Annotated in this window: 47 protein-coding genes and 2 tRNA genes (1 of these 49 cut by a window edge); 19 read left to right on the forward strand and 30 right to left on the reverse strand. The window is 67.3% G+C overall.

Features of this window, described 5'->3' with window-relative positions; translation table 11 throughout:
- From NGM10_RS15360 to NGM10_RS15400, 9 genes are all read left to right on the forward strand, one after another.
- Window positions 1-545, forward strand: the 3' portion of a protein-coding gene (locus tag NGM10_RS15360) for a DegT/DnrJ/EryC1/StrS family aminotransferase (protein ID WP_253480284.1). It extends 544 nt beyond the left edge of the window; only the last 545 of its 1,089 coding nucleotides appear in the window; its start codon lies beyond the left edge, outside the window; it ends in the stop codon at window positions 543-545.
- Window positions 535-1,527 carry a Gfo/Idh/MocA family protein gene (locus NGM10_RS15365; RefSeq protein ID WP_253480287.1) on the forward strand — a complete coding sequence of 331 codons (993 nt, stop codon included), beginning with the start codon at window positions 535-537 and terminating at the stop codon, window positions 1,525-1,527. The genes NGM10_RS15360 and NGM10_RS15365 overlap by 11 nt, the downstream gene beginning before the upstream one ends.
- A complete protein-coding gene (locus NGM10_RS15370) occupies window positions 1,524-2,870 on the forward strand; it encodes a nucleotide sugar dehydrogenase (protein WP_253480290.1) in 1,347 nt (448 codons plus the stop codon). The genes NGM10_RS15365 and NGM10_RS15370 overlap by 4 nt, the downstream gene beginning before the upstream one ends.
- A 2-nt stretch (window positions 2,871-2,872) precedes the next feature.
- Entirely contained in the window at window positions 2,873-4,003 is a 1,131-nt protein-coding gene (locus NGM10_RS15375) for a glycosyltransferase family 2 protein (RefSeq protein WP_253480292.1), read from the forward strand.
- Entirely contained in the window at window positions 4,000-5,061 is a 1,062-nt protein-coding gene (gene wecB, locus NGM10_RS15380; protein ID WP_253480295.1) for a non-hydrolyzing UDP-N-acetylglucosamine 2-epimerase, read from the forward strand. Before NGM10_RS15375 ends, wecB begins: the two co-directional genes overlap by 4 nt.
- Window positions 5,054-6,085: a polysaccharide deacetylase family protein gene (locus NGM10_RS15385; protein ID WP_253480298.1), complete on the forward strand. Its 1,032-nt coding sequence runs from the start codon at window positions 5,054-5,056 to the stop codon at window positions 6,083-6,085. The genes wecB and NGM10_RS15385 overlap by 8 nt, the downstream gene beginning before the upstream one ends.
- Window positions 6,082-7,164 carry a GNAT family N-acetyltransferase gene (locus NGM10_RS15390; protein WP_253480301.1) on the forward strand — a complete coding sequence of 361 codons (1,083 nt, stop codon included), beginning with the start codon at window positions 6,082-6,084 and terminating at the stop codon, window positions 7,162-7,164. Before NGM10_RS15385 ends, NGM10_RS15390 begins: the two co-directional genes overlap by 4 nt.
- A 151-nt stretch (window positions 7,165-7,315) precedes the next feature.
- Window positions 7,316-8,257 carry a glycosyltransferase gene (locus NGM10_RS15395; protein WP_253480304.1) on the forward strand — a complete coding sequence of 314 codons (942 nt, stop codon included), beginning with the start codon at window positions 7,316-7,318 and terminating at the stop codon, window positions 8,255-8,257.
- A gap of 256 nt (window positions 8,258-8,513) precedes the next feature.
- Window positions 8,514-9,620: a DUF354 domain-containing protein gene (locus NGM10_RS15400; RefSeq protein ID WP_253480307.1), complete on the forward strand. Its 1,107-nt coding sequence runs from the start codon at window positions 8,514-8,516 to the stop codon at window positions 9,618-9,620.
- A gap of 36 nt (window positions 9,621-9,656) precedes the next feature.
- On the opposite strand, the gene NGM10_RS15405 is transcribed toward NGM10_RS15400, so the two are convergent.
- The 3 genes from NGM10_RS15405 to tnpA all read right to left on the reverse strand — a co-directional run bounded on the left by NGM10_RS15405 (window position 9,657) and on the right by tnpA (window position 11,568).
- Window positions 9,657-9,824, reverse strand: coding sequence for a DUF7331 family protein (locus NGM10_RS15405; protein WP_253480310.1), 168 nt, complete (start codon window positions 9,822-9,824; stop codon window positions 9,657-9,659).
- A 92-nt stretch (window positions 9,825-9,916) separates the two neighbouring features.
- Window positions 9,917-11,191, reverse strand: a complete 1,275-nt coding sequence (locus NGM10_RS15410; RefSeq protein WP_253480313.1) for an RNA-guided endonuclease InsQ/TnpB family protein — start codon at window positions 11,189-11,191, stop codon at window positions 9,917-9,919.
- On the reverse strand, window positions 11,188-11,568 hold the full coding sequence (gene tnpA / locus NGM10_RS15415) for an IS200/IS605 family transposase (protein ID WP_253480316.1): 381 nt from the start codon (window positions 11,566-11,568) through the stop codon (window positions 11,188-11,190). Before tnpA ends, NGM10_RS15410 begins: the two co-directional genes overlap by 4 nt.
- 274 nt (window positions 11,569-11,842) lie before the next feature.
- Between tnpA and NGM10_RS15420 the strand changes: the two genes are divergently transcribed.
- The 4 genes from NGM10_RS15420 (at window position 11,843) to NGM10_RS15435 (ending at window position 18,060) form a co-directional block, all read left to right on the forward strand.
- Window positions 11,843-13,651 carry a hypothetical protein gene (locus NGM10_RS15420; RefSeq protein WP_253480319.1) on the forward strand — a complete coding sequence of 603 codons (1,809 nt, stop codon included), beginning with the start codon at window positions 11,843-11,845 and terminating at the stop codon, window positions 13,649-13,651.
- Between the two features lies 1 nt (window position 13,652).
- The gene (locus NGM10_RS15425; protein WP_253480322.1) at window positions 13,653-15,119 is read left to right on the forward strand and encodes an oligosaccharide flippase family protein; all 1,467 of its coding nucleotides are present in this window, start codon (window positions 13,653-13,655) and stop codon (window positions 15,117-15,119) included.
- 373 nt (window positions 15,120-15,492) lie between these two features.
- Window positions 15,493-17,088, forward strand: a complete 1,596-nt coding sequence (locus tag NGM10_RS15430) for an alkaline phosphatase family protein (protein WP_368408635.1) — start codon at window positions 15,493-15,495, stop codon at window positions 17,086-17,088.
- Window positions 17,089-17,106: 18 nt separating this feature from the next.
- Window positions 17,107-18,060, forward strand: a complete 954-nt coding sequence (locus NGM10_RS15435) for an NAD-dependent epimerase/dehydratase family protein (RefSeq protein WP_253480326.1) — start codon at window positions 17,107-17,109, stop codon at window positions 18,058-18,060.
- A 277-nt stretch (window positions 18,061-18,337) separates the two neighbouring features.
- Here the strand turns inward: NGM10_RS15435 and NGM10_RS15440 are convergent, their stop codons facing one another.
- From NGM10_RS15440 to NGM10_RS15460, 5 genes are all read right to left on the reverse strand, one after another.
- A complete protein-coding gene (locus tag NGM10_RS15440) occupies window positions 18,338-19,204 on the reverse strand; it encodes a CheF family chemotaxis protein (protein ID WP_253480328.1) in 867 nt (288 codons plus the stop codon).
- A 123-nt stretch (window positions 19,205-19,327) separates the two neighbouring features.
- Entirely contained in the window at window positions 19,328-21,268 is a 1,941-nt protein-coding gene (locus NGM10_RS15445) for a methyl-accepting chemotaxis protein (protein ID WP_253480330.1), read from the reverse strand.
- A 65-nt stretch (window positions 21,269-21,333) separates the two neighbouring features.
- Entirely contained in the window at window positions 21,334-22,554 is a 1,221-nt protein-coding gene (locus NGM10_RS15450; RefSeq protein WP_253480332.1) for a HEAT repeat domain-containing protein, read from the reverse strand.
- Between the two features lie 78 nt (window positions 22,555-22,632).
- Entirely contained in the window at window positions 22,633-22,914 is a 282-nt protein-coding gene (locus NGM10_RS15455) for a DUF7521 family protein (protein ID WP_253480333.1), read from the reverse strand.
- A 79-nt stretch (window positions 22,915-22,993) separates the two neighbouring features.
- Window positions 22,994-23,332 carry an ArsR/SmtB family transcription factor gene (locus tag NGM10_RS15460; RefSeq protein ID WP_253480335.1) on the reverse strand — a complete coding sequence of 113 codons (339 nt, stop codon included), beginning with the start codon at window positions 23,330-23,332 and terminating at the stop codon, window positions 22,994-22,996.
- A gap of 113 nt (window positions 23,333-23,445) precedes the next feature.
- Here NGM10_RS15460 and NGM10_RS15465 point away from each other — a divergent pair, with 113 nt between their 5' ends.
- Complete coding sequence (locus NGM10_RS15465; RefSeq protein ID WP_253480338.1) at window positions 23,446-23,856, forward strand: chemotaxis protein CheW; 411 nt, start codon at window positions 23,446-23,448, stop codon at window positions 23,854-23,856.
- A gap of 63 nt (window positions 23,857-23,919) precedes the next feature.
- Here the strand turns inward: NGM10_RS15465 and glmU are convergent, their stop codons facing one another.
- Window positions 23,920-25,107 carry a bifunctional sugar-1-phosphate nucleotidylyltransferase/acetyltransferase gene (gene glmU / locus NGM10_RS15470; protein ID WP_253480341.1) on the reverse strand — a complete coding sequence of 396 codons (1,188 nt, stop codon included), beginning with the start codon at window positions 25,105-25,107 and terminating at the stop codon, window positions 23,920-23,922.
- Window positions 25,108-25,528: 421 nt separating this feature from the next.
- Here glmU and glmS point away from each other — a divergent pair, with 421 nt between their 5' ends.
- Together glmS and NGM10_RS15480 are read left to right on the forward strand one after the other, a co-directional pair.
- Window positions 25,529-27,352 (forward strand): glutamine--fructose-6-phosphate transaminase (isomerizing), encoded by a 1,824-nt coding sequence (glmS, locus tag NGM10_RS15475; RefSeq protein WP_253480342.1) that lies wholly within the window; start codon window positions 25,529-25,531, stop codon window positions 27,350-27,352.
- Window positions 27,353-27,430: 78 nt separating this feature from the next.
- Window positions 27,431-28,381 (forward strand): polysaccharide deacetylase family protein, encoded by a 951-nt coding sequence (locus NGM10_RS15480; RefSeq protein WP_253480344.1) that lies wholly within the window; start codon window positions 27,431-27,433, stop codon window positions 28,379-28,381.
- A gap of 349 nt (window positions 28,382-28,730) precedes the next feature.
- On the opposite strand, the gene NGM10_RS15485 is transcribed toward NGM10_RS15480, so the two are convergent.
- The 18 genes from NGM10_RS15485 to NGM10_RS15570 form a co-directional block, all read right to left on the reverse strand.
- Window positions 28,731-28,814, reverse strand: a tRNA-OTHER gene (locus NGM10_RS15485).
- Window positions 28,815-28,885: 71 nt separating this feature from the next.
- On the reverse strand, window positions 28,886-31,219 hold the full coding sequence (locus tag NGM10_RS15490) for a PAS domain S-box protein (RefSeq protein ID WP_253480346.1): 2,334 nt from the start codon (window positions 31,217-31,219) through the stop codon (window positions 28,886-28,888).
- A gap of 96 nt (window positions 31,220-31,315) precedes the next feature.
- Window positions 31,316-32,170: a CheF family chemotaxis protein gene (locus tag NGM10_RS15495; protein ID WP_253480348.1), complete on the reverse strand. Its 855-nt coding sequence runs from the start codon at window positions 32,168-32,170 to the stop codon at window positions 31,316-31,318.
- Between the two features lie 132 nt (window positions 32,171-32,302).
- Window positions 32,303-34,027 carry an archaellar assembly protein ArlJ/FlaJ gene (gene arlJ, locus NGM10_RS15500; RefSeq protein WP_253480350.1) on the reverse strand — a complete coding sequence of 575 codons (1,725 nt, stop codon included), beginning with the start codon at window positions 34,025-34,027 and terminating at the stop codon, window positions 32,303-32,305.
- Between the two features lie 193 nt (window positions 34,028-34,220).
- Entirely contained in the window at window positions 34,221-36,002 is a 1,782-nt protein-coding gene (gene flaI, locus NGM10_RS15505; protein ID WP_253480352.1) for an archaellum flagellar ATPase motor FlaI, read from the reverse strand.
- A 6-nt stretch (window positions 36,003-36,008) separates the two neighbouring features.
- Window positions 36,009-36,776 (reverse strand): archaellum protein ArlH, encoded by a 768-nt coding sequence (gene arlH, locus NGM10_RS15510; protein ID WP_253480354.1) that lies wholly within the window; start codon window positions 36,774-36,776, stop codon window positions 36,009-36,011.
- Complete coding sequence (arlG, locus tag NGM10_RS15515; RefSeq protein ID WP_253480356.1) at window positions 36,773-37,216, reverse strand: archaellum stator protein ArlG; 444 nt, start codon at window positions 37,214-37,216, stop codon at window positions 36,773-36,775. The genes arlH and arlG overlap by 4 nt, the downstream gene beginning before the upstream one ends.
- The gene (gene arlF, locus NGM10_RS15520; RefSeq protein ID WP_253480358.1) at window positions 37,217-37,684 is read right to left on the reverse strand and encodes an archaellum stator protein ArlF; all 468 of its coding nucleotides are present in this window, start codon (window positions 37,682-37,684) and stop codon (window positions 37,217-37,219) included.
- A complete protein-coding gene (locus tag NGM10_RS15525) occupies window positions 37,668-39,017 on the reverse strand; it encodes a FlaD/FlaE family flagellar protein (RefSeq protein WP_253480360.1) in 1,350 nt (449 codons plus the stop codon). The genes arlF and NGM10_RS15525 overlap by 17 nt, the downstream gene beginning before the upstream one ends.
- Window positions 39,018-39,140: 123 nt before the next feature.
- Window positions 39,141-39,965: a CheR family methyltransferase gene (locus NGM10_RS15530; protein ID WP_253480362.1), complete on the reverse strand. Its 825-nt coding sequence runs from the start codon at window positions 39,963-39,965 to the stop codon at window positions 39,141-39,143.
- A complete protein-coding gene (locus tag NGM10_RS15535) occupies window positions 39,962-40,471 on the reverse strand; it encodes a chemotaxis protein CheD (RefSeq protein ID WP_253480364.1) in 510 nt (169 codons plus the stop codon). Before NGM10_RS15535 ends, NGM10_RS15530 begins: the two co-directional genes overlap by 4 nt.
- Window positions 40,472-40,473: 2 nt before the next feature.
- A complete protein-coding gene (locus NGM10_RS15540) occupies window positions 40,474-41,649 on the reverse strand; it encodes a chemotaxis protein CheC (RefSeq protein WP_253480366.1) in 1,176 nt (391 codons plus the stop codon).
- Window positions 41,646-42,260, reverse strand: a complete 615-nt coding sequence (locus NGM10_RS15545; RefSeq protein ID WP_253480368.1) for a chemotaxis protein CheC — start codon at window positions 42,258-42,260, stop codon at window positions 41,646-41,648. The genes NGM10_RS15540 and NGM10_RS15545 overlap by 4 nt, the downstream gene beginning before the upstream one ends.
- Window positions 42,257-44,401 carry a chemotaxis protein CheA gene (gene cheA / locus NGM10_RS15550; RefSeq protein ID WP_253480370.1) on the reverse strand — a complete coding sequence of 715 codons (2,145 nt, stop codon included), beginning with the start codon at window positions 44,399-44,401 and terminating at the stop codon, window positions 42,257-42,259. Before cheA ends, NGM10_RS15545 begins: the two co-directional genes overlap by 4 nt.
- A 6-nt stretch (window positions 44,402-44,407) precedes the next feature.
- Complete coding sequence (gene cheB, locus NGM10_RS15555) at window positions 44,408-45,445, reverse strand: chemotaxis-specific protein-glutamate methyltransferase CheB (RefSeq protein WP_253480372.1); 1,038 nt, start codon at window positions 45,443-45,445, stop codon at window positions 44,408-44,410.
- Window positions 45,442-45,804, reverse strand: a complete 363-nt coding sequence (gene cheY / locus NGM10_RS15560) for a chemotaxis protein CheY (protein ID WP_253480374.1) — start codon at window positions 45,802-45,804, stop codon at window positions 45,442-45,444. The genes cheB and cheY overlap by 4 nt, the downstream gene beginning before the upstream one ends.
- 93 nt (window positions 45,805-45,897) lie before the next feature.
- A complete protein-coding gene (locus tag NGM10_RS15565) occupies window positions 45,898-46,458 on the reverse strand; it encodes a chemotaxis protein CheW (protein WP_253480376.1) in 561 nt (186 codons plus the stop codon).
- A gap of 135 nt (window positions 46,459-46,593) precedes the next feature.
- Complete coding sequence (locus tag NGM10_RS15570) at window positions 46,594-47,214, reverse strand: DUF7500 family protein (protein ID WP_253480378.1); 621 nt, start codon at window positions 47,212-47,214, stop codon at window positions 46,594-46,596.
- 188 nt (window positions 47,215-47,402) lie between these two features.
- On the opposite strand from NGM10_RS15570, the gene NGM10_RS15575 reads away from it, so the two are divergent.
- From NGM10_RS15575 to NGM10_RS15585, 3 genes are all read left to right on the forward strand, one after another.
- A complete protein-coding gene (locus NGM10_RS15575) occupies window positions 47,403-47,657 on the forward strand; it encodes a TrmB family transcriptional regulator (protein WP_253480380.1) in 255 nt (84 codons plus the stop codon).
- Between the two features lie 272 nt (window positions 47,658-47,929).
- A complete protein-coding gene (locus tag NGM10_RS15580) occupies window positions 47,930-48,781 on the forward strand; it encodes a Rieske (2Fe-2S) protein (RefSeq protein ID WP_253480382.1) in 852 nt (283 codons plus the stop codon).
- Between the two features lie 104 nt (window positions 48,782-48,885).
- Window positions 48,886-49,095: a hypothetical protein gene (locus tag NGM10_RS15585; protein WP_253480384.1), complete on the forward strand. Its 210-nt coding sequence runs from the start codon at window positions 48,886-48,888 to the stop codon at window positions 49,093-49,095.
- A 298-nt stretch (window positions 49,096-49,393) separates the two neighbouring features.
- On the opposite strand, the gene NGM10_RS15590 is transcribed toward NGM10_RS15585, so the two are convergent.
- From NGM10_RS15590 to NGM10_RS15600, 3 genes are all read right to left on the reverse strand, one after another.
- A tRNA-Thr gene (locus NGM10_RS15590) sits at window positions 49,394-49,467 on the reverse strand.
- Between the two features lie 17 nt (window positions 49,468-49,484).
- On the reverse strand, window positions 49,485-49,964 hold the full coding sequence (locus NGM10_RS15595; protein ID WP_253480385.1) for a GNAT family N-acetyltransferase: 480 nt from the start codon (window positions 49,962-49,964) through the stop codon (window positions 49,485-49,487).
- Entirely contained in the window at window positions 49,965-51,164 is a 1,200-nt protein-coding gene (locus tag NGM10_RS15600; RefSeq protein ID WP_253480387.1) for a phosphoglycerate kinase, read from the reverse strand.
- Window positions 51,165-51,392 lie beyond the last annotated feature (228 nt).

Here is a 51,392-nt window from a genome sequence, read left to right on the forward strand (position 1 = left end):
CGACCAAGAACATGACCACGGGCGAGGGCGGGATGATAACCACCGACCGCGACGACGTGGCCGAGAAGGCCGAAAGCTTCGCCAACCACGGGAGACCGCCGGAAGGCGGCTACGAGCACGTCCGGGTCGGTCACAACTTCCGGATGACCTCGATGGCGGCCGCCATCGGCCGGGTCCAGCTCGACCGACTGCCCGACTACAACGAGGCACGCCGCGCGAACGCGGCGTACCTCTCGGACGCGCTGGCCGACGCCGACGCGGTCACCCCGAGGGTCCCCGACGACCGCAGCCACGTCTACCACCAGTACACGATTCGGGCCGACGACCGCGACGGACTCGCCGACTTCCTCGCCGACGCGGGCGTGGGCACGGGCGTCTACTACCCGACCCCGATACACGAACAGCCTGCCTACGCCGACGCTGAGACCGCGAATCCGGTCGCCGAGCGAACCGCCGACCGGGCGCTGTCGCTGCCGGTCCACCCGAACGTCACCGAACAGAACCTCAGAACCATCGCTTCCGCCATCAACGACTATGAACGCTGAACGTCCGAACGCCGTCAACGCCGCGGTCGTCGGCGTCGGCAACATGGGTCGCCACCACGCCCGCGTCTACAGCGAACTGCCCGACGTGAACCTCGTGGGCGTCTACGACGTGGACGACGCGACCGCCCGGGAGGTCGCGGAGGCCCACGGCACGCGCGCGATGAACATGGAGGCGTTGCTCACCGCCGCCGACGTCGCGTCCGTGGCGGTGCCGACGCCGTTCCACGCCGAGATCGCCGAGGAGTGCATCGACCACGGCGTCGACGTGCTGGTCGAGAAGCCCTTCGTCGAGGACCCCGAGGTGGGCCGCGACCTCGTCGACCGGGCCGACGAGGCGGGCGTCACGATACAGGTCGGCCACGTCGAGCGGTTCAACCCCGCCATCCGGGCCCTCTCCGACATCGTCGCCGACCTCGACGTGATCGCGCTCGACACCCGGCGGCTCGGCCCGCCGCCCGAGGGCCGCCAGCTCGACCAGAGCGTGGTGCTCGACCTGATGATACACGACATCGACGTGGTGCTGTCGATACTCGGCGAGGACCCCCACGAGGTGAGCGCTCACGGCGCGAAGGAAAACCAGTACGCCACCGCGACCCTCGGGTTCGGCGACGACACCGTTGCGTCGCTGACCGCGAGCCGCGTGACCCAACAGCGGGTCCGAAAGCTCGGCATCACCGCCGAGGAGTGTCGGGTCAACGTCGACTACGTCGACCGCTCCATCGAGATTCACCGCCACTCGCTGCCCGAGTACATCGAGGACAACGGCGACGTGCGCTACCGCCACGAGAGCATCGTCGAGCGCCCCACGGTCGAGACCGGCGAACCCCTCAAGAACGAGCTTCGAGCGTTCGTCTCGGCCGCGGTCGACGGGACCGAGCCGGTGGTCTCGGGCGAGGACGGCCTCCGGGTGCTCGAAATCGCGCGCGAGATCGACCGCATCGCTCGCGGCGAGGCCGTCGAACCCGAGGTGAGCGCCCGATGAGCGTTCAGGTCCACACCCTCTACGGCAGCGACGCGCCCGAGCGCGACCAGCGCGCGGCGTTCCGGTCGGGACAGGTCCCGGTCGCGGTGTACGGTCTGGGCAAGATGGGCCTGCCGCTGGCGGCGGTGTACGCCGATGTGTCGGGCAACGTGGTCGGAGCCGACGTGGACCGCGAGGTGGTCGAGACCGTCAACGCCGGGGGGTGTCACGTCAAGCGCGAACCCGGCCTGCCCGAGCTGGTCGCCGACCTCGTCGAGGTCGGCGACCTCGAAGCGACCGACGACCCCGCCGCGGCCGCCGCCGACGCCGCGGTCCACGTCGTCATCGTGCCGACGCCCATCACCGACGGGAAGGAGGCCGACCTCTCCATCCTGAAGTCGGTCGTCGAGGACATCGGCGCGGGACTCGACCCCGGCGACCTCGTGGTCGTGGAGTGTACGGTCCCGCCCCGGACCTGCGAGGACGTGCTCGCGCCCCTGCTCGCCGAGGCGGCGGGCCACGAGGAGTTCGGGCTGGCGTTCTGCCCCGAGCGGACCTCCAGCGGTCGCGCGCTGGATGACATCCGCGGGGCCTACCCCAAGGTCGTCGGCGGAATCGACGACGAGAGCACCCGCGCGGCCGAACTCGTCTACGACCAGCTCACCGACAACGAGGTGCTCGCGGTCTCGGACGCCACCACCGCGGAGGCGGTGAAGGTGTTCGAGGGGCTCTATCGCGACGTGAACATCGCGCTGGCGAACGAGCTGGCCACCTTCACCGACGAACTCGGTATCGACGTGAACGAGGCCATCGAGACCGCCAACACCCAGCCGTTCTGCGACATCCACTCGCCCGGGGCCGGCGTCGGGGGTCACTGCATCCCCTACTACCCGTACTTCGTCATCAACGAGTTCGACGCCGAGGCCCGACTCCTCCGGACCGCCCGCGAGGTCAACGACTCGATGCCGGGCTTCACGGTCGAGACGCTGGTCCGCGAACTCGACGCCGAGGGAGTCTCGCCCGGCGACACCACGGTCGCGCTGCTGGGACTGACCTACCGACCCGGCGTCGAGGAGACCCGCGCGACGCCCGCCGGACCCATCGCCGAGCGCCTCTCGGCGCTCGGCGCGGAGGTGCTCGCGGTCGACCCGATGCTCGACGACGCCGAGGGGTTCGCGGCCGAGAAGGTCTCTCAGGAGGAACTCTACGACCGCGACCTCGACGCCGCCGTGCTGGTGACGGCCCACGAGGAGTTCGACCGCATCGAGTGGAAGGGATTCGACCCGCTGGTCGTGGTCGACGGCCGCCAGAGCCTCGACCTCGCCGACACCGACCACCGCGTCTACACCATCGGGAGCGGGTGAGAATGTACCGAGAGAAGACCGTCGGCGTCGTCGTCCCCGCGTACAACGAGGAGGGGTTCGTCGGCGAGGTGATAGACACGATTCCGGCGTTCGTCGACCGGGTGTACCCGGTCGACGACTGCTCGACCGACCGAACGTGGGCCGAGATTCGCGCCCACGCCGACCGACTGAACGACTCCGAACGACCCCTGAACGACTCCGAACGACCCGTGACCGACGGTCACGGCAGGGAGCTACGTCGGGCCGACTCGGGCGGCGGCGCGACCGACGGGGGAGCGACCGACGGGTCGGTCGTCGGCGACGCCGACGACCGACCCGCCCGCCGGGTCGTCGCGCTGCGCCACGAGGAGAACCGCGGCGTCGGCGCGGCCATCAAGACCGGCTACCGGCGGGCGCGCGAGGACGGGATGGACGCGGTCGCGGTGATGGCTGGCGACGGCCAGATGGACCCCGACTACCTCCCCCGCGTGCTGGACCCCGTCGTCTCGGGGCGGGCCGACTACGCGAAGGGCAACAGGCTCCTGCTGAAGTCCTACCGCGAGGAGATGTCCGACTGGCGGTTGTTCGGCAACGCACTGCTCACGATGCTCACGAAAATCGCGAGCGGATACTGGAAGATGATGGACCCACAGAACGGCTACACCGCGATATCCCACGACGCGCTCGACGCGCTCGACCTCGACTCGATATTCGACGACTACGGCTTCGCCAACGCGATGCTCGTCCACCTCAACGTGGCCGAGATGCGCGTGGCCGACGTCCCCATGCCAGCGAGGTACGGCGACGAGGACAGCGACATCCGCTACTCGACGTTCGTCCCCCAGCTCTCGGCACTGCTGGCGCGCGGCTTCGGGTGGCGGCTCACCACAAAGTACCTCGTGCGGGAGTTCCACCCGCTGGCGTTCCTCTACGGACTGGGGGTCCTCGGGACCCTCGCCGGGCTGTACGGGTCGGTGCGCGACCGGGTTCGCGGCGAGCGCGGGTGCGGGCCCGCGACCGCGCTGGTCGGCCTGCTCTCGGGCGTGCTGGCGATGGCGTTCGACCGCTACGAGAACGACGACCGCTACGTCCGGACCGACCCGGAGGCGGGCGAAGCCAGCGTCGGGACCGACCCCGAGGAGGGCGAGCAATGAAGGTCCTCACCGTGGTCGGGGCGCGCCCGCAGTTCATCAAGGCCGCGCCCGTCTCCCGGGCGGTCCGCCGGACCCACGAGGAGGTGCTGGTCCACACCGGCCAGCACTACGACGAGGAGATGTCCGACGTGTTCTTCGACGAACTCGGGATTCCGGAGCCCGACGACAACCTCGGGGTCGGCTCCGACGACCACGGCGCGCAGACCGCCGAGATGCTGGTCGGACTGGAGGGGAAGATCGCCGAGGAAGACCCCGACGCGGTGCTGGTCTACGGCGACACCAACTCCACGCTCGCGGCGGCCGTCGCCGCCTCGAAGATGGACCCCGCGCTGGCCCACGTCGAGGCCGGACTCCGGAGCTACAACCGCGAGATGCCCGAGGAGATAAACCGGGTGCTGACCGACCACGCCGCCGACCTCCTCTTTGCGCCCTCGGCGCGGGCGGTCGAGAACCTCCGCGCAGAGGGCGTCGCGGGCGCGGTCCACGGCACCGGCGACGTGATGTACGACGCGGTGCTGTGGGCGCGCGACCGGGCGGCCGACCACTCGACCGTCCTCGACGACCTCGGCCTCGCGGCGGGCGAGTACGTGTTGGCGACCGTCCACCGCGCGGCCAACACCGACGACCCCGACCGGCTCGCCGCCATTCTGGACGCGCTCGCCGAGGATTCGCGCGAGGTCGTCCTCCCGGCCCACCCCCGGACCGTCGAGCGCATGGAGGAGTACGGCATCTACGACGACGCCGAGACGCGACTCACGCTGACCGACCCGGTGGGCTACCTCGACTTCGTTCGCCTGCAGGACTGCGCCGAGGTGGTGGCGACCGACTCGGGCGGCGTCCAGAAGGAGGCGTTCTTCCTCGACACGCCCTGCGTCACGATGCGCGAGGAGACCGAGTGGCGCGAGACGGTCGAGGCGGGGTGGAACACCCTCGTGGGGGCCGACGGCGACGCCATCCGGCGCAACCTCGCGACCGCCGAGGTTGCGCCGGACAAACCGCGGCCGTACGGCGACGGCAACGCGGCGGCGACCATCGCGGGCCTGCTCGACGATGTCTGAGAACGGCGGCCTCCCGGTGGACGCCGAGTTCGCCCTCCTGCTGACTCACGACGTGGACCGGCCCTACAAGTCGGTGCAGGGCCTCTACCACGCGGTGGAGCGACGCGACCCTCGACAGCTCAAGTCGCTTCTGCCGGGGGTGAACCCGTGGTGGCAGTTCGACGACATCACGCAACTGGAGGACTCGCTCGGCGTCCGGTCGGCGTTCTACTTCCTGCGCGAGAAGCACGTCTTCGAGCGCGACCTCTCGGACTGGCTCGACCCCTTCTACTGGGTCGAACACGCGGGCCGGTACGACGTCGAGACCCCCGAGATGCGCGACCTGCTCGCCCGCCTCGACGAGGGGGGATGGGAGGTCGGCCTCCACGGCTCGTACGACTCCTACGACGACCTCGACCGCCTCCAGTTCGAGAAGGCCCGACTGGAGGCCGCGCTCGGCGACGAGGTGGTCGGCGTCCGCCAGCACCACCTCAACCGCGGGCCCGACACCTGGGCCCACCACCGCGAGATCGGGCTGAACTACGACGCGAGTCCGGGGTCGAGTTCGGAGTACGGATTCGACCGCGGCTATCGGCCCCTCCGTCCGTTCGACGACGAGTTCGTGGTGTTCCCGCTGACCCTGATGGAGGCCGCGCTCCCCGACCCCGGCGAGGCGTTCGACCGGGCGTGGGGGGTCTGTGCCGACCTGCTCGACGAGGCCGCCGACAACGACGCGGTGATGTCGGTGCTGTGGCACCCCCGACTGTTCACGGAGGCCGACTTCCCCGGCTACCGCGAGCTGTATCGCCTGCTGGTCGAGCGCGCGCTGGAGATGGGCGCGTGGGTCGGCCCGCCGGGCGACTACTACGACCTGCTCGACCATCCCGACGGGAGTCGGACCGACGACCGGCCCGGGGTCGGTGACGGACCCCCGCCCGAAATCGAGGGGCGCCTCGCCGACGGCTCCGGACAGGAGTCGCTTACGCGCCCACAGGCGGAGGATAACAAAGTGCAAACCGGCGCTAACGGTGAGCCAACAGGATGAGAGTCGAGCAACTCGAACTGTCGGAGTGGGAGTCGGCGCTACCGAGCGACGGCTTCGAGGTGTTCCACCGCCCCGAGGCCCTAGAGGTCGTCGACCGCCACACGGACGCCGAGATGAAACTGTTCGGCGGGTTCAAGGGCCAGCAGCCCATCGCGCTCCTGCCCGCGTTCGTCCAGCGAAAGTCTGTCGGAACCGCGGTCACCTCGCCGCCGCCGGGGCTCGGAATTCCCCGCCTCGGGCCCATCGTGATGCCGACCAGTCCCAAGCGGCGCAAGCAGGAGAAGGTCAATCAGGAGTTCACCGAGACGGTCCTAGCGCAGGTCGGCACCGACCTCGGACTCGACGAGCGACTCGCGCGTGCCGGGGTCGAGTCGCCGATGGCCGAGTCGGTCCTCGACCGACTCGACGTGGACTCGCGGCTGACGCTGTTCCGGATGGTCTGCAGTCCCGACTACGCCGACCCCCGGCCGTACGCGTGGGGGAACCTCCACGTCGAACCCAACTTCACCTACCACCTCGACCTGAACGGTCGGGACACCGGGCAAGTACGCAAGTCGTTCTCCAAGAGCCTCCGCCGGGAGATACGCGACGCCGAGGACCTCGACGTGACCGTCGAGACCGAGGGCGTCGAGGGCGCTCGCGACGTGTTCCGCGCGACCGAGCGCCGGTACGCCGAGCAGGACGAACCGTTCTCCCAGACGTGGTCGTACGTCCGGGACCTGTTCGACGCGCTCGGCGAGCGCGCCCGGTCGTACGTCGCCCGCGACGCCGACGGCGAGTACCTCTCGGGCATCACGGTCCTCTACTCCGACGACGCCGCCTACTTCTGGCAGGGCGGCGCGAAGGCCATCTACGAGGGGACAGCGGTCAACAGCCGCATCCACTGGCGGATCATCGAGGACATCGTCGAGGACCCGCCGGTCGAGTCGGTCGACACCTACGACCTGATGGGCGCGAACACCGAGCGGCTCTGTCGGTACAAGGCGAAGTTCGGCGCCGACCTCGTTCCCTACTACGTGGTCGAGTCGTCGGGACCAGCGATGGACGTCGCCAAGCGGGCGTATCAGTTGGTTCGGTAACCGTTTCTGGCGTCCTTCGGGCTCTCGGAGCCGAACGCGTCGGATAGGTGGCGACTCTGTAGGAAATCCGATAGCTTAACAGGCGAATTACAAAGGTTCCAATCCGCAAAGGTACCCGACGGAGCGGTTACGACGACCGCAACGGGGGAGAATGAGGGTCCTGAGCTTAGTGCCGAACGATGCGACGTTTCATCGCCAGGAGACCGCGGCGCTCGCCGACGCGGGCGTCGAGCGGACCGTGATGACCGTCCCGGGCGACCCGCGCGAGCGGTCGGTCGCCGACTACCTCCGGTTCGTTCCGCGGGTGATTCGAGAGTCGAGCGAGGGGTACGACCTCCTCCACGCCAACTACGGCCTCACCGCGCCCGCTGCGCTCGCCCAGCGTCGGCTTCCGGTCGTGCTGTCGCTGTGGGGGTCGGACCTGCTGGGCGAGTACGGCTGGCTCTCGAAGGCCTGCGCCCGCCGCTGCGAGGAGGTGGTCGTCATGTCCGAGGGGATGGCGGCCGAACTCGACTGCCCGGCCCACGTCCTCCCGCACGGCGTGGACGGAGACCGGTTCCGACCCGTCCCGAAATCCGAAGCCCGCCAGAGTGTCGGCTGGTCGGCCGACGCCCGCCACGTCCTGTTTCCCTACGCCCCCGACAGGCCGATAAAGGACTTCCCGCGGGCGGGTCGGGTGGTCGAGGCGGCCCGCGAGCGCGTCGACGCGCCGGTCGAACTCCACGTCCTCGGCGGTGTCGACCACGCCGAGGTCCCGGCATACATGAACGCCGCCGACGCGCTCCTGCTGACTTCCGAGCGCGAGGGCTCGCCGAACGTCGTCAGGGAGGCGATGAGCTGTGGCCTCCCCGTGGTCGCGACCGACGTGGGCGACGTGCGCGAGCGACTCGACGGCGTCTCGCCGTCGGCGGTCGCCGACACCGACGGGGGACTCGCCGGGGCGCTCGCCGACCTCCTCGTCGACCCCCGCCGGTCGGACGGCCGGGAGGCGGTCGCCGACCTGCGGGTCGAACGCACAGCCGAGCGCCTCCGGGCGGTGTACGAACTCGCGCTCGACCGCGGAGGAATCGGCGTCGAACCAACCCCGACATAGAACGACAGCGAGAACCGATGGCCCACCGAACCACCACCGAGAAACCGACAGACGAACCGAGTGAGCGACGACCGCGGCGGTCGGACCGTCGGCCCCGACGCGCGCGCGTCGGGGCCGACGGTCCGACCGAGTCCCGAATCGGCACCGATTTCGAGAGCGAGTCGGGAACCGAACCCGGACCCGACTCGGGAACCGAACCCGGACCCGACTCGGGGCCCGGAATCGGCCCCGGCGCGACGACCCACGGGAGGCGACGGTGAACGTCGTCGTCACCGTCCAGCATCCCGCTCACGTCCACTTCTTCAAGCACGTCGTCCCGGCGCTCCGGGCGCGGGGCCACGAGGTCCACGTCTTCGCCCGCGAGAAGGACGTGGCGCTCGACCTGCTCGTCCACTACGACATCGACCACACCGTGCTGGCGGGCAAGCCCCGCTCGCTCGGCGGCCTCGCCCGGACGCAGGCGACCTACGAGTACCGGCTCTGGAAGGCGGCCGAGCGAATCGACCCCGACGTGATGACCGCCATCGGCGGGACCGCGGTCGCGCACGTCTCGCGGCTGGTCGGGGCCCGCAGCGTGGTGTGGCTCGACAACGAGGGCATCCTCGCCCACCGCATCACCACGCCGTTCGCCCACCGGGTCTGCACGCCCATGGGGTTTCGCGACGACTTCGGTCCCAAGCACGTCCGATACGACGGCTTCCAGGAGCTCGCGTACCTCCACCCCGACCGGTTCGACCCGGACCCCGGCGGGCTCCGGGCCCACGGCGTCGACCCCGACGCGAAGTACGCCGTCGTCCGGTTCCGGGAGTGGTCGGCGCTGCACGACGTGGGCGAGGCGGGCTTCTCGGGCGGCGACAAGCGCCGACTCGTCGAGTCGCTCGCCGACCACGGCCGGGTGTACGTCGTGAGCGAGAGTCGGCTCCCGGCGTCGTTCCGGGACCACCGCCTGCCGGTGAGGCCCCATCTGGTCCACGACCTGCTGTTCTACGCCGACCTCTACGTCGGCGACTCGGCCACGATGTCGACCGAGGCGGCGTTGCTCGGCACGCCCGCGGTTCGGTGCCAGTCGTTCGCCGACGGTCAGGACATGTCGAACTTCGTGGAACTGGCCGATCACGGCCTGCTCCGCTCGACCGCCGACGGCCGCGAGGCGGTCCGAGAGGCCGAGACGCTCGCCCGCAGCGACGTGCAGACGGCGTGGAGCGAGCGACGGGCGCGACTGCTCGACGGGAAGATAGACGTCGTCGAGTTCGCGGTCCGACTCCTCCTGAGCGAGGCCGGGAGAGCGGGCGGTGAGCCCCCGGCCCGCTCGTCGGCGTCGCGCGACCGCGACGCCGACGAGCGGGTGGTCGCGACCGATTAGCGGCCCTCGCGACCGCTCGGCGGCTCTCGGGACCGGTCAGGCCATCGCTTCGAGTTCGACCGCGTCGTCGGACTTGAGCCACGCGCGGTTGTTCTGCGTGTCGTAGACCACGGTCGCGCCGAGTTCGTCGTCGAACGCGACGTACCGCTCGGTCTCGGGGCGTTCGCGGTCGCTGTCGTCGTCGCTTTCGTACGTGGAGGTCATGGGGTGTCGCCCACTTCGGTCGGGTTAGTGGGTTTCTATCGTTGACATCCTCCCCGCGCTAAAGCGCGAGGATTCCTCCGTTGGGGGTTCGGCTACCGACCCACGGAGGCAACTTGCGGGTTCGTGCGCACTTCTTTGGGACTGTCGTGAGGGTATGGTTTCCCCGACCAGTCGTGGTCGTCCCACTCGAATCGCACGGGCCGTGCCATCGGCCTGACTTCGCAATCGCTGTTTTCTCGAAGGAACGTCTCTGACGCCGTGAGGTCGGCGTGTCCCTCGAAGCCACACGGACACGTCAGCGTATCCTCATGGCGAACCGTCTCCTCGTGGTCGCCACACTCGGGACACGTCTGACTTGTCCACGCTTCCGACTCGACTTCGAGGCTGATGCCGTATTCCTCACAGACACACGCGAGACGGTGGATGAACTTCTTGAACGCCCAGAAGTTGTGCGTCTTTTCGTTCACCCTGACCGACCAGTGCGTTTCCAGCACGTCGGTCAAGTCGCCCACGTACACCGTCGCCACGCCCTCGTCGTACAGCCGTTCAACGAGGTCGCGCACCAGCGCGTTCTGTGCGTGGTCACGGCGTTTCGTCCGCTGTCGGTACATCCGTCGAATCCGTTTTGAGGAGTAGCGTCCCTCTCGGAGTTTCGACTGGAGGCGGGCGATTTCGTCTGTCGTCTCGCGGAACCGACGGAACAACTCCCGACCGTCGTAGAGGTACTGGTTCCCAGTGGTCGTGGAACACGCGGCGAGATTGTTTGCGCCAACGTCGAGGGCGGCTTCTTCGGAAGCCAGTGGTGAATCCAGTCGAGAATCAGGTACGGTGACTGGTTGGAAAGCCCTGAACGTGTCGCTAACCTCGTCGTACTCAAGTTCCAGACGACCCTGTTTGCCGTCCCATTTCGGATTGCCTCGGACTTCGAGGCGGAGTCGTTCGTTGTAGCCGAGTCCGTATTCGTCCTTCAGTTCTTGCCCGACCGGAATTTCGAGACGACTACGCTTGCCCCACTGAATCGTGTACTGGTCGTTGCGGATGTAGGTGCGGAGTTCGCGTCCGTCCTCCTCGTTACCCCAGTACGACGGCGGGTTGGCGTACTCGCCGTTCTCCTTGAGGGCGAAGAACGACCGCCACGCTTCCGAGTTTTTGCGCGTGACCTGTTGGACAGTCGCGCTTCCGACGACGCCGTTGTAGTGTCCTCGATACTCGGATGTGTCCCACACGTCGCCGTCACCGAAGTAGTTCTGACGACGTTCGTAGGTCAGTTCGTTCCACAGGGAAGCGGAGGCGTCGAGTAGACGGAGGAGACACTCTTTGTCGTTCTCGGTCTGTGGAACCACCTCGAAAGTGTTGACCCGCTTCATGCGTCATCACCCTCCTGTTCAGCGATGTATTGTTCGACAGCGCCTTTCGAGGTACTTCCAGCCGTTCCGACGTAGTACGAACGAGTCCACTTCACGCGGTCGTCGTACCGCTGGTTATACTTCCGCGCCGAGATCCCCTTGACCCAGTTGACGATGAGTGACGGGGCGTTTTTCGGTGGGCTTCCGATAAACAGGTGTACGTGGTCAGGCATGACCTCGGACTCGGCCAGTTCGAGGCCTTTGTCCTCGCAGATTTCCGCGAAGATGGCTTCGAGACGTTCCTTCGTCTCCCCCGTCAGGTGCGAACGCCGATATTTCGGCACGAACACTATGTGGTAGTAGAGTTCGTATTTCGCGTGACGGGTACTCTTTACCATCTATGCATACTATCATGGTCAGTCGGCTTAAAGATTGCGTTGGAACCCCGTCTGTGCTGTCGTCGGTGGATGAATACTGTTGGTCGGCTTCATCCCCACCCTGAAGGGCGAGGCTTTCGCCTCGAATTTTCCATAAGTGTTACCATGACACTACCGGAGTGGCGCTCCACGCTATTTCCGCCGCCTACTCGGCTTCAGGCGGCCTATAACAAAGCCCCGAAGCGGGGACGTGTGAGACGACCATACGCGTCCGTCGGGACGCGGTCTGATTACCATGGATTCGGACACCCACACCTCCCAGCGAATGGAGAAAGGCGCGCTCCTCGTCGGGTTCGTGTCGCTCGCCGTGGCGGTGACCCTCGCGCGCGGGTCACCGCCCGAGGCGTACGAGCTGTCGATATACGCCGGGACCCCTCTCCCGTTCTGGGTCGGCTCCGCGGTCGCGCTGACGGTCGCGGTGTTCGTCGGCCTCGGCGCTCGCGGCGGGGTCCGTCGGTTGGCGCTCGTCCTCGGGGGGACGACCACCCTCGCGGTCGCCTCCCTGCCGGTCGTCCGGTCGTACCACTTCTTCGGCCCGGGCGACTCGCTGACCCACCTTGGATGGACGAGAGATATTGCTACTGGTGAGCTGTCGGTGCTGGAGTTCCTCTATCCCGGCACACACACCGTCGCGGTGTTCCTCGCCGACGTGACCGGGATGGCGCTGACCCGCGCGCTACTGGTGATGGTGATGGCGTTCACCGCCGTCTTCGTCCTGTTCGTCCCGCTGGCGACGTGGGCGATCACTCGCGACCGCCGAGCCACCGCCATCGCCGCGTTCTCCGGGTTCCTGTTGCTCCCGATAAACAACGTCAGCGTCTACCAGATGGCCCATCCGACCTCGCAGGCCATCACGTTCCTGCCGCTGGTGCTGTACCTGCTGGCCCGGTACGCGACCCGCGCCGACCGCGACACCCTGCCCGTGGGGACCCCGACCGGTGCGTTGCTGGCGCTGGCGTCGGTCGCCATCCTGCTCGTCCACCCCCAGCAAGCGGCCAACGTCCTCGTGGTGTTCGTCGCGGTGCTGGCGCTCCAACTGCTCGCGCGGTGGGCCGGCGTCTTCGACACCGACCACCGGACGGTGACGTTCCAGACCGTGTTCGTCGCTGTCGCGTTCCTGGTGTGGGCCCCGCGCCACGACCGGGCCTCGGGTGCCAGCACCGCGCTCGTCGAGATGCTGACGAGCAGTACCGAGGTCGCGGGGAGCGTCGGTCAGCGCGCGGTCTCGCTGTCGGCCATCGGCGGGAGCTTCGAGCTGCTGTTCGCCAAGCTCTTCCTCGTGAGTCTGGTGTTCTCGGTGCTGACCGCGCTGGTGGTCCTCTCGGGGCTCCGGAGTCGGTTCGAGGACCCGGACACAAACGCCTTCGCCCGGTACTTCGGGCTGGGGCTGGTCCCGCTTCTCGGACTGTTCGCGGCCTTCATGGTCGCCAGCTACGGGAAGCTCCACTTCCGACAGCTCGGGTTCGTGATGGTGCTGGCGACCGTGCTGGGCGCGCTCGCGCTCTCGCAGGTGGCCGAGACGCTCTCGACGCGGTTCTCGCCGACGACCGCGCGCGCGGTCGTCGGCGTCGCGTTCGTCCTCATGCTCGCGCTCTCGGTACCGACCGTGTACAACTCCCCGTACATGTACCAGGGGTCGGACCACGTCACTCAGGCCGAGATGACCGGCTACGGGACCGCGTTCGAGCACACCGAGGGTGCGCCGCTGTTCGGTGTCCGGGGTTCGGGCGGGCGGTTCGCCGACGGAATCCTGGGCTTCGAGGCGAGCAGGGAGCGCGACCCCTCCGCCGGGAGCCTCTACGCCAACACCAACGCGACCGACGGCCCCGGGACCGACGGCGAGTTCTCGGGGTCGTACCTCGCGGAGAATCTGGACGGCACCTACCTCGCGTTCAGCGACAGGACGCCCCAGCAGGAGGCGGCGGTGTACCGCGAACTGCGGTTCTCCGAGCGAGGCTTCCGGTCGCTGGACTCCACGCCGGGCATCGACCGCGTTCAGGCCAACACCGACTTCCAGACCTACCGGATAAACGGAACGCGCTGACATGGACCTGCAACGCATCTCTCGCGGACTGAAGGCGACGTTCGGCGCGCGCGTCCTCTACATGGCCGCCAGCGGCCTGCTCACGGTCGTTCTCACCCGGTTCCTGCTCACGAACGAGCAGTTCGGGCTGGTGGGGTCGGCGGTCGCGGTGCTGGGAGTCGCGCGGCTGTTCGGAGACCTCGGCCTCGCGAAGTCGGCGGCGCGGTACGTCACCGAGTACCGCGAGAAGGACCCCTCGCAGGTCCCCCACGTCCTCCGGACCGCGGTCGTCCTCCGACTGGTCGCCATCGGCGCGGTCTGCGGGGCGTTCGCGGTCTTCGGCGGCGACATCGCCCGGCTCATCGACCAGCCCGAACTCGCGCCCCTCCTCGTGGTCGGGGCGGGCTACATCGCGGCCAACTCCTTTTTCACCTTCTCGCAGGTGCTGTTCCAGGGGTACAACCGCGTGACCTACAGCGCGACCATCCAGGCGACCGGGGCGGTCCTGCGGCTCGTGATGGCGGTCGTCTTCGTCGCCCTGCTCGGCGGCGCGGTCGGCGCGATGGTCGGCTACGTGGTCGGGTACGGCATCGCTGCGGTGTTCGGACTCGCGCTCCTCTACGCCAAGTGCTACCGCGGAACCGAACGGGCCGACTCGCCAGAGGAGGGCCTGTCTCGCCGGATCGCCGAGTACAGCGTTCCGCTGACCGCGACCAGGGGAGCGAACGTCCTCGACAAGCGCGTCGACACCATCCTCGTCGGCTACTTCATGACCCCGGTGGCGGTCAGCTACTACTACCTCGCCAAGCAGGTCGTGGGGTTCGTCCAGACCCCGGCGGCGTCGCTCGGATTCACCCTCTCGCCGACGTACGGCGAGGAGAAGGCTGGCGGCGAGACCGAGCGTGCGGCCCGCATCTACGAGACCTCGCTCAGGCACACCCTCCTGCTGTACGTGCCCGCGGCCGCTGGGATGGTGCTGGTCGCCGAGCCCGCCATCCGGCTGGTCTTCGGCGAGGGGTACGCGGGTGCCGCGCCCGTCCTCCAGGTGTTCGCGGTGTACGTCGTCCTCCAGGCGATCACCTTCATCACGAGCGACGCGCTCGACTTCCTCGGTCGGGCGCGCTCGCGGGCCTACGCCAAGGGCACCGCGTCGGTCGGCAACTTCCTGCTCAACCTCGTCCTCATCCCCGCGTTCGGCGTGGCGGGCGCGGCGGCCGCCACGGTCGTCACCCACACCGGTTACGTCGCGGTCAACGTCGCCATCATCCACAGCGAGCTGTCGCTCCCGCTCGGGCGGGTCCTCCGCCACTTCGCGGCGACCGTCGGGGTCGCCTGCGTGATGTCGGTCGCGGTCTACCTCGCGCTGACCGCGGCCTCGGGGCCGCTCGCGGTGGTCGCGGCCGTGCCGCTCGGGGTGGTCGTCTGGGCGGCCGTGTCGGTCGCCAGCGGTCTGGTCGACCCACGGCAGGTCGCGTCGGTGCTCTCGTGAGCGCGTCGGTGCTCCCGTGCGCGCGTCGGCGCTCCCGTGCGCGCGTCGGCGCTCCCGTGCGCGCGTCGGCGCTCCCGTGCGCGCGTCGGCGCTCCCGTGCGCGCGTCGGTCATCCTCGCGAGCGCGTCGGTCATCCTCGCGAGCGCGTCGGTCATCCTCGCGAGCGCGTCGGCATCCCCGCGAGCGCGCCCGCGGCGGCCCGCCGCCGCGGGCGCGCGGGGTGTGCAAAGCTAGAGCCGAAACGGGCGGAGGGCCCAAGGGCGGCCTACACGCCCGCAGACGGCGCGTAACGCGGGACAGACGGGCCATAACAAAGGCCGTCCCGCCACTCGACTCGGACGAGTGGCGGGCGAGTAGCCCGCAGGACGGAACTATGTCAATGGAACCTACCGACGCAGACAGCGCGTTCGTTCTCGGACTCGACGGGGTGCCGTGGTACCTCGTCGAGGAGTGGGTCGGGGACGGCCACCTGCCGAACTTCGCCCGACTCGTCGAGGACGGGGCCGCCGGACCGCTCCGGAGCACGATGCCGCCGACAACCGCGCTCGCGTGGCCCACCATCGCGACCGGGACGTGGCCCGACAAGCACGGCGTCTACTGCTTCCGGGGGCTCCGGTCGGACTACACCAAGCGCATGAACACGAGCAACGACGTCTCCCGGCCCGAGCTCTGGGACGTTCTCTCGCCGTCGGTCGTCGCGAACGTGCCGATGACCTACCCCGCCGACGAGATCGACGGCGAGCTCGTGACTGGGATGATGACCCCCGAAATCGGCGAAGGGTTCACCCACCCGCCCGAACTCCGCGAGGAGATCGAGACCCGCATCCCCGACTATCGGGTCAGCCTGTCGTGGGACGAGTACCGCGACGACCCCGAGGGGTTCCGCGAGGACCTCTCGGGGCTCGTCTCGACTCGCAGGCGACTGCTCGACCTGCTCGCGGAGACCGACGACTGGCGGCTCTTCTTCTTCGTGTTCACCGCGCCCGACCGCCTCCAGCACCTGCTCTGGGACGAGGACGTGCTGCTGGACCACTACCGCGAACTCGACGACGCGCTCGGCGACGTGCTGGACCGCGTCGAGCAGCGCGGCGCGAACCTGTTCGTGGTCTCGGACCACGGCTTCGCTCCCATCGACACGTTCGTCCACACGAACACCTTCCTCGAACGCGAGGGCTACCTCGAACGCAAGGGCGGGTCGGGGCGGGGCGCGCTCGAACGCCTCGGCCTCACCAAAGAGCGGGTCAAGGACGCCATCGACGCGGTGGGCATCGACCAGCGGACGGTGTACGACCACCTCCCCGACTCGCTGGTCGAGTCGGTCGCCGAGCAGGTGCCCGGGAGCCACGAGCTCTACGACGTCGACTTCTCCGAGACGGTGGCGTTCACCCACGGCGAGGGCAACCTCTACATCAACGACACCGAGCGCTTCGAGGAGGGGACGGTCACTCCCGACGAGGTGCCCGCGGTCAAGGCCGAGATTCGCGAGCGACTCGAAGGCCTGACCGACCCCAAGACCGGCGACCCCGTGCTCCGGGTCCGGGACGGCGACGAGGTCTTCGAGACCGACGACGAGAGCCCCGACCTCGTGGTCCGGGGCCACAAGGACAGGGAGGGCGGCTACCTCGTCGCCAACTCGCTGACCGACGACATCTTCCGGGACGGCGAGATGAGCGCGAGCCACCGCGAGGAGGGGGTCTTCCTCGCGTGGGGGCCCTCGGTCGAGTCCGGTTCGACGCCCGAGGATGCCGCGGTCGTGGACGTGGCCCCGACCGTCCTCCACAGCGTCGGCGAGCCCGTTCCCGAGGACGCCGACGGTCGGGTGCTCTCGGAGGTGTTCGACGCCCGGTCGGCGGCCGCGACCCGCCGGGTCACCGAGCGCGCCTACAGCGAGTCGGGTCCCGACGACGCGGTCGAGGCCGACTTCGACGACGTGGAGTCCCGGCTCCAAGGACTGGGCTATATGGAGTAGCGCGACGAGGGCTCACGCATGGACGAGGACATCGATGACCTGCGCGCGGAGACCGACCTCTCCGGGAGGACCGTTCTCATCACGGGCGGCGCGGGCTTCATCGGGAGCCACATCGCCGAGGCGCTCGTCGCCGACAACGAGGTGCGCGTGCTCGACGACCTCTCGGGCGGCGCGCGCGAACACGTCCCCGCGGGCGCGCGACTCGTGGCGGGCGACGTGTGCGACCCCGACGACCTCGCCGCGGCGATGGACGGTGCCGACCTCGTCTTCCACGAGGCCGCGCTGGTCAGCGTCGAGGAGTCGGTCGAGAACCCCGCGGCGTGCCACCGGATCAACGCGAGCGCGACGGTCGACGTGCTGGAGGAAGCCCGCGAGCAGGACGCCCGCGTCGTGCTCGCCTCCTCGGCCGCCGTCTACGGCCACCCCGAGGAGGTCCCGGTCGCCGAGGGCGACCCCAAGGAACCCACCTCGCCCTACGGCATCGACAAGCTCGCGCTCGACCACTACGCCCGGCGGTACCACGACCTCTACGGCCTCGAAACCGTCCCGCTCCGGTACTTCAACGTCTACGGCCCCCGCCAGAACCCCGAGTACAGCGCGGTGGTGTCGGTGTTCTTCCGGCAGGCCCGCGAGGGCGGCCCCGTCACCGTGGAGGGCGACGGCGAGCAGACACGGGACTTCGTCCACGTCTCTGACGTGGTCCGGGCGAACCTGCTCGCGGCGACCACCGACCGCGTTGGCGAGCCGTTCAACGTCGGGAGCGGCCGGAGCGTGACGATAACCGAACTCGCCGAGACCGTGGTCGAGGTGACCGATTCGGACGCCGACATCGAACACGTCGACCCCCGGCCCGGCGACATCCGCCACAGCGAGGCCGACGTCTCGCGGGCCCGCGAGGCGCTGGGCTACGAACCGCGGGTGTCGCTCGAAGACGGGCTTCGGGAGTTGGCCGACGCGCAGGGCCTTCGGTGAGGCCGTTTCTCACGATTCGATTCCGCGACCGCTGTTCCGTGACCTTCCACTGTCCACAGGATGCGCCGCGGTCGCGTTCGCACCGCGAACGCGACCGCACGCGGGGAGGCACGGGGCGCGGTGGCGGTGCTGTCCGGTGCGGTGGCGGTCTCCGAGGTACCGGGAGTAGCTAGCTCCTCGGACCCGACAGAATCGAAGGAGTCGCCAAATCCGGTAAAACAACAGAAATCGACTCCGCGTGGCCCAAACAGCGAGACCTCACATTCCCCAATGTAGGTCACTTCTCGTTGATGGACTCGCTCGCAATATTCCTGCCGCGAGTCTTCAACGTCACTTCGCGCCGCTTGCGCACTTCCTCCAGCACGTCGACCTCGATGAGGCGCTCGAAGATGCGCTCGACCTCGTCTACGTCCATCCCGAGGAAGTCGGGAATCTCGAACGACGAGACGCCCGAGTACAGCGCCATCAGCACCTCCTTTTCGACCTCGTTGAGTTCGACGCCGCCCTTGCTCTTTCGCTCGCCCTTCCGGAGCAACGACTCCAGTAGCGAACACCGCCGGGTCTTCCCCGAGATGTACGTCTCGACGCTGGTGTCGCCCTGTGTGTGCTCGACCTCCAGCACCGTCCGCTGTTCGCCCTGAACCGTCCGGGTCGCCCGCTCGACCGACCCGATGTCGTCGAGTTCGATGGCGACGAACGTGCCGCTGGCGATGGCGACGTTGACCTGTCCCTCGTCTATCTTCACCCTGGCCTTCTCCCACTCGGTGTCCTGAACCACCCCGCCCTCGACCGCGGGGTGCTTGGTCAGGAGCATCTTCTGGTCGAGGAGTGCGCCGTAGATGTCGGTCTCGAACTCGTCGATCTCGCCGCTGACCGACAGCAGGACGACGTTGTTGTCGAACTCGACGCTCAGGTAGTCCGAGACGCTCGCGACCGCCTGGTTCACGTCGTACCGACCCTTCAGCCCGTTGAGCTTCGAGAGGGGTATCGTCCGCTTGCCGCTGTTGCCCGCGAGTATCAGGCGCTTGTTCGACAGCAGGATGCGGCCGCTGGTCCAGTCGGGGTCGTTGAGCTTCCGACCGTTCTTGACGACTTGCAGGAACTTCCCCTGCGTGTCCGTGATCTTGTACTCGCCTTCGCTCATGCGTGGTCTCTTCGCGTCCGGCGACTCGCCCGCGGCTCCGCCGGGTCGCCGCGACTCGTCGTACGGTGTCCTCGGTGACGGTTTCGGTGGTTCGGTACGGTCATGGCGGGGACGAGGGGGCGGTCAGGCGTCGTCTCGCATCTCGTTCACCCGCGCGGAGAGCTCGTCGATGGCGTCGGTCTGCTCGCGGGTCGCGGCCACGATGTCGTCGGTCGCGTCCTCGACCTCGCGGGTGCGGTCGCGGACGTCCTCGACGGTCGCCATCACCTGCTCGACGTTGGCGGCCTGCTCGTCGTTGGCCTCCGCGACCTCGGTCACGCCGGTCGCAGCCTCCTCGACCGCGTCGGCGATCTCTTCGAGCGCCACGAGGGCGTCCTCGATCTCGTCGCCCGCGCGCTTGACCTGCTCGTTGGACTCCTCGACCGCGACCACGGTCTCGTTGGCCTGCGACTGTATCTCCTCGATGCGGTCGGCGATCTCCTCGGTGTGCTCGCGGGTCTCGTTGGCGAGCTGTTTGACCTCGTCGGCGACGACCTCGAAGCCGCTCCCGGCCTCGCCCGCGCGGGCCGCCTCGATGTTAGCGTTCAGCGCGAGGAGGTTGGTCTGGTCGGCGACCTCCGCGATGACCTCGACCACGTCCTCGATCTCGTTCATCTGGGATTCGAGTTCGGTCACGGTCCCCACGAGGTCCTCGCTCATCTCGATGACCTCGTCGGTCGCCTCGCGCGCTCCCGTGCTGGATTCGAGGCCGCTGTCGGCCGAGGCCTTCGCCTGCTCGGCCGCGGAGGCGACCTGGTCGGAGCTCGCGGCGACCTCCTGCATGCTCGCGCTGAAGTTCTCCATCTGGGTGGCGACCTCCGAGAGCTGGTCGGTCTGCTCGTCGACGCGCTCGTCGATGACGCGAGCCGACTCGGTCGCTCTCTCGACCTCGTCGGCGAGGTCGTCTGCCTTCTGGCCGACGCGCTCGGTCAGGACCTCGAACTGCTCGGCCATCGCGTTGACCTGGTCGACGACCTCGACGAGCGAGTCGTCGACGACGTCGTGTTCGTCCTCGAACGACGCCCGCGCCGAGAGGTCGCCCATCTCCATCGCGGTCAGGGTGCCGATCAGCTCCTCGACCAGCGCGGTGACGCCCTCCTGTCGCCGGACGTCGTCGGTCCGGTCGCGAACCGTCTCGACGACGGCGATGAGTTCGCCGTCCTCGAACACCGGCAGGGCCGAGAAGTCGAGGCGGCGCTCGACGCCGTCGCGCGTGGTCATCGTGGTACTGTTCGTGTACAGCGTGCGCTCGGGGTCGGCCAACTCGACGTCGAACTCCTGGTGAGCGGTCTCGGGCGACTCGGCGACCTTGTCGGCGAGCGTCCTGCCGCGCCGACCGTCGGGGTCGAACGCCACGCTGGCGTCTTCCAGTCCGAGCGCCTCCTCGGCCGACATCCCGGTGAGGTCCTCGATGGCCTTGTTCCACGCCGCCACCTCGCCGCGCTGGGTGTCGAGGATGAACACCGGAACGTCGATGCCGTTGAGGAGGTCGCTGTCGTCGAGGTCGAACTCCTCTTCGTCCTCGCCGACCGCGTCCACGTCGTACGCGTCGAGCCCCGTCTGCATGTCGGTGAACGCCGCCGACAGCGCCGTCTGAATCTCCTCCTCGGCTCGCTGGAGCTCCGAGGCGACGGCCTCGTTGCCCGCGCCGAGGCGGTGTTCGAGCTTCTCGAACGTCCGAGAGAGTAGTTCCTCGACCCCAGCCTCGTAAGTGCCCGCGAACGTCGCTGGCGACGCGCCCGCGTCGACGTGGCGTCGCCCGAGGTCGGCGGCGTCGTCGGTCGCGCTCTCGCGGTCGTCGACGACCCCCCCGAGGTGAACCGCCTGAGTCCGTTGCAGGTCGTCGCTCACCTCGGCTCCCCGATACGCGTCGGCGAGGTCGACCCGCGTGACGGATTCTCCGGTCGAGACCGCGACGCCCCCGGTCTCGGTTCCGCCGTCGAACGTCACGTTTCGCTGCCGTTCGGTCTGGTTACCGTCTCGCCGAACGCTCCGTAAAATTTTCACCAGCCTGTCCCTGACCATCTTTGGCGGAAAGAGACACCAACCGGATATAAAGCTTTACTCGAATCTCACGCGCGATAACAACACTATCCCCGGCCTCCGAGCTTCGAGAGCGCCGAAAACGCCCGTTTTCGGACCTCTTCGTCGTCGGTCCGGTCGATGAGGCTGTCGAGGCGGTCGCGGGCGCGCTCGCCCCCGACCTTCCCGAGGGTGAACGCCGCCTTCGCCCTGGCGTCGGAACCGGCCTCGGGGTCGTCGAGCACGTCGAGCAGGGCGTCCTCGGCGACCTCCCCGCCCACGTTGGCGATGCTGGTCGCCGCGAACTGCGAGGCCATCCCGTCGTCGTCGTCCAGCACCGAGACGAGCGCCTCCACCGCGGCCTCGCGGTTCTCCTCGCCCGTGACCCGACCCAGGAGCCATGCCGCGTTGCGCCGCTGGTGGGGCTGGGTCCCCTGTTCGAGGATGTCGACGAGCGAGGTCACGACGCTCCGGTGGTCGTTCGCGCTCAGCTTCTCGACCATGGTCTGTCGAAGCTGGTGGCTCTTCTGGCCCGGCGCGTTCGAGAGGATCTCGATGAGCGAGAACACCGCCGCCCGGCGGACCGCCTCGCTCTCGTCGGTCAACAGCGAGACCAGCGCGTCGAGCGGTTTCGCGCTCCCGAAGTTCCCCATCGAGGTCGCGGCGATGCGCCGAACCGTCTCGCTGTCGTCGTCGAGCAGACCGAGCAGGGCGTCGAGCGCCTCTCCACCGCCGATGCGGCCGAGCGAGTCGGCGGCCTCTCGCCTGACTTCGACTCGCTCGTCGCGGAGACACTTGCGTAGCGCCGACACCGCTCGCGGGTCGCCGATGCGGCCGAGCGCGCGGGCCGCCCGCGCGCGGACCCGGGGGTCGGGGTCGCCGAGTCGCTCGACGAGCGGCTTTGTCCCCGCGCGGTTGCCGACTCGGCCGAGCGCGTTGGCCGACGCCATCCGTAGCTCCGGCAACTCCGCGGTCAGCGAGCCGACCAGCGCCTCCGCCCGCGCCCACTCGGCACCCTCGGTCGCGACCTCCTCGTCCGAGAGCGCGTCGATGAGCTTCTCGACGGCGTGGCGCTGGTCGAGCGCGTCGATGGCGGCGGCCCGCACGCCCTCGTCAGGGTCGTTCTGGGCGGCCTTCACCAGCGCGTCTTCGATTATCTGGTCGGGTCCGTCGACGTCACCGAGAATCTCGGCCGCGCGGCGTCTGACCGCCTCGCTGTTGCTGTTGGACACCAGCGACGTGAGTTTGTCGACGTCGGCCGACTTCTCCAGTTCGAACAGCGAGGTCACGACTGTGCAATCGAATCGGGGTGAGAAAAAACGTGGTGTTGCGAAGTCGGAATCGAAGGGGTCGGCTCCTCGACCGCATCACTGGTCGGCCGCGATGCTGTAGATGACGAACAGGTAGCCGACCGTCGTGATGAGATAGTTAACCGACAGCAACGTCCGAGTTCGCTCGAACTCGGTGAGGAACGCGCTGACGGTGGTAGCGATGGCGGCGGCGACGATGAGCGAGAAGCCGACCGAGAGGTGGAACATCGCGCGCCGGGACGTGCGGTTGTACGCGCGAATCGCGAATCCGACCATCGACAACCCCGCGGCTGTGAGGGTGAGGCTGAACGCGACGTACAGTAGTTCTATCGTTTGCATGGGTTCTTGATTCGGGGTCGGTCGTCTCGGAGCCGGTCGGACTGGGTCCGACCGGCGTCGGCGCTTCGGGCGACTCGGGTCATTCCGCCTGGAGGTCCCGCCACACGTCGGCGAGCGAGTTGTCCACCTCGGGTCGGTCGTCGAGTTCCACGTCGATGGTCTCCTCTTCGAACGACACTTCGAGCGCGTCGACGTTCCGGCGGTAGACCTTCGTCCGTCGACCCTCGTCGGAGAACTCCCGACCCGAGAGTTCGAGCAGGTCGGCCTCGGTGAGTTCCTCGATGCGCCGATAGCTCGTGGCTATCGGAATCTCGAGCTCGTCGCTGAGTTCCTGGGCCGACTTCGGGTCGCTCGTGGCCCGGAGTATCTCGGCGTTGTACTTGTTGCCGAGTACCCGAAGGAGTTCCACGGCCTCCATCAATAATCGGGTTTGCTAACCGGAGGATAAAAAGATACCGTAGCAGACCCGTCAGCCACACTGAAGTGGTCGGCGTCGGAACAGATAAGTGACCGCCGCGGGAGAACTCAAGTATGTCGAAGACAGTCGCCGACGTGCAGGTCCTCGAATTCAGGCTCGAGGACCGGAACTACTGCATCGACATCGCACACGTCGACGAGATCGTGGACAAAGGCGAACTGACACCGCTCCCGAACGCCGACCCTCGTATCGAGGGAGTGATGGATCTCCGCGGGGCGACCACGACCATCGTCAACCCCAAGCGGGTGCTCGACCTCGAGGAGACCGAGACGGGCGAGCGCGTGGTCGTCCTCGAAACCGACGACGACCGCACCATCGGGTGGCTCATCGACGAGGTCGAGCAGGTCGTCAGCCTCGACGACGAGACGGTCGACGAGAGCGTCGAGGGCGACTCGGTGAAGGGAATCGTCCGTCAGGACGACGGGTTCGTGGTCTGGGTCAAGCCCGAGGAGATAAACGGGTAGCGGGCCCCGCGTCGGGACCGACCGGTCCCGACGCGAGTGGCCCGCTACCGGTCCCGGAGACGACTATCGGTCCCGGAGGACGGTCTCGCCCGGCGGCACGCGCGCACTCTCCGAGAGCGTCACGCCCGCGTTGAGCGACGCGTCGATGCCGGTTTTCGCACCATCGCCGACGACGACGCCGAACTTGCGGCGGCCGGTCGAGACGCGCTGGCCCTTCACCGTCAGCTTCACGTCCTCGCCGTCGTGGCGGAGGTTGGCGACGTTCGTTCCAGCGCCGAAGTTGACGTTCCGGCCCAGAACGCTGTCGCCGACGTAGCTGAGGTGGGCGACGTGAGTTCCGCGCCCGAGCACGCTGTTTTTGACTTCGACGGCGTGGCCGACCTTTGCGTCCTCGCCGAGGAGGGTAGCACCGCGAATGTAGGCGTTGGGGCCGACGTGCGCGCCCGAACGCACGAGTGCGGGCCCCTCGATGACGACGCCCGCGTCTATCGTCGCGCCGTCTTCGACCACCACGTCACCGCGGAGGTCGGCCGTCTCGTGGACATCGCCGCGAATCGCGCGGTCGAGTTCGCCCAGTTTCCACTCGTTGGCTTCGAGGAGTTCCCACGGGCGGCCCACGTCGAGCCATCGGTCCATCTCGACCGCGGTCACGTCGTACTCGTCGACGACGCGCGCGAGCACGTCTGTAATCTCGCGTTCGCCGCGCTCGCTCTCGGTCACGTCCAGCCACTCGCGGGCTTGTGCGGGAAAGTGGTACGCGCCGGTGTTGGCGAGGTCGGTGGGCGGGTGGTCGGGCTTCTCGACGATGTCGGTGACGGTGTCGGCCTCCGCCGAGAGGACGCCGTAGTTCGAGGGGTCGGCGACCCGCATCGCGCCGACCGCGGGGCCGTCCTCGAACAGCGCTTCGACGCCCGCGGGGTCGTAGAGGTTGTCGCCGTTGAGCACGGCGAACTCCCCGTCGAGGTGGTGTCGGGCGGCCCGGACCGCGTCGGCGGTCCCCGCCTGCTCGGATTGGACGGCGTACGCGACCGGGACTCCGGCGTACTCCTCGCCGAAGTACTCCCGGACCGCGTCGGCCTCGTAGCCCACCACGAACACGAGTTCGTCTGCGCCTGCGTCGACCGCGGCCGTCGCGGCGTGGGCCGCCAGCGGTCGGTCGGCCACCGGCAACATCGGTTTCGGGACCGACGCCGACAGCGGCCGGATACGGGTGCCTTCGCCCGCCGCGAGGACGACTGCCTGAGTTGTCATTGTGGGCATAACCCGGGGTATCCACTTTGTTACCACCTTCTTGCGAGCGCGTAAGTGTGGGGTATCGGAGCGGAACGGTCGGGCGAATCGCGTGTCACGCGCCCCCCAACGTGTTTCGCCCGGTCCGTTACGTTCCTCGATACGCGGGCGTCGTACCCTATAAGTCGTCCCTACGCGGGACGTATTGGGTCCTACTGCCGGGTCAGTAAGCGTATAACAAAGGGGAGCGCTGGCCTTCAATCGAATATCATCCGCTCCCCGTCCGTCGGGGCGGTCTGGTGGAATCAACGTGTGATGGATATGACTCACCTGCAAACTAAGCGAGGACTACGTGACAGACCGCGGGACGTCGTCCCGAGCGAAGGCCGAGCTTCGAGGACTCGAACATGATGGATTCAGATACAACGGGGGTAGACTACTGATGTGTGGTATCATCGCTCGTATCGGCGGCGACGACGACGGCGCGGTCGACGAACTGCTCACGGGCCTCGAGAACCTCGAATACCGTGGCTACGACTCGGCCGGGCTGGCGATAAAGAACGGGAGCGGTCCCGAAGTGTTCAAGCGCGAGGGCGAGATTTCCCAGCTGAAGGACGCGCTCGCCGACGAGGTTCCCGACGGCGGGCTCGGCATCGGCCACACGCGATGGTCGACCCACGGGCCGCCGAGCGACGAGAACGCCCACCCCCACACCGACTGTGCGGGTGACGTGGCGGTCGTCCACAACGGCATCATCGAGAACTACGACGAGCTGAAGGCCGAACTGGTCGCGCGCGGTCACGAGTTCACGAGCGACACCGACACCGAGGTCATCCCGCATCTGGTCGAGGAGGAGCTGGCCGACGGGGCCGACCCCGAGACCGCGTTCCGGACGACCATCGGGAAGCTCTCGGGGAGCTACGCCGTGGCGATGCTCACCCGTCACGACCACGCGGTGTACGCGACCCGGTCGGGGTCGCCGCTCGTGCTGGGCGTCGACGACGGCGAGTACTTCCTCGCGAGCGACGTGCCCGCGTTCCTCGATTTCACCGACGACGTGATCTACCTCGACGACGGCGACGTGGTCGAGGTCTCGCCCGACGGCCACCGCATCACGACCCTCGACGGCGAGGCGGTCCAGCGGTCGATCCAGACCGTCGACTGGGACCCCGAGGACGCCGGAAAGGGCGGCTACGACCACTACATGCTCAAGGAGATTCACGAACAGCCCGCGGCGCTCCGACAGACCCTCCGGGGTCGGGCCGACCCCTCGACCGGCGATATCCACCTCGAAGACTTCCCGCCGGGGACCTTCGAGGGGGTCGAGCGCGTCCAGTTCGTCGCCTGCGGCACCAGCTACCACGCCGGACTCGTGGGCGCGCAGTTCCTCTCGGCGGGCGGCGTCCCGGCTCAGGCGTTTCTCGCCAGCGAGTACGCCACCGCTCAGCCGCCCGTCGACGACGAGACGCTCGTGGTCGGCGTGACCCAGAGCGGCGAGACCGCAGACACCCTCTCGGCGCTCCGGCGGGCCAACGCCAGCGGTGCGCCCACCCTCGCGGTCACCAACGTGGTGGGGTCGACCGCGGCCCGCGAGTGCGACGACGCGCTGTTCATCCGCGCGGGGCCCGAAATCGGCGTCGCGGCGACCAAGACGTTCTCCTCGCAGGTGGTCTCGCTCGCACTGCTGGGCGAGCGCATCGTCCGGGACGTGACCGGCGCGCGCTCGGCCGACGCCCGCGAACGGCTCGAAGCCCTCTCGGAGCTTCCGGGTCACGTCCAGCAGATCCTCGACTACACGAGCGCCCGCCGGGTCGCCGAGCGGTACCGCGACAGCGACGCCTACTTCTTCATCGGCCGGGGCGCGGTCCGGCCGGTCGCGCTCGAAGGCGCGCTCAAGTTCAAGGAAATCTCCTACGAGCACGCCGAGGGGTTCGCCGCCGGGGAGCTCAAGCACGGGCCCCTCGCGCTCGTGACCCACGAGACGCCCGTGTTCGCGGTGTTCACCGGGCGCAACGACGAGAAGACCCTCGGCAACGTCAAGGAGGCCGAGGCCCGCGGCGCGCCCGTGGTGGCGGTGGCGAGCGAGCGCGACGACGAGGTCGCCCAGTACGCCGACGAGGTGCTGACGGTCCCCGACACCCACCCGGACGTGGCGGGCGTGCTGGCGAACGTCCAGTTGCAGTTGCTGTCGTACCACGCGGCCGACCTGCTCGGGCGTCCCATCGACAAGCCCAGAAATCTCGCAAAGAGCGTGACCGTCGAGTAGAAACACCCGATTACCGTGGAGAACGCTCCTGAACGGTCGGACCGATTTACTCGCCGACGCTCCGATAGCTTGGCTACGATGGGTTCTGTCGTACTCTCGCTCGATGCGGAACTCGCGTGGGGCTTTCACGACCTCGACGACCCGCCCGGCGACCGGGTCGAGTCGTCTCGGGAGTCGTGGCTCCGCCTGCTCGAACTGTTCGACGACTTCGACGTGCCCGCGACTTGGGCGGTCGTGGGCCACCTCATGCTCGATAGCTGTGACGGCGAGCACTCCGACCACCCCACGCCCGACGGCTGGTTCGACCCCGACCCCGGGACGTGGGAGGGCCGCGACGACCGGTGGTACGGGGCCGAACTGGTCGACGCCGTCGAGGACGCCGACGCCGACCACGAGGTAGCCAGCCACACCTTCTCGCACGTCGAGTTCGCCCACACCTCCCGGGAAATCGCGGCCGCCGAGATGCGCGAGTGCGTCGAACTCGCCGAGGACCGGGGACTCTCGCTCGACTCGATGGTGTTCCCGCGCAACTACGTCGGCCACCGGGACGTGCTGGCGGCCTACGGCCTCACCGCCTACCGGGGCACCCAGCCTCGGCGGTGGTACGACAGGGGCGTCCTCGGGTCGGCGTCGAAGCTCCTCGGCTGGCCGACCGGCGCGGTCTCGCCGACGCTCGTCACCCCCGAAATCGACGAGTACGGCCTCGTGAACGTCCCGGCGTCGCTGTTCCTGTTCGGCTTCGAGGGGCGGGGTCGCGCGCTCGCCGAGCGCGCGACCGGCGCAGACCCCATGGTCGAGATGGCCACGCGCGGCATCGACCGCGCGGCGTCCGAGGACGGCGTGTTCCACATGTGGCTCCACCCCAACAACCTCACCGAGGAGCGCGACTTCGAGCGAATGGCCGCCATCCTCGAACACCTCGCGGCGGTCCGGGACCGGACCTCGCTCGCGGTCGAGACCATGGGCGAAATCGCGGCCGACCTCCGGGACGACGAACCGCGTCCCCGCGAGCCAATCGGCCCGCGGTAGGGTCGAGAGGCGATTTTTCGGGTGCGTGTCGGCCGGTGACCCATCCGCCGAGAAACGGCCGACCAAGCATCCGCCGGGTGGGACCGAAAGGGGCCGCCCGCTCGCGGGTCGGAGACCCGTGGTCGTCTCAGCGACCCCTATCCGAGTGAGCGAAGCGAGCGAGGATATGTCGCTGAGACGACCGCGAGCGGGCGGGGGCTTTCTGGGTGTTAGTCGTCGAGTCTTTGTAGACGGTTCGTAGCGAGCGCGCGGGGGCTTTCGAGGCGTTCGCAGTTTCGGTGTATCGTTCGATGCGGACCGCCAACGTCGCTTCTCCGACGCTTCCGTCGATAGGGAATCCGGAAGACGATGGAAGGGGCGGGATTTGAACCACACGAACCCTGTCGGGCAACACCGGCGAACCGGTGATGCTCTACCGCTGAGCTACCCTTCCGCAGTCTCCCGATTCGTGAGAGACGCCCTTGGTAGTTGGGGTCGACCCGCCGCGACACCGCTCGGTCGGGGTCACGCCTCGCTCCCGCGTCGGATGGCGACCCCGGTGAACTCGAACCGGGCACCGCCCGATTCGCTCTCGCAGACCGACACGTCCCAGCCGTGGGCGTCGGCGATGGAGGAGACGATGGCCAATCCGAACCCGGTCCCCTCGTCGTCGGTGGAAAAGCCGTGTTCGAACACCTTCTCGCGCTCGTCGGCCGGAATCCCCGGGCCGTCGTCTTGAACGTAGAACCCTCGCTCGGACCGGTCCGACGACGAGCAGGCCGCCGCCCCGGGTTCGAGCCGACCGACCTCGACGGTTATCGCGCCGTCGCCGTGTTCCACGGCGTCGTCGTCCGACGGACGACTGCTCGTGGACCCGTGTTCCACGGCGTTGTGAAAGAGGTTCTCCAGCAGTTCTCTGAAGCGAGCGCCGTCGGCCTCGACCACCGCGTCGTCGGCGAGGCCGAGCGACGCCTCCTTCGTGTCGGCGGTCTCCCACGCCTCCTCGACCGCGTTCGCGAGCGAGACCGACTCGAACTCGTCGACGACCTGCCCCTGTCGCGCGAGCGCGAGCAAGTCGGCGACGAGGTCGTCCATCCGGGCGAGCGCCCGACCGAGCGGGTCGAGGTGGTCGCTGTCTATCTCGTCGTCGAGCAGGTCGTAGCGACCGCGAGCGACGTTCAGGGGGTTGCGCAGGTCGTGACTCACCACGCTGGCGAACTGCTCTAAGCGCTCGTTCTGGCGGGCGAGCTTTCGCTCGCGCTCCTTCTGCTCGGTGATGTCGACGTAGATCGCGAACGCCTCGTTCTCGCCGTCGCCCGCCTGAGCGGTGTGGAGCAGGAAGTCGCGCGCGCCGTCTCGGGTGTTGCGGTGAACCTCCGCGCCCTCGATGCGGTTCCCGTAGCTGACCTCGGAGTTGAACGACTTCCCCGCGCCCCACTCGTCGTGGGGCAGGATGTAGTCGTCGACCGACTCGCCGACGAGTTCGTCGACGTCCCAGCCGAACACGTCCTCGAAGGCGGGGTTCACCGACTTGCAGACCGCCTGCTCGCCGTCGAGTTCGTACCGGACGACAGCGTTGGGGACGTTCTCGAAAAGGGCGGCGAATCGGTCGCGCTCGGCCCGGAGTTCGGTCTCCGACCGGACGCGGGCCAGCGCCTCCGCGAGGTGGGCCGCGAGCAGTTCCGCCAGCTCGACGTCGTCCTCGTCGAAGGCGTTGGGCTCTTTCGACACCGTCTGGAAGATCGCGTACTCGTCGACGGGAACCGTCAGCGCCGACCGGTACTCGCTCTCGGCCGGAACCACGTCGATCTCGTGGAGGTCGTCGACCAGCGACGACTCGCCCTCGCGGGCCGCCCGGGCCGCGAGGTTGCCCTCGGCGTCGATGGGCGTCGTCTCGTAGTAGCCGTCGGTCGAGACCACCTTCGAGACCGCCCGCGAGACGAGCACGCCGTCGTCGATGGCGTCGACCGTGCAGAGGTCGAAGTCGAGGATGTCCTCGGCCGCCTCGACCGCGAGGTCGTAGATGTCCTGCTCGGTCGTGCAGGCGACCGCGCGGGTCGCGACGTCGTGGAGCGACTCGATCTTCTGCTTGGTCTCACGGAGTTCGAGCTGGACGCGCTTGCGCTCGGTCACGTCCCGGAAGTAGACCGAGAGGCCGTCCTCGGAGGGGTAGACCCGCATCTCTATCCAGCGGTCGGGACGGAGCACCGACTCGGTCTCGATGGTCACCGGCTCCTGGCTCTCGAACGCGCGCTCGAAGGCGTCGTAGAACTCCGGGGCGTCGTCCTCGGGGATCACCGACCGAACGTCGGTGCCGATGAGGTCGTCCTGCGAGCGGTCCGTGTGGACCGCCGCCTGTCGATTGGCGTAGGTGATCTGCCACTCGTCGTCGAACGCGTAGAACGCGTCGGTGATGCGCTCGAAGATGCGCCGAATCTGCTCGTTGGCCTCGTCGGCCTCCTTCTCGGCGCGGAACTGCGCGACCGCGTTCTGGACGCGGTTGGCCAGCACCTCGTACTGGTCGGTGCCGGTCCCCTTCTGGAGGTAGTCGGTCACGCCCGCCGAGATGGCCTCGCTCGCGATCTCCTCGCTTCCCTTTCCCGTGAAGAGGACGAACGGCAGGTCGGGCGCGACGGCCCGAACCTCGTCGAGGAACGCCAGTCCGTCGGTCCCCGGCATCTCGTAGTCGCTGACTACGCAGTCCACCCGCTCGTCGCCGGTCACGCGGTCGAGCGCGTCGTCCGTGTTCGTCTCGACGACCGTCGTGAGTCGCTCGCTGGTCCGTTCCAGATACGTGGCGGTCAGATCCGCAACGGTCGCGTCGTCGTCCACCAGCAGGACACGGATGGCGTTCCCCATTGCATGTTGGTTGTTACCAATTGTATTATAAAAATCCTTAGGAACATTTCAGGTCTGTTGGATTCGGAAAATTTGGAGTCGCGTCGTCCGGGACGCTCAGGTGTTGACGGTCTCGATGCGGTCGCTGACCAGCAGTTTCCCCTGTGCGGTCAGCGCCAACCCCCTCGCGCCCTCGTCGATGAGCCCCTTCTCGCGGAGGTCGTTGAGGAGCATCGTGACCCGACTCGAATCGACGCCGAGCATCCCGGCGAGGTCGCCGCTCTGGCCGCCCGAGTAGATGGCGACCAGCGCCTCCATCTCGGCCTCCGAGGCGTCGACGTTCTCGACCTGCTGGGCGAGTTCGGAGTATTCGAGCCGGAGGTAGCGTCCCAGCAGATTCAGCTTGCGGTCGGTCGCCAGTGCGAACTCCGAGGTCACCGACTGGCCCTCGTCGGTGTGGCGAACCGCGACCACCGACCCGACCTCGCGGGTCTCGCGCTGGAAGTAGGTGACGCTGGCGAGGTCGACCGTCACCGTCTCGGTTCCTACGAATCGGACCTCGCCGGGTTCGATGCGCAGCTTCGCCGGGCGGAACGTCTCGTCGGTCACCCGGCCGCCGACCCGCGCGGGGTGTTTGACCCGGGCCTCGCTTCCGCTGAGCTGGGCTTTGAACAGGACGGTCTTGAACCGAGAGACCTCCTCGGACCCCGCCTCGATCACCGCCGACCGGCGGGCGTTACCGTCCTCGTAGGCGATGGTGATGGTGTCCTGGAAGAACGATTCGAGTTCGGCGGGGACCTGTCCCACGTTGATGTCGAAGATGGCCGAGAGAGGGAGGGTCGTCTTCGAGTCGGCAGTCGCCAGTACCAGCCGCTTCCGGCTGAGCACGATCCGACCCCTCACGGGTTCGGGGGAGTCGAACGTGTCGAGGCTGAAGCGCGCGACGAAGTCGGCGATGACCTTTTCGGACATGGTTCGGACGGGACTCGGCGGTTCCCGCTCTCTTTGGGAATTGATTCGTAGACGGTGTAAATATTTTTTCGGTCGCGGCCGCTCTCGGACGCTCGGAAACGACTAGGGTTACACGTTCAGGAGCGTCCTGGGCTACACGTTCAGGAACGACCCCACGACGATGCGGGTGAACACCGCGATACCACACGATATCCACGTCAGCAACACGAAGTGGAGGTAGGCGTTGACCTTGTGGCCGCCGTCGGCGATGCGGACCATCAGCGACGACAGCACCGAGTTGAGCAGGATGATGATGATGAGCAGGTACTCGATGGTCTGGATGTCGTAGACCTCGGTGTGGATGATCGAACCGAAGTCGAACTGGTCGGTGTCGAGGGCGATGTCCATCCCGGCCAGCACCTCCACGATTTCGAGACCGATGAAGAACGCGAACGTCGAGGCGGCAGTGATACCGTAGAGGACGCCGATGAGGGTCACCGTCGACTGAGTACGTCGCTCTCGGAGCTGGAGCACCTCGTTCATGTTGGCGGAGATGAGTTCGCCGAGCTTCTTGGGGTCGCCGCCCATCTGTCTTCCGACCAGGAACATCTCGGAGAACTTCTGGATGAGGTACGACCGCGAGTCTGCCGTGAAGTGTCGCCACGCCATCGAGGGTTCGATCCGCATGTTGAGCCGCTTGTAGAGGTCGTCGACGTTCGAGGTCAGCGCGCCGAAGTTCTTGCCGCGCAGGCTGTCTAACACCTTGGTCGTCGTGCTCTGCTTCGCGCTCTCGGTCGCGCCCAGCGCCCGGATGAAGCTGGTGAACTCCTCGTCGCGCTCCTTGATACGCTCTTCTTCCCTGCGGGCGACCACGCCGGGAATCAGAAGCGGCGTGGTCGGAATCGCGGCGTAGAACGGGAGCGGAACCGAGTCGGGGTCGACGCTCGTCTCGCCCAGCAGGACGAGCAGGCACGCGACCAGCGCGACCATCGTGAGCAACACCCCGACGCCGACGGAGATGCGGATGCGCCACTCGCTCCAGGTCGTCTGCTCGGGGTGGTACCAGACGGGGTCGTAGGGCGCGGTGTTGCGGATCATCAGGAGGAATCCCGCCTGGACGAACGCGAACATCACGACGACCGCGCTCACGGTCATCGTGGGGTTGGTGCCGGTCAGGATGGGGAGGACGGTCGCGAACACCAGCGCGAACGTCGCCGACAGCACCATCGAGAGGTAGAGGTCCTTCATCACTTCGAGGTTCTGGAGCGACCCCTCGTAGATGGTGACGTAGTTCTGGATCACCACGTCCTGCTCGCTCAGCAGGAAGTCCTGAATTTCTTGGCCCGCGTTGATGGTGTACGCGAGCCGGTCGAGGAAGTCGGCGAACGGCTTGCTCGGCGACTTGTTGGCGCGGATTCGCAGGGCGTCGTCGAGGCTCTGGTTCCACGTATCGACCAGCTGAACGATGCGGCGCATCTCCTCGGCGAGCGCCTTGTACTCCTCTTCCTCCCCGAGGGTCCTGAACACCTCGACGCGGTCGATGTTCGCGGTCGAGAGGATGGTCATGTGTGTGATGAACAGGTGGAGTCGGTCCTCGATCTCCTTGCGCTTCTGGTCGCGCAGGAGCTTGGGGTAGATGACCGCCACGACCAGCGCGAGCAGGCCCAGCAGGGGAATCGGAACCGAGATCAGCAACGGGAAGTCGGTGACGACGAACACCACGACGCTGAGCAGGAAGAAGACCAGCGAGGGGAACACGACCACCACGAGGTACCGCGAGACCGGCGTCTCCATCTGCTGGTAGGACTCTATCGTCGAAGACGCGAAGCTGGCGAACAGGTCCTTCGCGTTCTCCGGCGGTTGGTCGGTGGTCGCCATGGGGGCGGGTCGCGTTCGCGGGGTTTACGTCCCACCTTCATAAATCTTGCAAGGCGAAATTTACGGGGGAAATCCGGGGTCTCGCGGCGTACGCCCGCCGTTTCGGTCGAGCTGGCCGTCTAACAGGTCATCGAACCGAGCTGACCGACCGTCTGCTCGGAGTCGCGACCGCCCCCGGAACCGCCCCGAACGGTCAGTCGATGGACCGGTGGATGTCGAAGGGGAGCCCGTCGATACCGTCGCGCTGGAACGCCTCGATGGTCTCGTTGACCTCGTGGTAGCCCAAAATGTTCTCCTCTATCATGCGCTCGAACACCTCCGCGCGGAAGTCGAGTTCGTCGTAGATGTCGCGGGTGTTCTCGTACCCGAGCAGGGTCGCGATCTGCTCTTCGAGGACGTAGGAGTTGTTCATCCCCTGGAAGACGATCTCGTCCTCGACGGGGTCCCAGTAGAACGACTGGCGGGTCACGACACCGCCCATCTCTTTCGAGTAGCCCTCTATCTCCTGGACCGAGGTCACCCGACGCAACACGTCGTCGCCCTGCTTGACCCGGTTCTGGAACAGCGCCACGTCGGCGTTGTCCATGAACGTCTCGGGGATGTTGATGGGGTCGCCGGTGAACCGCTGGATCATCGAGACGATGTCGCTCGCGTGGAACGTCAGCATCACGGGGTGGCCGGTCTGGGCGGCCTGGAACGCCATCCGACCCTCCTCGCCACGGACCTCACCCACGATGATGTAGTCGGGGCGCGAACGGAGCGCGGCCGCGACGAGGTCGAACATGTCCACGTCGGAACTGTCCTCGCCGCCGCCCTCGCGGGTCAGTAGCTGTTGCCAAGTGTCGTGAGGTGGGAGAACCTCGGCGGTGTCCTCGGCGGTGTATATCTTGCTGTCCCGCGGGATGAACGACATGATACAGTTGAGCGTGGTGGTCTTCCCGGACGCGGTCTCCCCGACCACGAAGACGGTCTGCTCGTTCTCCAGACAGAGCCAGAGGTACGCCGCCAGTTTGGGCGACAGCGTCCCCCACTTGGTAATCTGGGCGACGGACAGCGGCGTCCCCTCGCCCTGACGGATGGTGAGGCTCGGCCCCTTCAGGCTCACGTCGTCGGAGTAGATGATGTTGATACGAGAGCCGTCCGGGAGCGTCGAGTCGACGATGGGGTCCGAGTCGCTCACGGGGTCGCCGATCCGCTCGCCCATATTGCGAAGCCAGTTGTCGAACTGGTCTGGACTCCCGAAGTCGACGCTGGTGCCCAGCATGCCGAACGTGCCGTGGTCGACGTACGTCTCGTGGGGACCGATGACGTGGATGTCCTCGTTGGCCGGGTCGCGCATGATGGGTTCGAGCGGCCCGAACCCCACGATGTCGCGGTTGAGCCGGTAGCGGATGTTCTCGTAGGTCTGCTCGGACACCTCGTAGGTGCCGATGTTGGTGAAGTCCTTGACCGTCCGGACCACGTCCTCGGTCGAGTAGCGCCGGACGCCCTGCTTGAAGTCGTTGTACGAGACGTCCTTGACCCACTGGAGGACCTGCTGGGGCGAGAGGCGCGCGAGGTTCCGGCCGTTCGCCGAGCCCCCGTCGTCGATGTTGACCGTCTCGTCGAGCAGTTCCTCGATGCGGTCGTCGTATTCGGACTCGTCCTCGGGCGCGGGCTTGTTGACGCTGCGCTCCAGAATCTGGCTCCGGACCTTCCCGAACAGTTCCTGCTCGGTGCCCGAGAGCTCCGGTTCGACCGCGTAGTACTCGGTGTCCTGGCCCACGTCGCCGTAGATGTGACAGTAGATGGGACCGCCGACCGGGTAGATGACGTTGGGCTTTTCGGCCTCCCACTCGTCGCCCGGCTCGTCGATGAGCCGGGGGAACTCCCCGGTGAACTGCTTGAACCGCTTCAGGTAGTCCCGCAGGTGAGGTCGCCGCATGGCGACCTCCCGGAGGTCGTCCTGAATCTGTGCGGTCCCGTGTTCGGTCATGCTGGATTACGCGACGCTACGACTCTCGATGACGATGCCCGCGTCGGCGCGAACCGAGAATCCGATGGTGTCACCGACCTGCTCGCCCATCCCGGCGAACCGCTTGACCGAGATGTTGCGGCGAACGTCGTTGCCGACTTCGACCATCTGGAGCTCCATGAACACGTCGGCGATGGCCCGGAACGGGCCGATCGCCTCCTCGTCGACCGTCGAGGGGTCCACGGTCAGGACGATGACCTTCCCCTGGGAGACGAGGTCCCGGAAGAAGGAGATGATCTCGAGGGCGGCCTGACGCTCCTCGTTCTGGCGGATGAGTGCCTCGAACATGGGGTCGTTGCGCAGGATGGCGTCGAACGTGTCGATGACGACCACGTCGGCGTTCCACATCGCCTCGGCGTTCATGAGGCGGTTGAGCAACTCCTTGCGGTTGCCCTCCTCGTCCTCGGCGGGTCGGGTTAGACGCCGCCCGCTTCCGGTGTCCACGTCGGCGTGGAGGAAGAGCAGGCGCTCGTCGAGCAGGTGGTCTTCGACGTTGTACGTCAGCGAGTGCATCTGGTCGATGAACCCGCCGATGGTGAGCTCGGTCGACAGGAGGGTGACCGTGTGGTCGGTCTCGCAGAGTCCGTAGCTGAACCGCTGGCTCATTGCGGACTTCCCGGCCCCGTAGTCGCCCTCGATGAGGACGATAGAGCCGCGGGGGATGCCGCCGCCGAGTTCGTGGTTCAGCCGGTCGTGGTCCTCCAGACCGAGCGAGTAGAGATTATCTCGTGTCATGTTCGGAATTCGAGCACCTCCTCGTCGCCGTTGACGACGACCTTCACGCGGTGGTCCGTGTCGGAGTCGAGGTCGCTTTCTATTTCCAGTTCGACGACGTTTCCGACCTGCCAGGTCGAGCCGTCGACGACCGACACGGTGACGTCCGTCTGATACTCTCCGTTCACCAGCACTTCAATCTGGTCACTCTCGGCGGGTAGGTCCCGTGACCCGGTGTTCTTTACCAGCACCCGAATCGTGTCGTCCTCGTACACCGCGCCGCTACCGGGGTCGCTGATGATCTCGACGTCGGTCCGCACGTCTTGGGACACGTCGAGGCTTCGGTCGCCGAGCGCCGACGACAGCCGCTGGACGCCCTGCGTGAACGTCCCGGCGACGCTGGCGGCGATGAGCAGGCTGGCGATGAACAGGATGAGATGGGCGCTGGAGACGCTCGCCATTCAGGCTCCCTCCTCGCTCGTCACGTCCCCGGCCGCGGAGACGCCGGGGCCGGTCACGACCTTCACGCGGTCGGGCTCGGATTCGACGGAGACGTTGAATCGGAGGGTCTCGCCGGGCATCCAGAGGTCGGTTTCGTCGTTCCCGTCCACGTCCAGCGCAGTCATATTCTCACCAGTATGAGAGATGTAATTTCCGTCTATAAGGATGTCGGTGTCCGAGACGGACAGCGTCGAGGAGCCGTCGTTCGTGGCCGTCGCGTTGAGGTACAGCTGTCCGTCCTGATTGGCGACGGCGGCGTCGGCGATACCGACCTGCGTGTTCTGTCGCACGAGCTCGTCGTCTGAGGTGTCCTGATAGGCGTCCGTGACCCGTTCGAGACCGTTGCTCCCGGCGGTGTACGCCATCCCGAAGCTGATGACGATCCCGAGGAACAGGACCACCGTCGCGCCGCTAACGCTGAATCCCATCGTTCCCACCTCGAATCTGGGCGCAGTGTTCGACGATCCTCCGCTGGACGGCGTCGCCGGTCAGCTGGCTCAGGAAGGTGAGACTCTGGATGTGGTCGTCGATAGCGAGCGTCGCGGGCCCGGTCTCCTCGGGGTCCACCTCGTCGACGTCGGCGAACCCGCCGACGTACGCCAACAGTTCCTCTTCGACCGACTCACTGATCCACCCGATGTCGCCGTAGTAGGTGATGGTCCGGACGGCGTCCTGGGGACCGAACTCGGTCACGAGGAACTCCAGCCACTCCATTACCACCAAGTCGGCGACGTAGCCGCTCGGCAACGCCGCGAGGTACGGCTTGCCGTCGAGCCCCGACGAGTTCGCCGTGGTCGCTGGCTCGACTGGTTCGGTCTCCGCGGGCTCCTCGAACTCGAACCCGCCGTCATCCTCGGTCGTCGGCTCGGGGTCGACCTCGGCATCCACGTCGGCGTCGGGTTCGGGTTCGGCGGCCTCGCCGTCTCCCTCGGCCCAGTCGGCGTCGCCCGATTCGTACTCCTCTTTGAGTTCCGCGAAGGTCGACCCGCCCGCCTGTCCGCCGCCCTCGTCGCTCGCGCCCTCGGATTCGAGCGACTCGCCGCCCATCCCCTCGTCGGGGTCGTCGAATCCGAGGTCGTCGCCAGCGTCCTCCCCGAAGTCGTCGAACTCGTCGTCCTCGTCCTCGAAATCGTCGTCGAAGAAGCTCTCGGCCTCGGCGTCGGCGACGTCCCCGTCGAGATCCGACTCCTCTTCGTCCTCGTCGCCGTCGAACAGTCCGAACCCGCCCTCGCCGTCGCCCCCCGCGCCGAAGGCGTCGCCGCCCATACCGCCCTGCTGAACGTCGTCGACGAAGGGATTGACCCCGCGGGTCACCATCTCGTAAATCTCGAGCAATTTTCGGACGTTCTCCTCGGTGTCGTCGACCTTCGCGCTGATCTGCTCGTTCTCGCTCCGGACCGTGCTGACGGTCGAGGAGATCTCGGCGACCTCGTTTTCGAGTTCGTCGATGCGGTTCTCCAGTTCCTGGGTCACCCCCCCTCCGCCACCCCCCATGCCGAACTCGTCGTCGTCGCCGCCGTCTACCCAGTCGTCCATCTCGGCGTCCATTCCCATCCCCCCGTCCATCCCCATGCTGTCGTCCATCTCTCCGAAGTCGTCGTCCATCTCGCCTCCCATTCCGTCCCCGAAGAGGTCGTCGCCGCCGCCGTCGGCGTCGACGTTCTCACCCTCCTCTTCGTCCATGAAATCCATGATTCCCATGCCGACCACGCCCGTCCCGAGGAGGTAGACGAACTGGTCGGTGAGACCGATAAGTTTCATTACCGACAACAGCGAACTTCCACCACATTAATCTTCCCCCTGAGTTATCAGTACTGATACTGTCCGTCTGACGCGCCCTACTGCGGTTTTCGGGGGCTCTACGCCCCGTTTTCCTCCGATTCGCTATCGAACGGATATACTATCAGTTTTTCTATATATCCGGAGTCTGCGAGCGACCGCGTCGAAGCCGGGCTTGAGTTGGTCCGGGAGCGTCTCGGTCTTGCCGATGATGAGGTAGCCGCCTTCTCGTAGCGACTTCGAGACGGTCTCGAGGATGGGAAGTTTGTGCTCGGTGTCGATGTAGATGAAGAGGTTCCGACAGACCACGAGGTCGAAGTCGGACTTCGGGTCGCCGTTGATGAGGTCGTGGCGCTCGAACTCCACGAGCTCTTTCACCGGGTCGGTCACCGCGAAACTCTCGTCGTCGCGCTCGACGTACCGCTCGTGCTCGTCGAGGGGCGCGAGTTGCTCGGCGATGTCGGTCGTCCGCGTGCTGCGGTAGACCCCCTGCCGGGCCGCCGACAGTATCTCGCGGTCGATATCGGTCGCGGTTATCTCGATCCGCGACTCGTCGACCTCGGGGTCGTCGAGCGCCAGCATCGCGAGCGAGTACGGTTCGCGACCGTCCGAACACGCCGCGCTCCAGAGTCGAACCGTCCCCGACTCCTCCGAGAGCGACCGGAGGACCGAACGCAGTTCCTCCCAGACCTTCGGGTTCCGGAAGAAGCTGGTGACGTTGACCGAGAAGGCGTCGAGCAGGGCCTCCTGCTCGCGGTCGTCGTCGGCCAACAGCGCGTGGTACTCGGCGTAGTCGTCGGCGTCGGTCCGTCGCATTCGCGAGGAGACCCGCCGGTCGAGGTACGCGTCGTCGTAGTAGCTCGTGGCGAATCCCAGTTCGTCCTCGACGTACCGCAGGAGTCGGTCGAACGCCTCGTCGTCGGGGCTCACAGCTCTCGACCTCCCTCGTGTGCGCTGGCGACCGCGAGCGTCCACGTCCCCGGGTCGACCGAAATGGACCGGCCGTGGCTCCCGCCAACGTCTTCGGCGACGACCGGCACGTCGCGGTCGGCCAGCGCCTCGCGGGCGCGGGCGACGTTCCGCTGGCCGACCCCCTCCCCGACGCCGGAGAAGTCGAGCATCCGGCTCCCGCCCGCGAGCTTGGCTTCGAGCCGGTCGGGGTCGGCCCCCTCTGACTCGACCGCTGCCACCAGTCGCTCGACGCCGCGGTCGACCGACTTCGCGGGCTTGGCGAGGTCGTCGCGGTCGGCGGTCGGGAGCATGACGTGGGCCAGCCCCGCGACCCCGGCGTCGGGGTCGGCGACCGCGACCGCGACGCACGAACCCAGACCGCTGGTCGTGAGTCGGGTGTCGCCGCTGGCGACCGCAAGCTCCGCTACGCCGACCCGAATCCGCTCGGGCGGGCCGTCGGTGCGGGGAGGTGGTTCGGCGGTCATGCTCACAGTGAACCCGCCTTGGTCGTCCGTTCGGCCGTTGCGTCCGGGTCGAGGTCGGCGAGGACCGACCGGAGCTCGGTCTCGTCGGGAATCGCGTAGAGCTGGCAGTCGAACGACCGGTCGTCGGCCCGGAGGGTGGCGTCGAACAGGAACGCGAACGACTGGCGCTGGCCGAGGCGCGCGACCACCGAGTCGGCGACCGCCCGGCCCATGTCGTGGACGAACTGGGGCGTCGAGATGTCGATGGTGGCGTCCAGCACGTTCGCCCAGCCGTCCACGAAACTGCTGGTCATCACGTTCCCGATCTCCTGTATGGCCGACCGGTTCATCCCGTCGAACGATTCGACCTCTTCGACGCCCGGTACCAGCGCCGCGACCACCTCGCGGGCCGACGGCTCGTCGAACAGTATCATCATGTAGCCGCCGGGCGCGCCCTCGAATTCGAGGACGACCCCGACGTGCTCGCGGCCGCTCAGTTCGGCGGGCACGTCCTCTATCGGGACGAAACTCAGGTGAGAGACGTCCACGGTCGTGTCGATGCCGGTCATCGCCGAGACGCTCTCGGAGGCGGTCCTCGCGCCAGCCCGCGCGACCTCCCGGAGCGCGGTCAGCTTCTCGACCGGAATCTCGCCGCCGCCGTCGGCGAGCATCGCCGCCAGCGAGTCGGGGTCGGGGAACATGTGGAACTCGAAGTCGAGTCGCTCGCCGACCGCGCTGGCCCTGCTCCGGAACACGACCGCGCGGTCGCGCTCGAACCCCACCGCGTCGAACAGGTCGGCGGGAGTCCCGTCGATCCGACTCGGCGGCGAGAGGTCGATGGTGGTTTCGAGGTGGTCGGCCCACGCGTCGACGAACCCGCTGGTGACCACGTTGCCGACCTCCCGGATCGCGCTGTCGCGCAACTCCGCGCCCGGGAGGAGGGCGTCGAGCAACGTCTCGACGCCCTCCGGCGGGAACGAGAGGACGCTCTGGCCGGTGACCGCTCCCTCGAACTCGACGACGACGCCGATGCGCTCGCGGTCGTCGCGGGCGAGCGCGTCGGCCGAGCAGAGCGAGACGCCGGTCACGTCCACCGCGGTCTCGATGCCTGTCATGCCGGTGAGGTTCCGGGCGGCGCGCTCGGCACCCTCGTGGGCGGTCCTGCTGAAGGTGCCGAGGGACTCGATGTCGACTCTCATATCTCGATCTGTTTCATCAGTCCGACCAGTTCCGCCAACTCGGGGAAGGTGTACACCTTGACCTCCACGTCGGCCTCGCGCGCGTGAACGCGGGAATCGAACACGAGGGCCATCTCGTCGGACCGGGTTCCCACGAGGTTCTCGACCATCCGCGAGCCCGCGCCGTAGGTGAACTTGGGGGTCGAGATGTCGATGGTCGTGTTCAGGACGTTCGCCCACCCGTCGATGAAGCCGCTGGTCATGATGTTGCCGATCTCCTGGACCGCCGACTTCTCCATGTCCGAGAAGCCGTTCGAGGAGCCCCCGGAGTCGCCCGGGAGCATCCCCGACGCCAGCGCCTTCGCGCTCCGGGCGCTGAACAGGAAGAGGATGTACCCGTGGGGCGGCTCGGTCAGCTGGATGTGGATGCCGACCTGCTTGTCGTGGCCCACATGGGTCTTGATGTCCTCGATGTCGAGGAAGTTTATCTTCGTGATCTCCATCTCGGTCTCCATCCCAGTCATCTGATTGAGGTGGGCCGCGACCGTGTTCGCGCCCTCCTTGGCCATCTGATTGAAGATGTTCAGCTTGCGAATGTCTACTTTCAAGTTTTCAGTGTCACCTCGGCTCATAGTGTCTCCACGTCCAGAATCGTCACCACGTCGCCCTCGCCGAGGACCGCGGCCCCCGAGAGCCCGGGGATGCCGCTGAGGATGCCCTCGAACGGTTTGACGACGACCTCTTCCTGTCGGCTCACCGCGTCGCAATGGATGGCGACCTGTCGCTCGGACTCCTTGACCCGGACCAGCATCCCGTCGCCGTTCTTGGTCTCGCCCGGGACGTTCAGCGCGTCCCCGAGCCGGACCAGCGGATACACCGTGTCGTCGTGGGTGATTACCTCCTCGCCCTCGACGGTTTTGACCTCGCCCATCCGCCGAATCTCGTCGACGTTCTTGATGGGAATGCCGTACTCCTCGTCGCCCGACTCCACGAACAGCATCTTCACGATGGCGACCGTGACCGGGAGCGAGAGGCTGATGGTCGTCCCCTCGCCGGGCGTGCTGTCGACGTCGATGACGCCGTCGAGCCGGGAGACGGTGTCGTTGACCACGTCCATCCCGACCCCGCGGCCGCTCACGTCGGTCACCTCGTCGGTGGTCGAGAAGCCCGCGTGGAAGATGAGCTCTTGGGCCTCCTGGTCGTCGAGTTCGTCGGCCTCCTCGCGGGTCAGCACGCCCTTCTCGACCGCCTTCGACCGGATGCCGTCGGGGTCGATGCCCCCGCCGTCGTCCTCGACCTCGATGGTCACGCGGTCGCGCGAGCGCGACCCGCGAAGCCGGACTGTCCCCTCGCGGGGCTTGCCCGCGGCTTCACGCTCGTCTGGGTCCTCGATGCCGTGGTCGACCGCGTTCCGGAGAAGGTGCATCAGCGGGTCGCTGATCTCGTCGAGGATGGTGCGGTCCAGCTCGATGTCGGTCCCCTCCATCTGGAAGTCGATGTCCTTGTCCTGCTCGCGCGAGAGGTCACGGACCAGCCGCGGGAACTTATCGACCACCTTCTTGAGCGGCACCAGCCGCATGTCCATCACGGTGTCCTGAAGACTCCCCGTTATCTTGTCGAGTTCGTCGAGGTGGTCCTCGGCGTTCGACAGCTCGGCCTGCTCGATGGACCGCCGGAGCTTGATGCGGCTCGTGACGAGCTGTTCGACCTGTCCGTGGAGGTCGTCGAGCTGGTCTACGTCCACCCGGACCGACTGAATCTCTTCGATGGTCTCGTCGCCGCCCGTCGACCGCGAGCGACTCGACGAGTCGCTCGCGGTCGAGGAGTCGCTTGCGGTCGCGGTGTCGGCCGCTGATTCGCCTGCGTCGTCGTCCGAACCGCCGGTCGCCTCTTCGTCCGCGGCGGCCGAATCGGCCGCCGCGTCCTCGGTCGGGGACTCGTCGCCAGCGGCGGCCGCGGCCTCCGCGGCCGCCGCGATGTCGTCGTCGGTGACCGCCGAGACGGTTCCGGACTCGATTTTACCGACCGAACCCACGGCCGCCTCGACCTCGTCTGCGGTCTCGGCCGTGACGAACGCGTCGAAGCCGTCGTCGTACTCGCCATCGTTGACGGCGTCCACGTCAGGGACCGTGGCGAGCAGGTCGAGGTCGCTACTCAGCCCCTCCAGCGCGAACATCCCGTCGACGCCCTTCATCTGGGGGTCGCCCATGTCGACGGCGACGTGGAACACCTCGCCGTCGGCGTCGGCCAGCGTAGCGGGGTCGTCGAGGGCCGTGAGGGCGTCCTCGACCGGGTCGGCCGACGACGAGTCGTCGGCCGACCCGTCGCCACCTGTCTCCTCGGCCCCGCTCGCCTCGTCGCCGGGCGTCTCGTCGCCCGCCGATTCGCCGCCGGTTTCGCCGCGCTGGATGGCGTCGCGGATGTCGGCGACGATGTCGTCGGGTTCGATGTCCGACTCGCCCGTCTCGTCTATCTGGTCGAGCGCGCGGTCGATCTCGTCGACGCCCGCGAACACGAGGTCCATCATCTCCGAACTCACTTCCATCCGGCCCTGTCGGACCTCGTCGAGCAGGTCCTCGATGGCGTGGGCGAGGTCGCTCGCGTCCTGAAAGCCCATCGCACCGAAGTTGCCCTTGAGCGTGTGGGCCGTCCGGAATATGGAGTCCATCGCGGCCTCGTCGCCCGGGTCGTCTTCGAGCGCGAGCAGGGAGTTGTTCAACTCGGTGATGTTCTCTTCGCTCTCTCGTATGAACTCCTGTAGGTAGTCTTCCATCGTGTGTCACCCGTTCTCTCGGATCGTGTCGAGTATCGCCTTGCCCATCTCCTCGGCGGGGAGGACCCGGTCGACACAGCCCGTCTCGATTGCGCGGGCCGGGATGCCGAACACCGAGCAGGTCTCTTCGTTCTGGGCGAGCGTCGCGCCGTCGACGGCCTTGATGGCCTCGATGCCAGCCGCGCCGTCGCTACCCATGCCGGTGAGGACCACGCCGGTCAGCGGGCCGTCGACCTTCTCGGCCGCGGTCTCCATCGTGGTGTCGATGGCGGGGCGCACGCCGTGGCGCTGTTCGTCCTGCTGGAGGCGCAGGCGAAGTCGACCGTTGCCGTATCCGGCGACCTCCATGTGATAGTCGCCCTTCGCGACGACCGCCTCGCCGCCGCCGATGCGCATCCCGTCCTCGGCCTCCGCCACGTCGTACTCGCTGCGGCGGTCGAGGCGGGCGGCGAACCGCTCGGTGAAGCCGTCGGGCATGTGCTGGACGACCAGCACCCGGAGGTCGGCCTCCCGGGGCAGGTCCGAGAGGACCTTCTCGACCACTCTCGGGCCGCCGGTCGAGGCCCCGACCACGAGCGTCGGGTTCGCGACGTACTCGTGGTCGGCCTCGATAGCCTCGTCGTCGGTCTCGACGTCGCCGACCGACGAGGGGTCGGCCCGCGTGGCCGACCGGACCTTCTCGACCAGCGCCTCGCGGTGGGCGGATATCTCGGTCGAGACCTCCCCGCCCGGCTTGGCGAGGAAGTCGACCGCGCCCTTCTCCAGCGCCTCGAAGGTCGCCTCCGCGCCCTCGTCGGTGTGGGCAGACAGCATCAGCACGGGGGTCGGGTTCGTCGCCATGATCTCCTCGACGGCCTCGATGCCGTTCATGCGGGGCATCTCTACGTCCATCGTGACCACGTCGGGGTCGTGGGTCTCGACCGCGGCCACGCCCGCCTCGCCGTCGGCGGCCTGCTCGACCACCTCGATGCCGTCGGATTCGAGGATGTCGGAGATGACGGTCCGCATGAAGTGAGAGTCGTCGACGACGACTGCCTGCGTCATGCTGAGACGACGTCCTCGATGGCGTCCATCACGCTGGGTTTCTGGAAGGGTTTGGTGATGTAGCCGTCGGCACCCGCCTTGATGGCGGCCTTCATCTTCTCCTCCTGTCCGATGCTGGTACACATGATGATGTTCGAGTTGGGGTTGCTCTCCTTGATCTCGGAGGTCGCCTCGATGCCGTCCCGGATGGGCATCACGATGTCCATCATCACGAGGTCGGGGCTGTGTTCCTCGTAGAGTTCGATGGCCTCCACCCCGTTCTCGGCCTCGCCCGCGATCTCGAACTCCTCTTCGAGGATCTCCCGAAGCAGATTCCGCATAAACTCCGAATCGTCGACGATCAGCACGTTCTTTGCCATTGGACAGTCACCAGGCGATTGGTTCGAAAGAGGGTGAAATAAATGCTCCCCTACAATTATCATCGCTGATGCTCGGAGGGGCGTCGGATGGGCTCATTTCAATTGGTCGATGACCGCGTCGATGTCCACCCAGACGACGAGGTCGAGGGCGTCGCCCTCGACCTCGTCCTCGGCTTGGGGCTTCCGGATGATGCCTCGCGAGACGCGCTCCTCGATACCTCTGGTTTCGAGGTTCGAGATGTCGTCGTCGGTGTCGATGCGGTCCTCGGCGTAGGTGGCGACTTCGAGCACCTCGTCCACCCGGATGCCGATCTTCTGCTTGTCGTCGGCCCGGTCGAGCACGAGGACGTTCTGGTCGTCGGTGTCGGGGGCCTCGCCCTCGACGCCGAGGAACTCCCGGGGGTCGATGATGGCGGTGGTCTCCCCGCGGAGGTCCATCACGCCGTCGATGGGGTCGGGCGTCCGGGGGATGCGAGTCACCTTCTTTATTTCGACGATGCCGTCGACCTCGTCGATGTCGACCGCGCAGTAGTCCTCGCCGAGGCGGAACTCCACGACCTGTCGGGTCTCCACGTCGTGGGCCTCTACCGGGAGCGCCTCCTCGTCGTCGCCCGGAGCGTCGCTGGCGGTCGGGTCTGTCTCCTGTGCCTCCATACGGTCTCTATTTCGAACATCGAACGCCAGTACATAAAACCCGGCCTCCGCTCTCGGAGATGATAATCGGTCGGTCGCGGTCCGTGGTCGTCCTCGCGCTCCGTGGTCGCGGTGAACCGCCCCGGAACTCGCTGCTCAGACGTTCTCGGGCGGGAAGACCATCCCGCGGTCGTCCTGAACGGCCTCGAAGAGGTCGGCGATGGTGTCGTCGGGGTCGAGGTCGTAGGCTTCGAGGATGGCCTGCAGGCACGACGGCGAGTAACGGACTCGGACGTTCGACTCGGTCAGCAGGATTCCCAGCACGTCCTCGACGGCGGTCTCGGTGGTCAACTGCTGGGCGTACCACCGCAGGAGGCTGTCGAAGACCGTCCCCACGTCGTCGGAGAACATCTGCTGGTGGCCGACCGCGTCCTCGGACTTCGCGGAGATGTGGAAGCCGTACCGGGCGCTGGTCCCTCGGAGGTCGTCCTCCAGCCATCGTTTGATTTCGGCCGAATCCGCGGGGCCCCCGCGAGCGCTTTCGCCCCGTTCGCCGCCGGCCCTCGCGGCCGCTTCGCCGCTCGCGGTCGCCTCACCGTCCCCGGCCGCACCGCCGTCGGCGTCCGACTCCGGGACCGACGGACGCTCGTCGGTTCCGATGACGTACCGCCCCTGGTCGAGCGCGACGACCTTGTCCTGCTCCTCGATGTCGAGGTCGTCCGGGGACAGCGCCGACCGCTCGTCGGCGTCCCGGCCGCCGTCCGGCATCGGACACATTGTGAAAGGATACCGTTGGACCTCACATAAACCCACCGCCTACCTGACCGGTCGGCGACGAGACCGGTTTCGGAGTTCCGCCTCGGGTTCTCGCCGAACGCGGCAACATTCGCGTCGGACCGCCGCGATTTCGACGAACGTTGTAATAGGGATTTATTATCGTCGAACCTCTGGGTTCGGATACTCAGATGAGCGTTCAACGTCCGACGACACGAGCCCGAGAACTGCCGAGCGAACTGGAGTCGCCGCGAGCGAAGCTGGTCTACCTCTACCTCCAGCCCACGGCCGCTACCCTCGACGAACTTCAGTCGGACCTCGGGCTGGCGAAGATCACGCTGTACAGCATCCTCCGGACGCTTCGGGAGCGGGAATTGGTCGAGAAGCGCAACGGCGAGTTCGCGGTCGTCGAGAAGCGCAACGGCGAGTTCGCGGTCGTCGAGTAGCTACTCTTCGTCGTCTTCGGGGCAGAGCTGGTCCGGCGTGCGCTCGTAGCGAGGCGTGGAGACGAACTGTTGGATACGTTCGCGTTCTTCTTTCGAGAGGTGCATAGGAACCCGAAGTCGTGGTAAGCGTAAAAAGACAGCGGCCGATTTCGCGGGGGCGAGAGTCTCTGTGGTGGGTTCCCGGTCCCCAACAGCCATATCACGTCGGAGGCCTACCTATCCCGTACGGGGGAGATAACGAATGACTAACGCGGAATTCCGGGGGGAGTACCATGGCCGACGAGGAGGATAAGTACCCCGCGGAGTCCGGACGGCGGCGCTTCGTGAAGGGCGTGGTCGGAAGCGCCGCGCTGGCCGGAATCGGCACCGCCGCGGCGGCGGGCATCGACACCGCGACCGCGCCCTCGGGCGCGGGCGGGGGAATCATCCAGTACTTCGGCGTCGAGAACACCGACGGTCCGGCACCGCGCTCGATGCCACAGATACCCGTCGAGATCGACGACGAGGGCTACCTCAGGGGCCTCTGGCCCGAACCGGAGGAGGTCACCGAGCAGGGCCAGACGTTCACCGTCGCCGAGACGCAACTCGGCGGAATCACCTACACCAGCGAGTGGTTCCAGTACTGCGGCATCCAGACCGCCGAAGGCGTCCGACCCGACGCCGACCAGGACAACTACTTCAGGTACTCCGGGTCGGCACCGTACGAGTGGCAACAGAGCGAGGTCGACGGCGGAGACAGGGTCCACATCGACGACTTCGAGGACTACGAGTCGTGGGGCAACGGCATCGGAGACGACGGCATCGGCAAGCCCGCGCTCGCCACATGGCGGTCTCAGGACGTCTCGTCGGCCGAGACGCTCCCCATCCAGCTCATCCGGAGCGAGCGCGTCGAGCAGATGGCCGAGAACAATCAGTGGATACGCGCCAGCACGCAGGAGGGGTTCATCGCCAACCTCAACAAATGCACCCACTTCTGTTGCGTGCCGGGGTTCAAGACGATTGCGGGGAGCGCGCAGTTCGGCGCGGCCGACGAGATTTACTGTCAGTGCCACCAGTCGGTGTACGACCCGTTCAGCATCATACAGGAGTCGTTCGTCGCGCTGCCGAGGCCCGAAGACGAGTAGCGTCGGCCGACCCCTCGCGAGCGCCCTGCAACGCGAGCGACCGATATGTCGGATTCTATAGGCGACAACAAAGATTTTATAGCCGCGGTAAGCATCGGAGAACGTTGAAGCGCACGCTGTCCGCAGTCGTCGACCGGATGAAGCGCCTGCTGGGGTCGTCGGCTTCTGGTCCCGAGGACGGGGGTACCGCCGAGCGAGACGCCGGGCCGGACCTCTACGAGTGTGAGGCCTGCGGCGAGGTGTTCATCTCCCGCCCCTCGGCGTGTTCGAGTTGCGGCTCCGAGGAGTTCTCGAACGTCGGCACGTTCGAGTGAGACCCAATCGCGCCCGGGAACGACGCCGACCGAGCGACGGGCGTCGGTCCGAACCGACCATGGGTCGGGCCACCCGTCCCGTAAGCGTTCGAAAAACGGCGGTGGTGTGGTAACCCGACCCACACACACCACTGGTCACCTCAGATAACCGAGAACGGCGACCGGAAGCCAGGGGTGGGATTTGAACCGAAGCAAGACAGTCCGGGCGTGCGGCCGTCGGCCGTTCCGGGCTGTGACTTGCAGGGTTCAAATCCCACCGAACTACGTCCGTCGTTGCCGACCGCTGGCAACGACCGGAAGCCAGGGGTGGGATTTGAACCCACGAACTCCCGATTACAAGTCGGGTGCTTGAACCGCCCAAGCTCCCCTGGCGCACCCCGACGTTCTCGCTACTCCTTTGTGAGCGTATCGCTTTCGGGTCGTTTCTCCATCTCGATTCGGTGGGGGCGATATCCCCGACACCGGTAGAACTCGCGGGCGGCGTCGTTGTCGGCCATCACCTCCAGCGTCAGGGTCTCGACGCCCGATTCGACCAGCGATTCCTCGGCGGCCGCGAGCAACTCCGAGCCGACGCCCTCTCGGCGGCACTCGGGAGCGACGTAGATGTTCTGGACGACGCCCCGGGTGGTGTCCTGCTCGTAGCGGCCCGACTCGACCCCGAAGCTGACGAAGCCGACGACCTCCTCGTCGGCGCGAGCGACCAGCAACTCCCCGGCGACCGCTCGCCGGGCGAGCGCGTCCCGGACGCGCTCGCGGTTGTCCTCCGCGAGGAGGTGAGAGCCGAACGCGCGCTGGCCCTCCGCCAGCGACACCCAGCGGTCGGCGACCGCGTCCACGTCCTCCAGCGTCCCGGCTTCGACGGTGGTCATTCAGTTCCGCAGGGCTTCGACGGCGGCGAGTTCCTCGCCGGTGAGCATGTTGAGCGCCGCGCCGCCACCGGTACTGACGTGGTCGAAGCCCTCGATTCCGAACCGCCGGATGGCGGCGGCGGTGTCGCCGCCGCCGACCACGCTGTACTCGGCCTCGGTCGCGGTCTCGAACAGGTCGCGAGTGCCAGCGGCGAACGTCTCGTCCTCGAAGACGCCCGCGGGACCGTTGAGGATAGCGGTCCCGGGTCCTCGGAGACGGTCGCCGTACGCGGCGACCGTCTCCGAGCCGATGTCCATGACCGCCTCGCCGTCCTCGGGGGGCAGGTCGGAGACCGCGAGTTCGCACCGTTCGCCGTCGCGCTCGACCGCCACGTCCTTCGGGACCTCGATTCGGTCGCCGTACTCCGCGAGCATGTCGGCCGCGCGGTCGATCTCGTCCCAGTAGCCCTGGTCGTAGACGAAGTCGGCGCTGGCGTCGCCGAGGTCGATGCCCTCGGCCAGCAGGAACACGTTGGCGACGACGCCGGTCGTCAGCACGCTGTCGGCGAGGCCGCGTTCGAGGACGCTCTCGGCGACCGCCATCGAGTCGGGGACCTTCGCGCCGCCGACGACGTAGGTCCGAGGTTCGGGCGTGGCCTCGATGTCGCCGAGAACGTCGAGTTCGCGCTCCATCACTCTGCCCGCGTACCCCGACAGGCGGGTCGGGAAGCCCACGAGCGAGGGTTGCGAGCGGTGGGCGGCCGCGAACGCGTCGTTGACGTAGGCGTCGAGGACGCCCCCGAGCTTCTCGACCAGTTCGGTCCGGGCGGCCCGTTCGGGCGGAAACTCCATGTACTCCTCGCTGTAGAAGCGGGTGTTCTCCAGCACGACCGCCTCTCCGTCGTCGAGGTTCTCGACGGCGCGGCGGGCGTCCGACGAGAAGGTCGCGTCGGCGTACCCGGCCGGGGCGTCGAGGAGTTCGTCGAGGCGCTCGGCGTGCGGTCGGAGGTCCCTGAACTCGTCGCCGCCCGGTCGCCCCTGATGGGCGAGGACGGCGACTCGGCCGCCCCGTTCGAGCAGTTCCGAGAGGGTGTCGACGTGGGCGCGGAGACGGGCGTCGTCGGCGAGACTCCCGTCGTCGTCCAGCGGACTGTTGATGTCGATACGCACTCCGAGCGTGGTCCCTTGGACGGCGAGGTCGTCCAGGGTCTGTATCGCCATACCTGTGCTTGCGACAGCGGGACGCATATATGTGTCGGGGTGAATGACAAATATAAATTCGAAATCGAGTGAACTTCGTTCGCACTCGTCGGACCGACCCCGGTCCGAGGCGGAACTGTAGCCCGCGAAATCCGTCTCCCTCGCCGCCTGTGAGAGCGCCCCTCGGCCGAGATATACCCCCTTGGTAGATTGAACTTTCCCGCCGGGCCACAGGAAAATGACACAATA

The sequence above is a fragment of the Halorussus salilacus genome (assembly GCF_024138125.1).
In the GTDB taxonomy this organism is placed as follows: domain Archaea; phylum Halobacteriota; class Halobacteria; order Halobacteriales; family Haladaptataceae; genus Halorussus; species Halorussus salilacus.

Coding starts and splice junctions, on each gene's coding strand:
- NGM10_RS15365 (WP_253480287.1), top strand. CDS start 535: ATGAACGCTGAACGTCCGAACGCCGTCAACGCCGCGGTCGTCGGCGTC.
- NGM10_RS15370 (WP_253480290.1), top strand. CDS start 1,524: ATGAGCGTTCAGGTCCACACCCTCTACGGCAGCGACGCGCCCGAGCGC.
- NGM10_RS15375 (WP_253480292.1), top strand. CDS start 2,873: ATGTACCGAGAGAAGACCGTCGGCGTCGTCGTCCCCGCGTACAACGAG.
- wecB (WP_253480295.1), top strand. CDS start 4,000: ATGAAGGTCCTCACCGTGGTCGGGGCGCGCCCGCAGTTCATCAAGGCC.
- NGM10_RS15385 (WP_253480298.1), top strand. CDS start 5,054: ATGTCTGAGAACGGCGGCCTCCCGGTGGACGCCGAGTTCGCCCTCCTG.
- NGM10_RS15390 (WP_253480301.1), top strand. CDS start 6,082: ATGAGAGTCGAGCAACTCGAACTGTCGGAGTGGGAGTCGGCGCTACCG.
- NGM10_RS15395 (WP_253480304.1), top strand. CDS start 7,316: ATGAGGGTCCTGAGCTTAGTGCCGAACGATGCGACGTTTCATCGCCAG.
- NGM10_RS15405 (WP_253480310.1), bottom strand. CDS start 9,824: ATGACCTCCACGTACGAAAGCGACGACGACAGCGACCGCGAACGCCCC.
- NGM10_RS15410 (WP_253480313.1), bottom strand. CDS start 11,191: ATGAAGCGGGTCAACACTTTCGAGGTGGTTCCACAGACCGAGAACGAC.
- tnpA (WP_253480316.1), bottom strand. CDS start 11,568: ATGGTAAAGAGTACCCGTCACGCGAAATACGAACTCTACTACCACATA.
- NGM10_RS15420 (WP_253480319.1), top strand. CDS start 11,843: ATGGATTCGGACACCCACACCTCCCAGCGAATGGAGAAAGGCGCGCTC.
- NGM10_RS15425 (WP_253480322.1), top strand. CDS start 13,653: ATGGACCTGCAACGCATCTCTCGCGGACTGAAGGCGACGTTCGGCGCG.
- NGM10_RS15430 (WP_368408635.1), top strand. CDS start 15,493: ATGTCAATGGAACCTACCGACGCAGACAGCGCGTTCGTTCTCGGACTC.
- NGM10_RS15435 (WP_253480326.1), top strand. CDS start 17,107: ATGGACGAGGACATCGATGACCTGCGCGCGGAGACCGACCTCTCCGGG.
- NGM10_RS15440 (WP_253480328.1), bottom strand. CDS start 19,204: ATGAGCGAAGGCGAGTACAAGATCACGGACACGCAGGGGAAGTTCCTG.
- NGM10_RS15445 (WP_253480330.1), bottom strand. CDS start 21,268: ATGGTCAGGGACAGGCTGGTGAAAATTTTACGGAGCGTTCGGCGAGAC.
- NGM10_RS15455 (WP_253480333.1), bottom strand. CDS start 22,914: ATGCAAACGATAGAACTACTGTACGTCGCGTTCAGCCTCACCCTCACA.
- NGM10_RS15460 (WP_253480335.1), bottom strand. CDS start 23,332: ATGGAGGCCGTGGAACTCCTTCGGGTACTCGGCAACAAGTACAACGCC.
- NGM10_RS15465 (WP_253480338.1), top strand. CDS start 23,446: ATGTCGAAGACAGTCGCCGACGTGCAGGTCCTCGAATTCAGGCTCGAG.
- glmU (WP_253480341.1), bottom strand. CDS start 25,107: ATGACAACTCAGGCAGTCGTCCTCGCGGCGGGCGAAGGCACCCGTATC.
- glmS (WP_253480342.1), top strand. CDS start 25,529: ATGTGTGGTATCATCGCTCGTATCGGCGGCGACGACGACGGCGCGGTC.
- NGM10_RS15480 (WP_253480344.1), top strand. CDS start 27,431: ATGGGTTCTGTCGTACTCTCGCTCGATGCGGAACTCGCGTGGGGCTTT.
- NGM10_RS15490 (WP_253480346.1), bottom strand. CDS start 31,219: ATGGGGAACGCCATCCGTGTCCTGCTGGTGGACGACGACGCGACCGTT.
- NGM10_RS15495 (WP_253480348.1), bottom strand. CDS start 32,170: ATGTCCGAAAAGGTCATCGCCGACTTCGTCGCGCGCTTCAGCCTCGAC.
- arlJ (WP_253480350.1), bottom strand. CDS start 34,027: ATGGCGACCACCGACCAACCGCCGGAGAACGCGAAGGACCTGTTCGCC.
- flaI (WP_253480352.1), bottom strand. CDS start 36,002: ATGACCGAACACGGGACCGCACAGATTCAGGACGACCTCCGGGAGGTC.
- arlH (WP_253480354.1), bottom strand. CDS start 36,776: ATGACACGAGATAATCTCTACTCGCTCGGTCTGGAGGACCACGACCGG.
- arlG (WP_253480356.1), bottom strand. CDS start 37,216: ATGGCGAGCGTCTCCAGCGCCCATCTCATCCTGTTCATCGCCAGCCTG.
- arlF (WP_253480358.1), bottom strand. CDS start 37,684: ATGGGATTCAGCGTTAGCGGCGCGACGGTGGTCCTGTTCCTCGGGATC.
- NGM10_RS15525 (WP_253480360.1), bottom strand. CDS start 39,017: ATGAAACTTATCGGTCTCACCGACCAGTTCGTCTACCTCCTCGGGACG.
- NGM10_RS15535 (WP_253480364.1), bottom strand. CDS start 40,471: ATGACCGCCGAACCACCTCCCCGCACCGACGGCCCGCCCGAGCGGATT.
- NGM10_RS15540 (WP_253480366.1), bottom strand. CDS start 41,649: ATGAGAGTCGACATCGAGTCCCTCGGCACCTTCAGCAGGACCGCCCAC.
- NGM10_RS15545 (WP_253480368.1), bottom strand. CDS start 42,260: ATGAGCCGAGGTGACACTGAAAACTTGAAAGTAGACATTCGCAAGCTG.
- cheA (WP_253480370.1), bottom strand. CDS start 44,401: ATGGAAGACTACCTACAGGAGTTCATACGAGAGAGCGAAGAGAACATC.
- cheB (WP_253480372.1), bottom strand. CDS start 45,445: ATGACGCAGGCAGTCGTCGTCGACGACTCTCACTTCATGCGGACCGTC.
- cheY (WP_253480374.1), bottom strand. CDS start 45,804: ATGGCAAAGAACGTGCTGATCGTCGACGATTCGGAGTTTATGCGGAAT.
- NGM10_RS15565 (WP_253480376.1), bottom strand. CDS start 46,458: ATGGAGGCACAGGAGACAGACCCGACCGCCAGCGACGCTCCGGGCGAC.
- NGM10_RS15570 (WP_253480378.1), bottom strand. CDS start 47,214: ATGTGTCCGATGCCGGACGGCGGCCGGGACGCCGACGAGCGGTCGGCG.
- NGM10_RS15575 (WP_253480380.1), top strand. CDS start 47,403: ATGAGCGTTCAACGTCCGACGACACGAGCCCGAGAACTGCCGAGCGAA.
- NGM10_RS15580 (WP_253480382.1), top strand. CDS start 47,930: ATGGCCGACGAGGAGGATAAGTACCCCGCGGAGTCCGGACGGCGGCGC.
- NGM10_RS15595 (WP_253480385.1), bottom strand. CDS start 49,964: ATGACCACCGTCGAAGCCGGGACGCTGGAGGACGTGGACGCGGTCGCC.
- NGM10_RS15600 (WP_253480387.1), bottom strand. CDS start 51,164: ATGGCGATACAGACCCTGGACGACCTCGCCGTCCAAGGGACCACGCTC.